Below are 40,726 nucleotides of genomic sequence, written 5' to 3'. Positions count from 1 at the left end.
GAGCATGGCTGCGCGTGATCTGGCGCGCCTGGCAGGACCACAAACCCTACGATCCGGCACGCCACGGCGGGGCCAAACTGCTGCTTCAAACAGCGGGGGGTTGACACAGGGTGTCTCATGCCAGCAGCCCCTTGGCCTCGCCGAGGCTCGCCGGGTCGTACACGGCGCCGGCGGCCAGCGCCGGGTCGATGCGCTTGCACAGGCCCTGCAGCACCTTGCCCGGGCCGCATTCCAGCACCGCGGCCACGCCGCGCCCCTGGATGGCCCTGATGCAATCGACCCAGCGCACCGGGCCGAAGGCCTGCTCGTAGAGTGCGGCGCGGATGCGGTCGGGGTCGGTTTCGACCCGGGCCTCGATGTTGTTGACGACGGGGAGGTCCGGCGACCGGAACGCCACCTGGGCCAGCCGCTCGCGCAGGCGATCGGCCGCCGGCTTCATCAGGCTGGAATGGAAAGGCGCCGAAACCGGCAGCGGCAGCGCGCGCTTGGCCCCGTTGGCCTTCAGCACCTCGCAGGCCTTGTCGACCGCCGCCTTGCTGCCGGCGATGACGGTCTGGGCCGGATCGTTGAAGTTGACCGCCTCCACGACTTCGTCGGAGTTGGTGCCGAAGCTGCGCTGCGCCTCGGCACAGCCCTCCACCACCTTGCGGGCTTCCATGCCCAGCACCGCCGCCATCGCGCCGGCGCCGACCGGCACGGCCTCCTGCATGGCCTGGGCGCGGAAACGCACCAGCGGCGCCGCCTCGGCCAGGGTCAGCGCGCCCGCGGCGACCAGCGCCGAGTACTCGCCCAGCGAGTGGCCGGCCAGCACGGCCGGCGGGTCGCCCCCCTCGGCCAGCCAGGCCCGGTAGGCCGCCACGCCAGCCACCAGCATCACCGGCTGGGTGTTGGTGGTCAGCGCCAGGGCTTCCCTGGGCCCTTCATGGATCAGCCGGCCAATGTCTTCGGCCAGCGCTTCGGAAGCTTCGGCGACGGCCTGCTTCACGGCCGGATGGTCGCCCCAGGCGTCGAGCATCCCCACGGCCTGCGAGCCCTGGCCGGGGAACACGAATGCAAACGGTTTCATGTCGTCGTCGGAAGAACGGTTCGGCGGGTGCGGGCGGGACTCAGTAGTCCAGCAGCACCGACCCCCAGGTGAAGCCGCCGCCCACGCCTTCCAGCATCAGCGTGTCGCCGCGGCGGACCTTGCCTTCGCGCACGGCCGCATCCAGCGCCAGCGGAATGGAGGCGGCCGAGGTGTTGCCGTGCTGGTCGACGGTGACGACCAGCTTGTCCATCGGCAGTTTCAGCTTCTTCGCCGTGCCCTGCATGATGCGGATGTTGGCCTGGTGCGGGATCAGCCAGTCGATGTCGGCTTCGGTCTTGCCGGCCTTGGCCAGCGTGGCGCGCGCCGAGTTCTCCAGCACCCCCACCGCCAGCTTGAACACGGCCTGGCCGTCCATCTTGAGCAGCGGGTCGCCCAGCACCCGGCCGCCCGCCACCGTGCCCGGCACGCACAGGATGGCCACGTGCCTGCCGTCCGCGTGCAGGTCGCTGGCCAGGATGCCCGGCGCATCCGACGCCTCCAGCACCACGGCGCCCGCGCCGTCGCCGAACAACACGCAGGTGGTGCGGTCCTTGAAGTCCAGGATGCGCGAGAACACCTCGGTGCCGATCACCAGCGCGCGGCTGGCCCCGCCGGTGCGGATCATGGCATCGGCCACGGCGAGCGCGTACACGAAGCCGCTGCACACCGCCTGCACGTCGAAGGCCGGGCAGCCGGCGATGCCCAGCTTGTGCTGCAGGATGCAGGCGGCCGAGGGGAACACCATGTCCGGCGTGGACGTGGCCACGATGACCAGGTCGATGTCGGCCGGGCCGCAGCCGGCCGCCTCCATCGCATGGCGTGCGGCGTGGGCGCCCAGGTCGCTGCTGGTGACGTCGGGCTCGGCGAAGTGGCGCGCCCGGATGCCGGTGCGCTCCACGATCCACTGGTCGGACGTTTCGATGCCCTGCGCGGCCAGTTCGGCGGCGAGGTCGTCGTTGGTCACGCGGCGCGGCGGCAGGTAGCTGCCGGTGCCGGCGATGCGCGAATATCGGCTCATTCGGAAGCGAGGGTTTCGACGGAAGCGGCGTCGGCCGCGGACCCGGCCAGCAGGGGCCGGGCATGCGCGATGCGGGCCTGGACCCGGTCGAGCAGCTGGTTTCGGGCCGCATCATACGCCCGGGCCAGCGCCCGCTCGAAAGCGAACGCATCGGCCGAGCCGTGGCTCTTGAACACCAGTCCGCGCAGGCCCAGCAGCGCGGCCCCGTTGTAGCGGCGGTAGTCCACGCGCTGCTTGAACGCGGAAAGCACCGGGTAGGCCAGCAGCGCCGCCGCCCGGGTCAGCGAGTTGCGCGAGAACTCCTCGCGCAGGAAGCCGCCGATCATGCTGGCCAGCCCCTCGCTGGTCTTCAGGGCGACGTTGCCGACGAAGCCGTCGCACACCACGATGTCGGTGGTGCCCTTGAAGATGTCGTTGCCCTCCACGTTGCCGTGGAAGTTCAGGTCGCCGGCGGCGGCGGCCGAGCGCAGCAGCTCGCCGGCGCGCTTGATCACCTCGTTGCCCTTGATCACCTCTTCGCCGATGTTCAGCAGGCCCACGCTGGGCTGGTCGCGATCGTTCAGCGCCGAAACGAGGGCCGAGCCCATGACCGCGAACTGCAGCAGGTGCTGCTCGGTGCAGTCGACATTGGCGCCCAGGTCCAGCACCGTCGTGGCGCCGCCCCTGGCGTTGGGCAGGGGGGACGCGATCGCCGGTCGGTCGATGCCGTCCAGCGTCTTGAGCAGGTAGCGGGCCAGCGCCATCAGCGCGCCGGTATTGCCGGCGGAGACCGCCGCGTCCGCGTGGCCGTCCTTGACCTGCTGGATCGCCACCCGCATGGAGGAATCCTTCTTGCGGCGCAGGGCGACTTCGACCGGATCGTCCATCGCGACCACCTCGGAAGCGGGCACGTGGGCGGCGCGCGGATGGAAGTCGCGCAGCGCCTCGCCGCTGCCCACCAGCAGCAGCCGGGCCTCGGGATGCGCCTGGAGGAAGCTGCGGCAGGCGGGCAGGGTCACGGCCGGGCCGTGGTCGCCCCCCATGCAGTCGACGGCCAGAATCGTCATGTCCTCAAATGTAGAGCTTCGCGGCCCGGCTCCCGGCGACTTGCGCAAACGGCGTCCGCATGCAGGCCGCGGGCGCAAAAAAGGCCCGGGCTGCGCGGGCAGCGGCGGGCCTCGTGGCGCCGTGGACGGGAATCAGGCGTCGTTCTTGGTCTTGAGGACCTTGCGACCGCGATAGAACCCGTTCGGGCTGATGTGGTGGCGCAGGTGGGTTTCGCCGGTGGTGGGCTCCACGGCGATGCCGGGCACCGACAGCGCGTTGTGCGAACGGTGCATGCCCCGCTTGGAGGGCGACTTCTTGTTTTGCTGGACGGCCATGCCGGACTCCTGGATGCTGGGGCGCCTCGCAACGCGAAACGCCATGAACGGTGGGTGGGAAGCGCGGCAACCGCCCTGGGGGCCGGCCTTTCGCGCGAAGCCCACCATTATAGGGCATTGCTGCGGCGCTCCTATTCCTTGCCGTTCTTCAGCGCCTTCAGGCGGGCAAACGGGTTCTCCCGGGCCTCGCCGTCGTCGAAGCCGGGGTCGGCGGCCGACAGGCGCACCGGCACCGGGCAGACCTCGTGCCGGGGCACCGGGGGCACCTCCATCAGCAACTCGTCCTCCACCAGGCCCAGCAGGTCGAAGGAGCGGCTGATCGCCAGCACGTCCTCCTCGGCCTCCTCGTCCTGCGCCGCCGCCGTGTCCTCGTCGGCGACGAAACGGAATGGCCGGTCCACCGCCAGCGGCACATCCACCCGCTCGAGGCAACGCTGGCAGGTCATGGGCAGCACGGCGGAGGCCGCCAGCCGGATCCAGACCTCGGGATGCAGGTGATCCGGGTTGCGCAACTCGCCGCCCGCCGACCACCGGACGGCCCCTTCGCCGGCGGCCGGCAGCGCCTCGGCGGCCAGGCGCGGAAAGTCGGCCAGGCGGCCCTCGCCGGACAACTGCCCGCCCTCTTCGGCAAACGGCCGCACGTCCAGCCGCTGCGGGCTGAAGGACCTTTTCATCGAAACCAGTGTAAGAGAATCGCCGCATGCCCCATGCCCTTGCGCGGCCCCTGATCCTCGGCTCGACTTCCCGCTACCGGCGCGAACTGCTGGAGCGGCTCGGCCTGCCGTTCGACGTCGTCGCACCGCAGGTGGACGAGACGCCGGGCGCCGGCGAGGCGCCGGCGGCCCTGGCCGCGCGACTGGCCCTCGCGAAGGCCCGGGCGGTGGCGCAACGGCATCCGCACGCCGTGGTGATCGGCTCCGACCAGGTGGCCGACCTCGACGGCTCGCCCCTGGGCAAGCCCGGCGACCACGCGCGCGCCACGGCCCAGCTGCGCCTCATGCGCGGCCGCACGGTGGTGTTCCAGGCGGCCCTGGCCGTGGTGTGCCTGGACAGCGGCTTCGAGCAGCAGGACCTCGCGCCGGTGCGCGTCGTCTTCCGCGACCTCGCCGACCGCGAGATCGAGACCTACCTGCGCACCGAGCAGCCCTACGACTGCGCCGGCAGCGCCCGCAGCGAAGGACTGGGCATCGCCCTGCTGGAGGCGATCCACAGCGACGACCCCACGGCCCTGGTGGGGCTGCCGCTGATCCGCACCTGCCGGCTGCTGCGTGCGGCCGGCCTGCAGGTGCCCTGAGATGCCCGCGCCCGGCGCCCTGTACCTGGTCCCCGCACCGCTGGATTTCGGCTGCACGACACCCGTGCCGCTGCAGCAGGTGATGCCCGGCGGCACGATCGAGGTGGCTGCACGGATCACGCACTGGATCGCCGAGAACGCCAGGACCGCCCGTGCCTATCTCAAGCGGGTGGGCGAGATCGTTCCGCTGGCGCAGCCCTTGCAGGCCATGGCGGTCGTCGAACTGCCGCGCGAAGTGCACAAGAAGGGCGACCATGCGGGCGGCTTCGATGCCCGCCCCCTGCTGGCGCCCGCCCTGGAGGGCCACGACATCGGCCTGGTGAGCGAGGCGGGGATGCCCGCGGTCGCCGACCCCGGCTCGTCGGTGGTGCGGGCGGCCCACCAGCTGGGGATCCGCGTGGTGCCGCTGGTGGGACCGGTTTCGCTGCTGCTGGCGCTGGCGGCCAGCGGCTTGAACGGCCAGTCGTTCGCCTTCGTCGGCTACCTGCCGCAGCAGCCCGGACCCCGCTCGCAGCGCATCCGCGAACTGGAGTCGCTGGCCCTGCGCACCGGGCAGACCCAGCTGTTCATCGAAACGCCCTACCGCAACGCCGCGCTGTGGCAGGCGCTGCTGCAGACCTTGCGCGGCGACACGCGCCTGGGTCTCGCGAGCGGCTTGACGCTGCCGGGCGAGCACGTGGCGTCGCGCCCGGTGGCGCAATGGAAGCGAGAGGCGGGCGGGCCGCCCTCCGACACCCCCGCCGTCTTCCTGATCGGTCCCTAGCTAGCGCAGGACCGGGAGCGTGCGGACGGCGCGGATCGCGCCTTCGCCCACTGCGGCGCCGAACCGCTTGGCCAGCCGCTCGGCCACGTTCTCGCGCCGGGTGTAGTCGACCAGTTCCTCGGCCTTGATCACCTCGCGGGCGACGAAGTCCAGGTTGGCGAGCTGGTCCGCCAGGCCCATGTCCACCGCCTGCTGGCCGGTCCAGAACAGGCCGGTGAACAGCTCCGGCGTGTCCTTCAGGCGTTTGCCGCGCCCGGCCTTGACCACGTCGATGAACTGCTTGTGGATCTGGTCCAGCATGGCCTGCGCGTGGACGCGGTGGCGGTCGGTCTGCGGGCTGAAGGGGTCGAGGAAACCCTTGTTCTCGCCGGCGGTCATCAGGCGACGCTCCACCCCCAGCTTGTCCATCAGGCCGACGAAGCCGAAGCCGTCCATCAGCACGCCGATGCTGCCGACGATGCTGGCCTTGTCCACGTAGATCCGGTCGGCGCCGGCGGCGATGTAGTAGGCGGCCGAAGCGCAGGCCTCCTCCACCACCACGTACACCGGCTTGCGGTGCAGGGCCCTGAGCCGCTTCATCTCGTCGTTGACGATGCCTGCCTGCACGGGGCTGCCGCCGGGCGAGTTGATCAGCAGCACGATGCCCTGCGCGCCGGGGTCTTCGAACGCCGCCTTCATGGCGGCCACGATGAACTCGGCGCTGTTGTCCGACTCGGCGGAGATCTCGCCCTGGATCTCGACCACGGCGGTGTGCGGCGCCGCCTTCTCGGCTCCCGTCGGCCCGCCCCGGTAAAGCAGGGTCCAGACCAGCAGCACGAAGAACGCCAGCCAGGCCAGCCGGGTGAAGGTGCGCCAGCGGCGCGCCGCCCGCTGCTCGGACAGGGTGGCGAACATCAGCCGCTCCATCGTCTGGCGCTCCCAGCCCGGCTGCAGTCCGGAAGCGGCAGGGGTTGGCGCGGGCGCGACGGGGGATTCCCGGTCGTTGCCGGGGTTCATCGGATCGGTCATGGGGAGACGCTCAGAAAGCGACGGGTTGCAGGTTCCAGGCAGTATGCCAGTGCACCACCCCGTCCTGTTCGCTCACTTCGATGCGCACCAGCCCGCCGCGGCAGGGCCCGCCGGCGCAGATGCCGGTGTCAGGGCGGTAGACCGCGCCGTGGGTCGAGCACAGCAGCCACTGCCCGCTGTCGTCGAAGAAGCGGTTGGGCTGCCAGTCCATCTCCATGGCGACGTGCGCGCAGCGGTTCAGGTAGGCATGGACCCGGCCGCGCCAGCGGATCGCGAAGGCGCGGCAGGCCTGGCCGCCATGGACCACGTCGAACGGCACGGCAAGGCCGCCGTCGACGAGGTCCCGGCTGTTGCACAGCGGCAGGCGAGCGGCGTTCTCAGGCATGGGCCAGCAGCCAGCCGCGCAGGTCGCCGACCGAGTGCGCGATGTGCAGCGGGCCGAGTTCCCGGAAGCTGTCCGGCTCGTGCGCGCCGTAGCTCACGCCCACGGCGGCGCAGCCCGCATTGCGCGCCATCTCCAGGTCGTGCGTGGTGTCGCCGATCATCAGCGTGCGCCCGGGATCGGTACCGAATTCGCGCATCAGTTCCCCCAGCATCAGCGGGTGCGGCTTGCCGGCCGTTTCATCGGCGGTGCGGGTGCCGTCGAACAGGCCTTGCAGCTCCTGCGCCTGCAGGACCTCGTCGAGCCCGCGGCGCGACTTGCCGGTGGCCACCGCCAGCCAGTGGTGCCTGGCCTTGAGCTCCTGCAGCAGCGGCAGCGCCCCCGCGAACAGGCTGAGGTCGTTCCGGTGCCGGTCGTAGTGGTGCCGGTAGCGCCGGCCGAGCGCCTCGTACCGTTCCGGGGGCACGTCCGGCGCCGCGCGCGCGAGCGCCTGGGCCAGGCTCATGCCGATCACGTAGGCGGCCGCCTGCTCGGTCGGCAGGGCGCCGCCCACGTCCACCACCGCCTGCTGGATGCAGCGCACGATGACCCGGGTGGAGTCGTACAGCGTGCCGTCCCAGTCGAAGGCGATCAGGTCAAACTGGCGTGGCCGTGGGCTGGGCATGGCGGTCGGCGAACTGTTGCAGGTCCGCGGGCAAGGGCGCCTCCAGGGCGACCGGCTCGCCGGTGGCGGGATGGCGGAACTGTAGCCGCCACGCGTGCAGGAACATGCGCTTGAGGCCTTGTCGCTGCAGCGACCGGTTCAGCTCGAAGTCGCCATACTTGTCGTCCCCCGCGATCGGGTGGCCCTGCGATGCCAGGTGGACGCGGATCTGGTGCGTGCGGCCCGTCTTGATCGTCACCTCCAGCAGCGTGAAGGCCCCGAGCCGCCGTGCCACCTTGACCAGGGTGATGGAGCGCATCGCGTCGGGATGGCCGGCGTCCACCACCTTGACGCGCCGCTCGCCGGCAGCACCGTCCTCGCCCGCGACCAGGTACTTGTGCAGCGGCAGGTCGATAACCTTCTTGTTGGCCGGCCAGGCACCGGCCACCAGCGCCAGGTAGGTCTTGCCGGTCTCGCGGCCGCGGAACTGGTCCTGCAGCCGCGTCAGGGCCGAGCGCCGCTTGGCGACCAGCAGCACGCCCGAGGTTTCCCGGTCGAGCCGGTGCACCAGCTCCAGCCGCTTCGCCTGCGGCCGGGCCTGGCGCAGCTGTTCGATCACGCCGAAGCTCAGCCCGCTGCCGCCATGCACCGCCACGCCGGCGGGCTTGTCGATGGCCAGCAGCTGCTCGTCTTCCAGCAGGACCGGGAACTCGCGGGCGGGCGCCGGTCGCGCCGCGGCATCCAGCACCCGCCCGGGCAGGCGCACCGGCGGCACGCGGACGAGGTCGCCCTGCTCCACCCGGGTGTCGGCGGCTGCCCGGCCCTTGTTCACCCGCACTTCGCCGCTGCGGATGATCCGGTACACATGGGCCTTGGGGACACCCTTGAGCTCGCGCAGCAGGAAGTTGTCGAGGCGCTGGCCGGCGCAATCCTCGCCCACCACCAGCGTTTTCACTTCGGCTTTCGCGAGACCGGCGCCGGCCCCTATAATGCTTCCCACTGGCGTCTCGCCGTAAGTGCTTGATTCGGCTGGAGTTTAGTCCACCGCAGCACCCGAAGGACGCTGGCAGGTCGATGCCGACGTCGCCTTGCCGCCGGATGCGGGCTCGCAGATGCCGCAGCCGCCGGCCAAGGCGCCGGAGCCGCCGACGCCCAAGCGAAAACCCGAACCGGAATCAAGGCCGCCAGACTTCAGAAGCTGGCGGCGGAAAAGCGAGACCTCCCTGTGCTGATGGCGCTGTTCCTGGCCTGCTGGCGGTGGCTGATGCCGCCTGCCGCCGGCTTCGGCCCGCCCCGGCGCATGTCGCGGACCCCACGGCTTGCAGTTGCTGCGGCCCTGCGGTCCCCTCCCCGCCTCGCCCCCCTCCACGCGCCTCCCCTGCGATTGCTGACATAGCCCTCCGGGCCGTCCGCACGCACCTGCGCGTTTCCTTCCGCTTCCCGTTTCGCCTGCGCCGGCCGGCATCGTGGGCCCCTGCACGGGGCCGTTTGTTCACGAGAACAAGAAGGTGACGCAATGAAGCGGATGCTGATCAATGCCACGCAGGCCGAAGAGCGCCGGCTGGCCATCGTCGACGGGCAGAAGCTCCTCGACTACGAAATCGAGATCGAAGGGCGCGAACAGCGCAAGGGCAACATCTACAAGGCCGTGGTGACGCGCGTGGAGCCGTCGCTGGAGGCCTGCTTCGTCGACTACGGCGAGGACCGGCACGGCTTCCTGCCGTTCAAGGAGATCTCCAGGCAGTACTTCGCGCCGGGGGTCTCGCCGTCGCAGGCCCGGATCAACGACGTGATCAAGGAGGGCCAGGAGCTGCTGGTCCAGGTCGAGAAGGAGGAGCGCGGCAACAAGGGCGCGGCGCTGACCACCTTCGTCTCGCTGGCCGGCCGCTACGTGGTGCTGATGCCCAACAACCCGCGCGGCGGCGGCGTGTCGCGCCGGATCGAGGGCGACGACCGGGCCGAGCTGAAGGAGGCGATGGACCAGCTGGAGTACCCGAACGGCATGTCCATCATCGCCCGCACGGCCGGCATCGGCCGCAGCGCGCCCGAGCTGCAGTGGGACCTGAACTACCTGCTCAAGCTGTGGAACGCGATCGACGGCGCCGCCAAGGGCGGCAAGGGCGCCTTCCTGATCTACCAGGAATCCTCGCTGGTGATCCGCGCCATCCGCGACTACTTCAACAGCGACATCGGCGACATCCTGATCGACACCGACGACATCTACGAGCAGGCGCAGCAGTTCATGTCGCACGTCATGCCGGAGCACGCCACCCGCGTGAAGCGCTACCGCGACGACGCACCCCTGTTCTCGCGCTTCCAGATCGAGCACCAGATCGAATCGGCCTACGCCCGCGAAGTCAAGCTGCCCTCCGGCGGCGTGATCGTCATCGACCACACCGAGGCCCTGGTCTCGATCGACGTCAACTCGGCGCGCGCCATCAAGGGCGGCGACATCGAGGAGACCGCCACCCGCACCAACCTGGAGGCGGCCGACGAAGTGGCGCGCCAGATGCGCCTGCGCGACCTGGGCGGCCTGATCGTGATCGACTTCATCGACATGGAGGAATCGAAGAACCGGCGCGAGGTGGAGAACCGCCTGCGCGACGCGCTGCGGCAGGACCGCGCCCGCGTGCAGTTCGGCACCATCAGCAAGTTCGGGCTGATGGAGATGAGCCGCCAGCGGCTGCGCCCGGCCCTGTCGGAAGGCGCCTCCATCCCCTGCCCGCGCTGCGGCGGGCATGGCCACATCCGCGATACCGAGAGCTCGGCGCTGCAGATCCTGCGCATCATCCAGGAAGAGTCGATGAAGGACAGCACGGCCGCGGTGCACGTGCAGGTGCCGGTGGAGGTCGCCTCCTTCCTGCTCAACGAAAAGCGCACCGAGATCACCAAGATCGAGCTGAAGCAGCGCATCAACCTGATCCTGGTGCCCAACAAGGGCCTGGACACGCCGCACTACAAGCTCGAGCGCCTCAAGCACGACGACCCGCGCCTGGACAGCCTCAAGGCCAGCTACCACATGGCGGAGGTCGAGGAGAAGACCGAGGTCACGCGCCGCTCGCAGGAGCGCGCCAACCGGCAGGAGCCGGTGATCAAGGGCGTGCTGCCCGACGCGCCGGCACCGATCGCGCCGGCGCGGCCCGAGAAGCCGGCCGAGCCGGTTCGCCAGGCGGCGGCGCCTGCGCCTGCGCCGGCCCCTGCGCGGTCGCCCGCGCCGGTGTCCGAACCGAGCTTCTTCGCCTGGTTCAAGAGCCTGTTCAGCCCGCCGCCGGCGGCGGCGCCCGCCACGCCGGTTGCACCCGCTGCGAGGCCGGACGACAAGCGCGAGAGCCGCGGCGAGCGCGGCGAGCGCGGCGAAGGCCGGCGCGGTGGCCGCGGCGGCCGCGGCCGCGGGCGTGACCACGACCAGCGCCGCGAGCGCGCCAACGTGGAAGGCAGCGAAGGCCAGGCCCCGCGTACCGGCGAGCCGGCGCGCGGCGAAGGAGAAGGCCGGCGCGAGCGCCAGGGACGACCGGAGCGCGGCGAGCGCGGCGAGCGCGGCGAACGCGGGGAACGCGGGGAACGCGGGGAACGCGGGGAACGCGGGGAACGCGGGGAACGGAGCGAGGGTCGCGGCGAGCGTTCCGAACCGCGCGAGGCCCGCGAATCGCGCGAAGGCCGCGGCGACAGGCACGGCCAGCGGGATCGCCGCGAGGAACCGCAAACCGATGAGCAGCGCAGCGCCGCCACACCGGAGCAAGCCCGTGGCGAGCGGCCGCCGCGTGGTGAACGCGGAGAACGCGGGGAACGTGGCGAAGGCCGGCGCGAGCGCGGCGAGCGCCGGCCACGCGAGCAGGTGCCGCAGGCCATCAGCGAAGCAGCGGTGATCGAAGGCCAGCCCGACGCAGCCGAAGTGCTGGAACAAGCCGGCCAGCCGCACGGTAATGGTGCCGGGGCCGATGCCGAAGGCCGCCGCGATCCGCGCCGCTCGCGCGACCGCTACGGCCGTGACCGCCGCGAGCGCACTGGCCGCGAGGAGGCCGCCCCAGCGGGCGAGTCCGACCAGCCCGCTGCGCAAGCGCAGGGCGCTGCAGGCGAACCGGCCGAGCGCCGGCCGCGCTACGCCACCGGCTTCGTGGCCGACGAGCCCGCGGCAACCGCGAGCCCCGAGGCCGCCGTCGAGCTGGCGGCCGCCGCCGCTCCGGCGCCAGCGCCGGCACCGGCCGGCCTGCCCAAGGTCCAGGCCTTCGAGCTCCCGGTCGACGACCTGGCGCAGGTCGCCGCCGGCTCGGGCCTGCAGTGGGTCAATTCGGACGCCGACAAGATCGCCGCCGCCCAGGCGGCCATCGCCGCCGAGCCCCAGCCGATCCGCGTGCCGCGCGAGCGCCCGCCGGCCGTGGTGGTCGACGAAGGTCCGCTGGTGCTGGTCGAGACCCGCCGCGACCTGCGCGAACTGCCGCTGCCGTTCGAGCAGCAGCCCGCGCAGCAGCCGGTGCAGTAAGCGAGCCGGCGACCAGCGGAAAGGGAGCCTCGGCTCCCTTTCTTGTGGGTGGTTGGCGGCCCCGCGACCCTGCCGCCGCTCCGCCGGACTGGGGCACGGGACAGCGGCCGTTCAGGCCTGCGCCGCCTGCTTCCAGGCCGCCGCGGCGGCCTGTTCGTCGCCGCGCTGCTCGGCCAGCATGGCGAGCGCGCGCGAGGCGTTGCCACGCAGGCGCGCATCCTGCAGGCTGCCCGCCGCCTGCCCGAGCAGCTGCTGCGCCTTGCCCCACAGCTGGCGCCTCATGCAGGCCATGCCCGCCAGGTACTGCAGGGTGGCATCGCGGGGGTCGGCGCGCTGGGCCGACTCGATGCGCGCCAGCCAGTCGGCATCCACGCTTTCCAGCCCCTCTTCCAGGGCCTCCACCAGCCGGACCTTCTGGTGCGCGGACAGGGCGTGCTGCCGCTCCCAGACCGGCAGCAGCCAATCACGCGCCAGCTGCGGGTCGCCGCCCAGCACCAGCAGCCGCTGGGCGCCATGGATGGCCAGTTCGGGCATGGCGCGCTCGGCCGCCTCCAGCTCGGACCAGGCCCGCTGCAGCTGGGCCGGGTCGTGGGCATCGTTGAGCAGGTCGATCGCCAGCCCCCGCACCAGGGTCTCGGCGGCGAGCGCCGAGAACGCGCGGTGCTTGGCCAGCAGGCGGGCCGTCTCCAGCGCCTCGCGGGCGTGCCCGGAAAGGCGCGCCGCCTTGAGCTTCATGCGCAATGCCAGCGTGCGCCGGCCGGCGCCCACCGGCAGTTCCTGCAGCCAGCCGGTGGCGCCCTGCGGATCGTGGTCCTCCAGCGACCAGCGCGCCGCGCGCATCAGCGCGCCTTCGTGCGACTCCTGCGCGCCGTGGGAGCCGGCCTGCTCGATCGCCAGCCTCAGGTGTTCCTCGCGCGCGCTGCGGTCCTGCAGCGCGTGCGCGCTCTCGGCTGCCAGCAGGTGGGCCAGCGCCCGCAACTGGGCGCCATTGGCCGGCCCTGCGCCGCCGGCGCCGAGCGAAGCCTCCTGCGCGAGCGCACCCTCGGCCGACTTGCGGGCGCGGATGAAGCGCCCGCCCAGCAGGTGCGACAACGCATCGAGCAGGGACGCGTGCATGCCGCGTTCCCTTTGCTGCAGGCGCCAGCGCAGCGCCTGCTGGGGCAGGTCGAACAGCGCCGCCAGCGCGCGCAGGGCCGCATGCAGGAAAAGGAAGGCCGCCAGCAGCAGCAACAGGACCAGGTTGAGCGACAGGTCGACCCGGTACGGCGGCCAGAACACGGTGACCGTGCCCTGGTTGTTGCCGGCGAACAGCGCCACCGCCACGGCGACGCCGAACAGGGCCAGGAGCCAGAGTGCCGCGCGCATCAGCGCCCCGCCGCTGCGGTGGCCAGGGTGGCCAGGGTTTCGTCGATGCGCGGGACCTCGACCGAGCGCAGCTGCTGCTGCATCTGCTGCAGCGATTGCGCGGCGACCTGGGTGCGCCGGGCGGACGGGTCGAAGTACTTGTTGAGCGCCGTCGCTGCCGCGCCCACATCGGCCCGAGCGGCGTCGATCTGGCGCGCCAGCAGCGCCAGCCGCGCATTCATCAGCTTGAGCTTGAAGTTCTCGCGCAGGAAGAACCCCTGCTCGGGCGCCACCAGCATGGCCTCCGGCTCGTCGATGCGGCTGACGCGCACGAGCGAGCGGGCCTCCTCGCGCACCACGGCCAGCAGCTGGTACCACCAGCTCGGGGGCGGCGCCGGCGGCTGGCCGGCACGCGGCACGGGCCGGCTGGCGGTGCCCGCGCCGACACCATTGGCCAGCGGCAGCTCGTCGGCCTGCCGCGCCACTTCGTCCAGCCGCAGCAGGATGCCGGGCACGTCGGCGACGGCGGCCGACTTGATGCGGTCGATGTCGCGCGCGATCGCGCTGCGGATGCGCGCCAGGCGCGGCTCGCCGGCGCGCGCCAGGCGCTGGTCGGCGGTGCGCAGCGCCGCCAGCAGCGGCTCGGCACTGAGCGTGAGCTGGGCCTGCTGCTGGGCGAGCCGCAGGCCCGCCTCGATGTCCACCACCAGGTTCTCGTCGCGCGAGCGCGACAGGCTCTGCATCAGCTCTTCCAGCTGGGTGCGCTGCAGCGCGACCTCGCCCAGGCGCGTGTCCTGCACCGCCTGGCGGGCGGCGACGTCGCGGGCCAGCTCCTGCGCCTGCCGGGCGAGCGCGCGCGCCTCGGCCGCATGGCTGCCCGCATCGGCGCTCTGGCGCGCCAGCTGCTCCTGGATGGTGGAGAGCTTCTGCCAGAGCATGCCGCTGGATGCCAGCCCGGCGAAGGCGGCCACCGCGAGCAGGGCCATGCCCAGCCGGCGCGGCGACGGCGCCGCGGCCGGTTCGTCGGCGGCGACGGGGGCGGATTCGGGGGCGGGGAGCGGCGGCGCGGCCGGCAGGTCCCGCTCGGTCTCGGCACTCATCCGAACGATTCTAGGGCGGCCACCACATCGGCCTGGGCCGGTCGTGATGGGCAGACGACACCGAAACCGGCCTCGCGTGCGGCCTGCGCAATGCGCTCGTGCGTGGCGATCGCGCAGGCCCGCGACCAGTCCTGCTGCGGCAGCAGGCGGCGCAGGTTGGCGATCGACTCCGAGCTGCTGAACAGCCACACCGAGCCGTCGCCCGCCGAGCGCTGCGCCTGCGCGAGGTCTTCCGCGCCGACCGACGGCATGCGACGGGCATACGCAGCCACGGTGTCCACGTGGACGCCCGCCTGCTGCAGGCGCACCGCGAGCCAGTCCCGCCCGGCCGGGCGACCGTCGGCGCCGGCACCGCGCACCAGCAACACCCGCAAGCCGGCGCGCAGCTGCGACTCGATCACGGGCCACAAGGCTTCCGAATCGAATTGGGCCGCTTCGGCCGGCGGTGCATCGATCCGGGCCGGCGCCACCCCGGCGGCCACGAGCGCCTGCGAAGTACCCGGGCCGGGGGACCAGGCACGGGTGGCCGCCGGCCAGGCCCGCCCACCGGCCGCAGCGAAGAAGCCCTGCACCGCATTGCCGCTGACGAACATGGCGGCCTGCCGGTCGGGCAATGCAGCCCAGGCCCGTTCCAGCGCGCCGGGGTCCGGCGCCGGGCCGATGTCGATCAAGGGCAGCAGGACGACTTCGTGTCCGCGCGCGGCCAGCGCGCGCGCCCAGCGCCGCGCCTCGGGCCGTGGGCGGGTCAGGACCACCCGCATCGGATGCGGCTCAGTGCGCGCCGCCGGCGCGCAGGCGCCCGGCCACTTCGGTGCCCAGCGCCGCAGCTTCCTCGGCGCTGCCGATGGTCCCGCTGGCCTGCGCCCGCACCAGCAGGCCCGGCCGCTCGGGATCGCCCCAGGCGGCTTCGATGCGCAGCACTTCACCCTGCAGCGTGGCGTAGGCCGCCAGCGGCATCGAGCAGGAGCCTCCCAGCGCACGGCTGACCGCCCGTTCGGCGGCCACGGCCATCGCCGTGGACTGGTGCGCCAGCGGCATGAGCGCGCCCAGCACGTCGTCGCGGCCGCTGCGCGCCTCGATGCCGAGCGCACCCTGGCCGGCGGCCGGCAGCATCTGCGACGGCTCGAACAGCTTGCGGATGCGGTCGGCCAGGCCCAGGCGCTTGAGCCCCGCGGCGGCCAGCACGATGGCGTCGTAGCCGCCTTCGTCGAGCTTGCGCAGGCGCGTATCCAGGTTGCCGCGCAGGGGCTCGATCCGCAGGTCGGGGCGCAGCGCCCGCAGCAGCACCACGCGGCGCAGGCTGGACGTGCCGACCACGGCACCGGGCGGCAGTGCGTCCAGCGACTCGTGCCGGGGCGACACGAAGGCGTCGCGCGGGTCCTCGCGCTCGAGCACGCAGGCCAGCATGAAGCCCTCGGGCAGGTCCATCGGCACGTCCTTGAGCGAATGCACCGCCAGGTCGGCCTGGCCCTGCTCCAGTGCGACCTCCAGCTCCTTGACGAACAGGCCCTTGCCGCCCACCTTGCTGAGGCTTCGGTCCAGGATCTGGTCGCCGCGCGTGGTCATGCCCAGCAGCGAGGCATCGTGGCCCTGTTGCTGCAGCAGCGCCTTCACATGCTCGGCCTGCCAGAGCGCAAGCCGGCTTTCGCGGGTGGCGATCACGAAGCGGGTCAAGGGGAATCCAGTCTGCGAGGGAAATCGGAGGCCGATGCTAGCATCCGCGCTGCCGAAAAATTGAGCAACCGGAGAACAACCATGGCCCTATCCCCGCCGGACACGCCGGCCCGGCGCGCGCGCGACAACGAGCGGCCGCTGGTGGAGGACATCCGGCTGCTGGGGCGCATCCTGGGCGACGTGATCCGCGACCAGGAGGGCGTGCCGGCCTTCGAGCTGGTCGAGCGCATCCGCAAGTTGTCGGTCGCCTTCCGGCGCGATGCCGACCAGGAAGCCGACCGGGCGCTCAAGGCCCTGCTCAAGTCGCTGAGCGGCGACCAGGCGGTCAGCGTGATCCGCGCCTTCACCTACTTCAGCCACCTGGCCAACCTCGCCGAGGACCGCCACCACATCCGCCGCCGCGCGGTGCACGAGCGCGCCGGCGACACCCAGGAAGGCAGCATCGAGGTGGCGCTGGCGCGGCTGCGCTGGGCGGGCATCTCGCCGCGCACCATCTCCCAGGCGCTGGCCGGCAGCTACGTCTCGCCGGTGCTGACCGCCCACCCGACCGAGGTGCAGCGCAAGAGCATCCTGGACGCCGAGCGCGAGATCGCCCTGCTGCTCGCCGAGCGCGACGAGATCAGGGCGCGCGCGCTGCCGCGCGATGCGCTGGCCCCACGCGAACTGGCCGCCAACGAGACGCAGATCCGCGCCCGCGTGATGCAGCTGTGGCAGACCCGGCTGCTGCGCTTTTCGAAACTCACGGTGGCCGACGAGATCGAGAACGCGCTGTCCTACTACGAAGCCACCTTCCTGCGCGAAATCCCCAAGCTGTATGCCGAACTCGAGCGCGAACTGGGTTCGCAGCCGGTCGCCAGCTTCCTGCGCATGGGCATGTGGATCGGCGGGGACCGCGACGGCAACCCCAACGTCAGCGCGCAGACGCTGGAGCAGGCGCTGCGCCGCCAGTGCGAAGTGGCGCTGCGCCACTACCTGACCGAGGTGCACTTCCTGGGGCGCGAACTGTCGGTCTCGGCGCTGCTGGTGGACATCACGCCGGAGATGCGGGAACTGGCGGCGCGCTCGCCGGACAGCAACGAGCACCGCCAGGACGAACCGTATCGACGCGCCCTCGCCGGCATGTATGCGCGCCTGGCAGCGACGCTCAAGGCGCTGACCGGCGGCGAGGCCGCGCGCCACCTGCTGCCGCCGCAGAACCCCTACCCGTCGGCGCAGGACTTCCTTGCCGACCTGTGCACCATCCGCGCCTCGCTGCTGGCCAATCGCTCGGGGGCACTGGCGGCCAACCGGCTGCAGCCGCTGATCCGCGCCGTGGAGGTGTTCGGCTTCCACCTGGCCACCATGGACCTGCGCCAGAGCTCGGACCAGCACGAGCGCGTGGTGGCCGAGCTGCTCGCGGTGGCGCGCGTCGAGCCTCGCTACGAGCGCCTGCCGGAGCCGGCCCGGTGCGAACTGCTGCTGCGGCTGCTGGGCGACGCCCGGCCGCTGCGGGTGCTGGGCGCGCGCTACTCCGACCATGCGAGCGGCGAACTCGCGATCTTCGAGAGCGCGCTGCGCCTGCGCGCGCAGTACGGCCCGGAGGCGATCCGCCACTACATCATCAGCCACACCGAGGCGGTCAGCGACCTGCTCGAGGTGCTGCTGCTGCAGAAGGAATGCGGCCTGCTGCTGGGCACGCTGGACCGCGATGCCGTCGCCGCGCTGATCGTGGTCCCGCTGTTCGAGACCATCGACGACCTGCGCAACGCCGCGTCCATCCTGCAGGCGTTCTACGCGCTGCCCGGCATCGCCGACCTGGTGGAGCGGTCCGGCGCCGAGCAGGACGTGATGCTGGGCTACAGCGACAGCAACAAGGACGGCGGCATCTTCACCAGCAACTGGGAGCTGTACCGGGCCGGCACCGCCCTGGTGGAGCTGTTCGACCGCATGGCGCCGCAACATCGGATCCGCCTGCGCATGTTCCATGGCCGTGGCGGCACCGTCGGCCGTGGCGGCGGCCCGAGCTACCAGGCGGTGCTGGCGCAGCCGCCCGGCACGGTGCGCGGGCAGATCCGCCTGACCGAGCAGGGCGAGGTGATCGCCTCCAAGTACGCCAACCCCGAGATCGGGCGGCGCAACCTGGAGACTCTGGTCGCCGCCACCCTGGAAGCCACCCTGCTGCAGCCGGCCAAGCCGGCGCCACGGGAGTTCCTGCAGGCCGCCGGGCAGCTCTCGGCGGCCAGCATGGCCGCCTACCGCTCGCTGGTCTACGACACGCCCGGCTTCGCCGACTACTTCCAGGCCGCCACGCCGATCCGCGAGATCGCGGAGCTCAACATCGGCTCGCGGCCGGCCTCCCGCAAGGCCAACCACCGCATCGAGGACCTGCGGGCCATCCCCTGGAGCTTCAGCTGGGGCCAGTGCCGGCTGACGCTGCCCGGCTGGTACGGTTTCGGCGCCGCGGTGGAAAGCTTCCTGCAGGGCGAACCGGGCTCGCCGCGCAAGGAGCGCCTGGCCCTGCTGCAGAAGATGTACCGGCACTGGCCCTTCTTCCGGGCGCTGCTGTCCAACATGGACATGGTGCTGGCCAAGAGCGACCTGGCGCTGGCCTCGCGCTATGCGAGCCTGGTGGCGGACGCCCGGCTGCGCAAGCGGATCTTCTCGGCGATCGAGGCCGAGTGGCACCGCACCGCCGACGCCCTGGCGCTGGTCACCGGCGAGAAGCAGCGGCTGGCGGACAACCCGGCCATGCAGCGCTCGATCCGGCACCGCTTTCCCTACATCGACCCGCTGCACCACCTGCAGGTGGAACTGGTGCGGCGCTTGCGCGCCGGGCAGGCCGACGAGCGGGTGCGCCGCGGCATCCACATCTCGATCAACGGCATCGCCGCCGGACTGCGCAACACGGGCTGAAGCTGGCGCCGGCTCTCAGCGCGGCCGGCCCCCGGCGGCCTTCTCGTACTCGCCCCGGTCCTGCAGCGGCACGGTGGCGCGCCGCCGCAGCCGCAGGTTGAGCAGTTCCACCGCCACCGAGAACGCCATCGCGAAGTACACGTAGCCCTTGGGCACGTGGAACTCGAAGCCGTCGGCGATCAGCACCATCCCGATCATGATCAGGAAGGACAGTGCCAGCATCTTCACCGTCGGATGGTCCGACACGAAGCGGCCGATCGGCCCGGCGAACAGCAGCATCATCCCGACCGAGGCCACCACCGCGGCCATCATCACCGCCAGCTCGTCCACCATGCCGACCGCGGTGATGATGGAGTCGAGCGAGAACACCATGTCCACCAGCATGATCTGCACGATCACGGTGCCGAACGTGGCCCCGAGCTTCATCGAGCCCTCCTGGTGCTCCTCGCCCTGCAGCGACGCGTGGATCTCGCCGGTGCTCTTCCAGATCAGGAACAGGCCGCCGCCGATGAGGATCAGGTCGCGGCCGGAGACGCCCTGGTCGACCAGCGGCAGGGTGAACAGCGGCGCGGTCAGCCCGATGACCCAGGCCAGCACGAGCAGCAGGGCCAGCCGCATGAACATGGCCATGAACAGGCCGATGCGGCGCGCGGCTTCGCGCCGCTCGGGCGGCAGCCTGTCCACCAGGATCGAGATGAACACGATGTTGTCGATCCCCAGCACCAGCTCCAGCGCCGTGAGCGTGAGCAGTGCGATCCAGGCTTGCGGATCGGTCAGCAGTCCGAGCAGGTGGTCCATGGCAGGGGATTCTCGGGGCAATCAGGTGCCCAGAAGCTCACCGACCGGCTTGAGGTGCTCCACCCGGTCGCACACCGCCTTGATCACCATCATGATCGGAATGCCCAGCAGCAACCCCCACACGCCCCACAGCCAGCCCCAGAACAGCACGCCGATGAAGACGGACACGGCGTTCATGCGGCTGGCCTTGCTGGTCAGCCAGGGAACCAGCAGGTAGCCTTCCACGGTGTTGATCAGCAGCGAGGCGCCGGCCACCAGCAGCGGCAGCTCCAGCTCACCGGCCTGCATGAAGGCCACCAGCGCCGCCGCCAGGGTCACCAGGATGGAGCCGACGTACGGCACCAGGTTGAGGATGCCGGCGGCCACGCCCCACACGGCCGCATGCTCGAGGCCCAGCATGGCGAACACCACGCCGGTGACCATGCCCACGCCCAGGCTGGCCAGCAGCTGGACCAGCAGGTAGCGCTGGATCTGCACGTTGATCTCGTCCAGCGCCTGCACGGTCAGCTTCTTCTCCGACAGCCCCGGCCCCGCGATCTTGACCAGCTTGCGCCGGAAGGTGTCGCCCGACAGCAGCAGGAAATAGGTCAGGAAGGTCACCAGCACCACCTGCCCGACCAGGCTCACCAGGCCCACGGTCCCGCTCCACAGGTGCTCGCGGATGTCGAAGCGGGGTTTCTCCACGACGACGCGCTGCACCCCCTTCGGAGCCGGCGCCGCCGGCCGGGCGCCGGTATTGGCGGCTTCCGCCGCCTTCTCGAGCTCGGCGGCGGCCTTCTGCACGGGCTCGAGCGGAGTGTCACCGCCCACCCGCTGCTGCACCTTGGCGCGCACCCGCTCGGCGGCGGCCGGCAGCGACTCGATCAACTCGTTGGCGTCGTCTGCCAGCGACGCCAGCGCGAAGCCGCCGCCCAGCAGGATGGCCAGGAGCAGCACACCGGCCCCGAGCGGGCGCGGGATGCGCGCGCGCGCCATCGCCTCCACCACCGGCGCCAGCGCGTAGTAGAAGACGAAGCCGAGCATCAGCGGAATGAAGAACGCGCTGCCCCAGCGCAGCACCGCCAGCACCCCGAGGGTGGCCAGCACGGCCAGCGCCAGGCTGCGCGGGTCGGCCTGCGGGTGCAGCACCACCTGCGGCGGCTCCTGCGGGTCGATGTCCTGCGGTGGAGGGACTTCCTCCAGCACCGTGTCGACCTGATGCTCCGGGTTCATGGGGACGCCTCTCGCTGCCAACGAGTCCCCCCTGCCTGCCCTACCGGGTCAAGGCCTCCCGCACCGCCGTCAACTGCCGCCGCGACACCGCCAGCAGCTCATCGACGCCATTGAGCCGCACCGCCCAGCCCTCGCCTTCTTCGGGATCGTCGTGCCGTTCCAGCGACCGCACCGCCCGCAGCGCCACCAGCGCATTGCGGTGCACCCGCAGGAACTGCGGCGCATGGCGCTCTTCCAGCTCGCTGAGCGATGCATCCAGAATATAGCTCCGGGCTGCCGTGCGCACGGTGATGTATTTGAGTTCGGCCTTGAAATAGAGAACCTCCGACAGCGGAACGCGCTCCGTTCTGCCACGGTCCTGGATCACCAGCATCTCCTGCGGCTCGCCGGCCGGCGCGCGGCGCGCGGCCAGCGTCCGTTCCACCTTCTGCAGCGCGACCTGCAGCCGCTCCAGCCGCACCGGCTTGGTCAGGTAGTCCACCGCCTCGAGGTCGAAGGCTTCCACGGCGTGCTCGGAATGGGCGGTGACGAACACGACCGCGGGCTCGCGCGGCATGCCCCGCAGCGCCTGCGCCAGCGCCAGCCCATCCGCGCCCGGCATGCGCACGTCGAGCAGCACCGCATCGAAGCTGCCGCGGCGCAGGGCCTCCATGGCCTCGGTTGCGTTGGCCGCCTCCGCCGACACCCGCGCGCCCGGCGAGCGGCAATCGCCCAGCAGCGTGCGCAGCCGGGAGCGCGCCAGCGGCTCGTCGTCGACCACAAGGACCTGCAGGCTTTCACTCATGCCGGAATCTCCATCCTGACCTGGTAGATGCCGTCCTTCAGGACGGTTCGGAACTGCGCCTGCACATCGTGCAGCAGGCGCAGGCGGTCGCGCACGTTGGCCTGCGCCACGCCGTGCCCGGGCCGGCCCTGGCCGCTCGGGACCGTGTTGGTCACCTTGATCACCACCGCGGCGCCGCGCCGTTGCGTGCTGATCCTCACCTCGGCGCCGCGGGCGCTCGGCTCCACGCCATGCTTGACCGCGTTCTCCACCAGCGGCTGCAGGAACAGCGGCGGCACGCGGGCCTTGCCCGCGGCCGGGTCGATCGCCCACTCGACCTGCAGGCGCTCGCCGAAGCGCGCCTGCTCGATCGCCAGATAGTGCCGCGCCAGCGCCACCTCCTCCTCCAGCGTCACGGCCTCGCCCGGGTCGGCCAGGGCGCGCCGGAACAGGTCGCTCAGGTCCTCCAGCACCGCCTCGGCGCGCGCCGGGTCTTCGCGCACCAGCGCAATGGCGGTGTTGAGCGTGTTGAACAGGAAGTGCGGCTGGATGCGCGCCTGCAGCTCGGACAGGCGCGCGGTCGCCTCGGCCGGCAGCCGGCCCTTGGCGCGCAGCGCCAGCGCGGCCAGCAGCGCCGCCGCCAGCAGCGCACCGGTGAAGGCCGACGCCACCCAGGGCGCCGGCGCCGGCCAGGCCACCAGCGTCACCAGGCCGCAGCCGTACAGGCCGGCCAGCGCCCCCAGGACGATGCCGAACACGTGCTGGGCGGGCTGCGGCAGGCGGGCCAGCAGGCGCTTGAGGCTGCAGCCCACCACCAGCCACACCAGCGTGGCCGGAAGGGCGGCCCCACTGAGGACGGACAGGCGCGCCAGCCATTCGCGCAGCCCGTCGGCGCCGAACATGGCGCCCACGGCCATCACGGCCTCCACGAACAGCACCGCCCGCAGCACCACGCCGACCTGGCAGGCGTCGAACAGCAGCACCTGCCGCGACGCCGGCCGCACGGCTGCGCGGCCGGCATCGGGCAGGTCCTGGAAGGCCGATAAAATTCGAGAGTCTTTCATCCGGATCGGGCGCAGCCCGATTATTGGTGCATCCCGGTGCCCGGCCCTCTCGGGCCAACCACCTATCCGGGCGCCGCCCGCCCCCGCCATGTCGCAACTCGATCACAAGTCCCAAGCCTGGTCCGCGCTGTTCTCCGAGCCGGTGAGCGAGCTGGTCCAGCGCTACACCGCCAGCGTCGGCTTCGACCAGCGCCTGTGGCGGGCCGACATCCAGGGCTCGCTGGCCCACGCGGCCATGCTGGCGGCCCAGGGCATCATTTCCGCCCAAGACCTGGCCGACATCCGGCGCGGCCTGGCGCAGGTCGCGCAGGAGATCGAATCCGGCAGCTTCGAATGGAAGCTGGAACTCGAGGACGTGCACCTGAACGTGGAGGCCCGCCTGACGCAGCTGGTGGGCGACGCCGGCAAGCGCCTGCACACCGGCCGCAGCCGCAACGACCAGGTGGCCACCGACGTGCGCCTGTGGCTGCGCGGCGAGATCGACCTGATCGCAGGCCTGCTTTCGCAGCTGCAGCAGGCGCTGCTCGGCCTGGCCGAGCGCAACGCCGACGTGATCCTCCCCGGCTTCACCCACCTGCAGGTCGCCCAGCCCGTGAGCTTCGGGCACCACATGCTGGCCTACGTGGAGATGTTCGCGCGCGACGCCGAGCGCATGGCCGACGTGCGCAAGCGCGTCAACCGGCTGCCGCTGGGCGCGGCGGCACTGGCCGGCACCAGCTACCCGCTGGACCGCGAGGCCGTGGCGGCCGAACTGGGCATGGAGGGCGTGTGCCAGAACTCGCTGGACGCGGTGAGCGACCGCGACTTCGCCATCGAGTTCACCGCCGCCGCGACGCTGGCGATGGTGCACGTGAGCCGGCTGTCCGAGGAGCTGGTCCTGTGGACGAGCCAGAACTTCGGCTTCATCCGCATCGCCGATCGCTTCACCACCGGCTCGTCGATCATGCCGCAGAAGAAGAACCCGGACGTGCCCGAGCTCGCGCGCGGCAAGACCGGCCGCGTGGCCGGCCACCTGGTCGCGCTGGTGACCCTGATGAAGGGCCAGCCGCTGGCCTACAACAAGGACAACCAGGAAGACAAGGAGCCGCTGTTCGACACGGTGGACACGCTGCGCGACACGCTGCGCATCTTCGCCGACATGATGGACGGCATCACGGTGGACGCGCAGGCCATGGAGCAGGCGGCGCGCAGGGGCTTCGCCACCGCCACCGACCTGGCCGACTACCTGGTCAGGAAGGGCCTGCCGTTCCGCGACGCGCACGAGACCGTGGCGCACGCCGTCAGGGCGGCCCAGCAGCAGGGCTGCGACCTGTCCGAATTGCCGCTGGCCACGCTGCAGGGCTTCCACCCCTCGATCGGCCAGGACGTGTTCCAGGTGCTCTCGCTGCGCGGCTCGCTCGACGCCCGCAAGGTGCTGGGCGGCACCGCGCCGGAGCAGGTGCGGGCCCAGGTCGCGCGCCATCGCCGGCGGCTGGCCTGACCGGGTTCCCGCGGCCTGAGCAAAATTGCAGGGGCGGCGCCAAAACTTCAACCGGCCGCAACGGCCGGCGCATTAGCATGTCCGCGCCCGGAGGAGACCCATCTTGACCGTGATCACCAACATCGAAGACCTGCGCCTGCTGGCGCAAAGGCGCGTGCCCCGCATGTTCTACGACTACGCGGACTCGGGCTCGTGGACGGAGAGCACCTACCGCGCCAACGAGGACGATTTCGGCCGCATCCTGTTCCGCCAGCGGGTGGCGGTGAACATGGAAGGGCGCAGCACCCGCACCACCATGATCGGCCAGCCGGTGGCCATGCCGGTGGCGATCGCGCCCACCGGCCTGACCGGCATGCAGCATGCCGACGGAGAGATCCTGGCGGCCCGGGCGGCGAAGAAGTTCGGCATCCCGTTCACGCTGTCGACCATGAGCATCTGCTCGATCGAGGACGTGGCGCAGGCGACCGGCAACCACCCGTTCTGGTTCCAGCTGTACGTGATGCGCGATCGCGACTTCATCGAACGGCTGATCGACCGCGCCAAGTCGGCCAACTGCTCGGCGCTGGTGCTGACGCTGGACCTGCAGATCCTCGGCCAGCGCCACAAGGACCTGAAGAACGGCTTGTCGGCGCCCCCGAAGCTCACCGCCGCGAACATCCTGGACATGATGACCAAGCCGCGCTGGTGCCTGGGCATGCTGGGCACGCGGCGCCGGCAGTTCGGCAACATCGTCGGCCACGTCAAGGGCGTGGAGAACATGGGCTCGCTGTCCGAATGGACGGCCCGGCAGTTCGATCCGCGCCTGTCCTGGGCGGACGTGGAGTGGATCAAGAAGCGCTGGGGCGGCCCGCTGATCCTCAAGGGCATCCAGGACGTGGAGGACGCCCGCCTGGCGGTGGACTCCGGCGCCGACGCCCTGATCGTGTCCAACCACGGCGGCCGCCAGCTCGATGGCGCGCCCTCCTCCATCTCCGCCCTGCCGGAGATCGCCGAGGCGGTGGGCAGCCGCATCGAGGTGCACATGGATGGCGGCATCCGCTCCGGCCAGCACGTGCTCAAGGCGGTGGCGCTGGGCGCCAAGGGCACCTACATCGGCCGCGCCTTCCTGTACGGGCTGGGCGCCATGGGCGAGGAAGGCGTCACCCGCGCGCTGGAGATCATCCACAAGGAGCTCGACCTGTCCATGGCGTTCTGCGGCCGCACCGACATCGGTGCGGTGGACCGCGGCATCCTGCTGCCCGGCAGCTACCCGACCGGCACGCCGGCGGGGCACTGACCCGCCCGGCGCTGCGGGACAATCCCGCGCCGTGACCCCGCTGCGCCGCCGCATCGCCCACCTGGACATGGACGCGTTCTTCGCGTCGGTGGAGCTGCTGCGCTACCCGCAGCTCAAGGGCCTGCCGGTGGTGATCGGCGGGGGCCGCCGCAGGGTCGACGAGATGCTGCGCGAGCGCTTCGCCGGCCGGCCCTTGTCCGAGGTCCCGCCCGAGGCGTTCCCCCTGCTGAAGGACTACGTCGGCCGCGGCGTGATCACCACCGCGACCTATCCGGCGCGCCAGTTCGGGTTGGGATCGGCCATGGGCATGATGAAGGCGGCGCGCCTGTGCCCGCAGGCGCTGGTGCTGCCGGTGGACTTCGACGAGGTGCGCCGCTACTCGCGCGCCTTCAAGGCCGTGATCCGGGAGATCGCGCCGGTGGTGGAGGACCGGGGGGTCGACGAGGTCTACATCGACTTCACCGAGGTGCCCGGCGGGCAGCGCGAGGGCGGCCGCGTGCTGGCCCGCCTGATCCAGCGATCGATCTTCGCTGCCACCGGGCTGACCTGCTCGATCGGCGTGGCGCCCAACAAGCTGGTGGCCAAGATGGCCAGCGAGTTCGACAAGCCCAACGGGATCTCGGTGGTCTTCGAGGAGGACGTGCAGCCGCGCATCTGGCCGCTGCCGGTGCGCAAGATCAACGGCATCGGGCCGAAGGCCGAGGCCAGGCTGCACCGGCTGGGCATCCGCACCATAGGCGAGCTGGCGGCGCAGGAGCGCGAGCGGCTGGTGGAGCACTTCGGCCGCTCCACGGGCGCCTGGATGCACGATGCCGCCTGGGGCCGCGACGAACGGCCGGTGGTGACGGAGAGCGAGCCGGTGTCCATGAGCCGCGAGACCACCTTCGAGCGCGACCTCCATGCGGTGCGCGACCGGGCCGAACTGGGCGCGATCTTCACCGACCTGTGCGTGCGGGTGGCGGGCGACCTGCAGCGCAAGGGCTACGTGGGCAAGACCATCGGCATCAAGCTGCGCTACGACGACTTCCGCACCGCCACCCGCGACCAGACCCTGGCCCACTACACCGCCGACGCGAGCACGATCCGCCGGGTGGCCGGCCAGTGCCTCAAGCGCGTGCCGCTGCAGCAACCGCTGCGCCTGCTCGGGGTGCGCGTGGGCAAGCTGGCGCGGGAGGAGGAAGCCTCGGCCGCCGCAGCCGCGCCGCGGACCCGTGCAGCAGAGCCCCTCCCCGACCTGTTCGACCCGGCCTGATCCCCCCGCTTTCCGGCTTCCTACCGCAGGCCACGGGGCGGGCCTACAGCCCGGCACGGAGGGCGGCCTTAACTTGGCAGTCATCGCCCTGGAAAGCACTGCCATGAAGAACGACACACGGCTGCGCCACGGGCTGGCCGCCCTGCTGCTGTCCCTGCCCGTTGCCCTTGGAACGTCCGTCCAGCCGGCCCAGGCCCAGGCGCGGGCCACGGCATCCCCCGTGATCGACGGCCTGGAAGTCAATGCCGACGCCGCGCTGGCGCCCGGCTCCACCCTGGAATTCGCGCTTCGCGGCACGCCCGGGGGCACGGCCCAGGTGCAGGTTCCCGGCAGCAGCGTCAAGGTGCCGCTGCAGGAGCGCTCGCGCGGCGTGTACACCGGCAGCTACACGGTTCGGCGCAGCGAGCGCGGTCTTTCGCCGGGCAGCCTGATCCGCTCGCAGCTGACCGTGGCCGGGCGCACCAGCCAGGCCAGCTTCAACTTCCCGCCCTCGTTTGCTGCGGCCCAGCCAGCCGGCAGCACGGCCACTGCGGCGGCCGGCACGCGGGTGGATCGCTTCCACGCCAACCCGGTCGACCGGCTGGCGCCCGGCACCGAACTGAAGTTCGTGCTGGATGGCACACCGGGCGCCCGCGCCAGCATCCAGGTCCCCGGCCTGCCGCTGGCCATCCCCATGCAGGAGCAGACGCCCGGCCACTACCGGGCCAGCTACACGCTGCGGCTGCAGGACGTGGTGTCGCCCGGCCCGGTGGTGGCCACCCTGCGCAAGGGCGGGCGCGTCGCGACCGCGCAACTGGCCGAGCCGATGGTGGCCGGCGCTGCGCGACCCGCGGCCACCCTGGGCGCCGCACCGGCGAGCGCGCTGTCGCTGCAGGTGACCAGCCCCGGCCCGAACGCGGTGATCGAGGCGAGCCAGGCCCTCCTGCAGGGCCGTACCGCGCCCGGTGCCCGTGTCCACATCAAGGTCGACGCCGTGCCGCCGGCGGCACCCGGGCGCCTGAGCATCGCCCAGCCGGTGGTTCAGCAGACCGTGCAGGCCGACGTGAACGGCAACTTCAGCCTGGACCTCGGCTCCAGGCGCTTTGCGCCCGGCACCCGGTTCGAGGTGCAGATGAGTGCGCAGCAGGGCGCGCAGACGACCGCGGAGCAACGGCTGGTGCTGTACCAGGGGTGAGCCGCGGCGCCGCCGCCCGCTTCACTGGCGCGCGGTGCGCACGTTGGCGGGCAGCGCCAGGGGATGGCTGGTGCGGAACGGATTGATGTCCAGTCCGCCGCGCCGGGTGTAGCGCGCGTACACGGCCAGCTTGGTGGGCCGGCAATGGCGCCGGATGTCCATGAAGATGCGCTCCACGCACTGCTCGTGGAACTCGTCGTGCTGCCGGTAGCTCACCAGGTAGCGCAGCAGCCCGCCCTGGTCGATCTGCGGGCCGGCGTAGCGGATCTGCACCGAACCCCAATCGGGCTGCCCGGTGATCAGGCAGTTGCTCTTGAGCAGGTTGCTGGTGAGCACCTCCTCCACCGGCTGCTCGTCGAAGGCGGCGCACAGCAGGGCCGGCTCGGGCGTGTAGTGGGTGCATTCGATGTCCAGCCGGTCCAGCAGCAGGCCGTCGAGCTCATGCACCTGCTCCCGGTCGAAGGCGTCGGCGGGAACCAGGCGCACGCCGACGGATCCGGCCGATCCGCTGCCCCGCCACGCCGCCTCGGCGATGTCGGCACGCAGGCGCGCCAGCACCTCATCGGCCGACCCGAAGCGGCTGCCCGAGAAGCTGTTGACGTACAGCTTGAAGGACTTGCTCTCGATGATGTTGGGAGTCTCGCAGGGCACGGTGACGTGCGCGATGGCCACCACCGGCTTGCCCCGCGGCGTCAGCCAGCTCAGCTCGTAGGCGGTCCACAGGTCGGCGCCGAAGAACGGCGGTTGCGCGGCCACGCCGATCTCCTGCCGCTTGGGGGCGCGCGGAATCGGGAACAGCAGCTCGGGCGCGTAACGGTCGGGGCAAGGGGCCGGCTTGCCGAGCAGCGACTGGTCGGGCGTGTTGGGCATCAGCGGTAAGTGGGGTGCAGGCGGCCGGATGCCGGTGCCGGATGGAAGCGAAGCCGGCTCACTCGAAGCGGCGCTCGCGCAGCCACTTGGTGGCGATCCACTTCTCGCCGGCCAGCACCGGCGCGCCGCCGTGCAGCGTGCGGGTGGACGGGTGCGGCCGCTCGTAGCTGAAGAACACGCCGTGCCCGCGCTTGGGGAACACCTCCAGGTGCACGTCGGGGAAGGTGGTGCCGCCGCCCTTTTCCGGCTCGGCCAGGTACATCACCAGGGTGCCCACGCGCTGGCCTCCGCGCTTGAGGATGGTGGGCGTGCCGGGCTCGGCGGGGTCGAAGTAGTCGTAGTGGGGCTTGTACTCGGCGCCCGGGCGGTAGTGCAGCACCTGCAGGCCTTCACCGTTCTCCTGTGGCCAGTGCAGCAGGCGCGCGATGCGGGCTTCGATCCGGGTCACCAGTTCGTTCTCGCCGCGCTGGAAGAACATGCCCTGGCTGGTGCGGTCGTCGTTGACCTCCTCGCCGCCGGTCCTGGTGGCGACCGTGAGCGAGCGCGCCATGCGCGGGCGCGCCAGGTCGATCAGCTCGTCGCACTCGGGGTCGGACAGCAGGTTGCCGAACACGACGACGCGCGGGTTGTACATGTTCTGCAGCACGTGCACGCGCCGGTCGCCCGCATCCACGTACAGCGGCGATTCGTCCAGCTTCGGATCCGGCACCGGCACCGACGGCGGCAGGCCGTCGGCGACGGCCTTGGCTTCCAGGTGGCTGCGCAGCGTGCTCTCCATGGCCTCGACGGCCACCTGCTCCTGCCAGCCGCTGGCCAGCATCGAGCGCAGCACCGATTCGGCGCTGTGGCCGGCCTGGGCCTGCGCCACGATCCACTGTCGCAGCTCGGGGGTGACCTGCTGTTGGGCTCGGGTGGTCATGGCTGCATTTTCCGACGGAATACCAGCCGGTCGGCGCCGGAAGTCTTCGGGTCGAACCCGTAGCCTTCGAGATCGAAGCCGTGCAGGTCCTCGGGCCGGCGGGCGCGCTGGCGGATGGCGTAGCGCGCCATCAGGCCGCGGGCCTTCTTGGCGAAGAAGCCGATCACCCTGTAGCGTCCGTCCTTCCAGTCCTCGAACACGCAATCGACGACCCGCGCCTTCAGCGGCTTGCGGTCGACGGAGCGGAAATACTCCTGCGACGCCAGGTTGACGATCACCGGATCGGGGTCGTCCGCGAGTTCTTCGTCGAGCAGGCCGGCAATGTCGCTGCCCCAGAACTGGTACAGGTTGCGCGCCCGCCCCACGGCCAGCGCCGTGCCCATCTCCAGCCGGTAGGGCTGCATCCAGTCGTAGGGGCGCAGCACGCCATACAGGCCGCTGAGCATCCGGAGGTGCGCCTGCGCCCAGTCCAGGTCGGCGCGCGCCAGGCTGGCCGCGTCCAGCCCTTCGTAGACGTCGCCCGCGAAGGCCAGCACCGCCTGCCGGGCCGTCGCTTCGTTCGGCTCCGGCGACCAGGCGCGGTAGCGGGCCACGTTCAGTTCGGCCAGGGCGGGGCTGATGGCCATCAGGTCGGCAACCTGCCGGGCCGACTTGCGGCGCAGCGCCGCGATCAGGCGCTGCGAGCGCTCGGGGAAGCGCGGCAGCGTGTGCGGCAGGTCGGGCAGGGGTGAGTCGTAGTCCAGCGTCTTGGCTGGCGAGAGCAGGAACAGCATGCTTGGTCGAAAGGCCTACTTCCAGCCCCGGGCCAGCAGCCACTGGGCGGAAGCGGCCGCCAGCACCGTGGCCGCGTAGGTGGCCATCCTGCCGTCCCGCCCGAACCCCCACAGGCCCGCGGCGAGCACGGCGGCCGCGGCCAGCGCCACCAGCCCGGCCTGCACCCAGAAGCGGCCGCTGCGCCGGCTTCGGAACACCACGCGGGCCGCCAGCGGCAGGGCCAGGCCCAGGAACAACGCGGGCGCCAGGAAACTCGTCAAATGGACCAGGAAGTCGATCGGACCCATCGGGCGGGGTGCTTTGATGCAGGCTAAGTGCTTGGAAATGCGGAGAATTTTATAATCGCAACCATGGCAGTCTGGGCCTTGGGCATCAACCACACGACGGCCCCGCTGGACTTGCGGGGCCGTTTCGCGTTCGCCATCGACCAGATCGCGCCCACCCTGCAGGCGCTGCGCCTCAACCTGCAAGGTCCGCTGACCCGGCAGCCCGAGGCGGCCATCCTGTCCACCTGCAACCGCACGGAGATCTACTGCGCCGGGCCGGACAACGGCGTCGAGCCCACGCTCGAGTGGCTGGCGCACTCGGGCGGCGTGTCCCCTGCCCTGCTGCGCTCGCATGCATACGCCCTGCAAGGCGGCATGGCCGCGCGCCACGCCTTCCGCGTCGCCAGCGGCCTCGATTCGATGGTGCTGGGCGAGGCCCAGATCCTGGGCCAGCTGAAGGACGCGGTGCGCGTGGCGGACGAGGCAGGCGCGCTGGGCACCACGCTGAACCAGTTGTTCCAGCGCTCCTTCGCCGTCGCCAAGGAAGTGCGCAGCGCCACCGAGATCGGCGCCCACTCGATCAGCATGGCCGCCGCCGCGGTGCGGCTGGCCAGCCAGCTGTTCGAGGACCTGGGCCGGATCAAGGTGCTGTTCGTCGGCGCCGGCGAGATGATCGAACTGGCGGCCACCCATTTCGCGGCCCGCAACCCGGCGCACATCGCGGTGGCCAACCGCACGCTGGAGCGCGGCGAGAAGCTGGCCCTGCGCTTGGGCGCCGAGGTGATGCGGCTGGCCGACCTGCCCGGGCGGCTGCACGAGTTCGACGCCGTGATCAGTTCCACCGCGAGCCAGCTGCCCATCATCGGGCTGGGCGCCGTGGAGCGGGCCGTGAAGGCCCGCAAGCACCGCCCGATGTTCATGGTCGACCTGGCGGTGCCGCGCGACATCGAGCCCGAGGTCAAGGCGCTGGAGGACGTGTACCTCTACACCGTGGACGACCTGGCCCATGTGGTGCAGGCCGGCCAGGCCCAGCGCGAGGCGGCGGTGGCCCAGGCCGAGGCCATCATCGATGCCGGCGTGCAGAGCTTCCTGCACTGGATGGACCAGCGCGGCACCGTGCCGCTGATCCGCCAGCTCAACGCCCAGGCCGACGAGTGGCGCGCCCTGGAGCTCGCCCGCGCCCGCAAGCTGCTGGCCCGGGGCGAGGACGTCGACGCGGTGCTGGAAGCCCTGTCCAGGGGGCTGACCCAGAAGATGCTGCACGGCGCCCTGGCCGAGCTGCATGCCGGCGATGCCGCCGCGCGCGAGCGCGCCAGCACCGCCATCGAGCACTTCTTCCTGCGCAAAGAGCGTTAGCTGTGACTGCGCCCTGCGGGCGCATGGCCTCGCTGCGCATCGAGGACGAATGGCGAATGCGCGGCGCCGTCATCTGTCATTCGTCATTCGTCATTCCCCCCGATGAAACCCTTCCTCCGCCAGCAACTCGAGCGCTACCCGGTCCGCCTGCAGGAGCTGGACTTCTTCCTGCAGCAGCCGGACACGGCCAACGACATGGAGCGCTATCGCGCGCTCACGCGCGAGCACGCCGAGGTCAGCGAGGTGGCGGGGCGCTACCGGCGCTGGCTGCAGCGCGAGTCCGACCTGGCGCAGGCCCGCGAAATGCTGGAGGACGCGGAGATGGCCGACATGGCGCGCGAGGAGATCGCCGCCCTCGAGGCGGAACTGCCGGCGCTGGAAGAGGAGCTGCAGCTGCTGCTGCTCCCCAAGGACCCGGACGACTCGCGCAATGTCTTCCTGGAGGTCCGCGCCGGCACCGGCGGCGACGAATCGGCCCTGTTCGCCGGCGACCTGCTGCGCATGTACACCCGCTACGCCGATCGCCGGGGCTGGCGCTGCGAACTGGTGAGCGAAAGCCCGGGCGAGGTCGGCGGCTACAAGGAGGTGGTGCTGCGCGTCGTCGGCGAGGGCGCCTACGGCAGGCTGAAGTTCGAGTCGGGCGGCCACCGCGTGCAGCGGGTGCCGGCGACCGAGGCCCAGGGCCGCATCCACACCAGCGCCTGCACGGTGGCCGCGCTGGCCGAGCCCGACGAGGCCCAGGCGGTGCAGATCAACCCGGCCGACCTGCGCATCGACACCTTCCGCGCCAGCGGCGCCGGCGGCCAGCACATCAACAAGACCGATTCGGCGGTCCGGATCACGCACCTCCCGACCGGCATCGTCGCCGAGTGCCAGGACGACCGCTCCCAGCACCGCAACAAGGCCAGGGCACTGCAGGTGCTGGCCGCGCGCATCCAGGACAGGGAGCGCAGCGAGCGCGAGGCGAAGGAGGCGGCCACGCGCAAGGGCCTGATCGGCAGCGGCGACCGCAGCGACCGCATCCGCACCTACAACTTCCCGCAGGGGCGCGTCACCGACCACCGCATCAACCTGACCCTCTACAAGCTGGCTTTCGTGATGGAAGGCGAGCTGGACGAACTGGTCGAGGCCCTGCTGCTGGCGCAGAAGGCCGAGCAGTTGCAGGAACTGGAGCTCGGCCTGGGCGCGCCGGCCGCATGAACATCGGGCAGGCACTCCGGCAAGCCGCCACGGCCGGCGTGGCGCGGCTCGATGCGCACCTGCTCCTGCTGCATGCGCTGGGCCGGCCCGCCAGCGACCGGGCGTGGCTGCTGGCCCACGACGACGATGAATGCCGGCCGGAGGACCACGCGCAGTTCGAGGCGCTATGCCGGCGCCGCCTGGCCGGCGAGCCGGTCGCCTACCTGACCGGCCACAAGGAATTCTTCGGGATGCCGCTCGCCGTCGATTCGCGCGTGCTGGTGCCGCGGCCCGAAACCGAGACCCTGGTCGAGTGGGCGCTGCAGGCGGTCGAAGGCGTTCGCGGGCCGCGGATCGTGGACCTGGGCACGGGCAGCGGCGCCATCGCGCTGGCGCTCGCCAGCCGGCGGCCCGACGCACGGATCGAGGCCGTCGACGCCAGCGCCGGGGCCCTCGAAGTCGCCGGCGCCAACGCGCGGCGGCTGGGCCTGCGGGTCCGGCTCAGGCAGGGCCACTGGCTCGACGGCTGCGAGGGCGTCCATGACCTGATCGTGAGCAACCCGCCGTACGTGCGCGACGGCGACGAGCACCTGGCGGCGCTGGTCCACGAGCCTCCGCACGCACTCGCTGCCGGGGCGGACGGCCTGGACGACCTGCGCCGGATCGTCGAATCGGCCCCGGCGCGGCTGGCGCCCGGGGGCTGGCTGCTGCTGGAGCACGGCTGGGACCAGGCCGAAGCCGTTCGCGCGCTCCTGCGCGGCGCCGGGTTGACCGGCGTGGAGACCCGAAAAGACCTCGCCGGCATTGACCGGTGTTCGGGCGGGCGGCGGCCCGAGCGGGGATAATCCGCCTAGACTAGTCGGGGCAGGCCCCCAACCTCCTGGAGAAACGAAACATGAGCGACGTCCAGCAACGCATCGACCAGCTGGTCAAGAACAACGAAGTGCTGCTGTTCATGAAGGGCAGCGCCAGCTTCCCCATGTGCGGCTTCTCGGGCCGCGCGGTCCAGGTCCTCAAGGCCTGCGGCGTGGACCCTCAGTCACTGGCCACCGTGAACGTGCTGGAGGACGACGAGATCCGCCAGGGCATCAAGGACTACAGCAGCTGGCCGACGATCCCGCAGTTGTACGTGCGCGGCGAGTTCATCGGCGGCTCGGACATCATGATGGAGATGTACCAGAGCGGCGAGCTGCAGCAGGTGCTGGGCGCCAGCGCGGGCGGTGCCCCCGCCTCCGGCACCCAGGGCTGAAACCCCCGTCAGCAGCCGGCGCCGCCGGCTGCCAGCCTCGACTCGGCGTTTTTCCGACAACGGGTCGGTCCTGCGGACCGACTCGATTGAACTCCCGCCCGGCCTATGCTGGAATGAACCCAGCCGCCGAGCAAAGGAGTAGCGCGATGGACAGCCGAAGTCTGGTCCCCCACCAATCCGCGTCGTTCAGGCTCCCGATCGCGCACCTGCGCGACGTGTTCCGGCCGCACGAGGTCGAGCGCAAGCTGGCCAAGCTGCCGGGCAAGGACCACGAGAACCTGCGCAGCACCTACGAGCGCATGCTCGAGCGCGGCCCCGAGCGCTTCCAGGTCAAGCCCAGCGGCGTGCCCGACATGGCGGCGCTCTACGCGGAACTGCCCAACTTCGCCGAGGCCCTGGACGATGTGCGGCGCCATGTGGCGCTGTCGCAGGACAGCCGCGACGGCCTGGAGGTCACGCCCATGCTGCTGCTCGGCCCGCCCGGCATCGGCAAGACCCACTTCGCGCGCAAGCTGGCGGAGCTGCTGGGCACGGGGATGAACCTGGTGCCCATGAGTTCCATGACGGCGGGCTGGCTGCTCTCGGGTGCCTCCTCGCAGTGGAAGGGTGCCAAGCCGGGCAAGGTGTTCGAGGCGCTGGTCGAAGGCCAGTACGCCAACCCGGTGATCGTCGTCGACGAGATCGACAAGGCCTCCGCCGACGCGCAGTACGACCCGCTGGGCGCGCTGTACGGCTTGCTCGAACACGACACGGCACAGGCCTTCGTCGACGAGTTCGCGGAGGTCTCGATCGACGCCAGCCAGGTGATCTGGATCCTGACCGCCAACGACGAGCGCGCCATTCCCGACCCCATCCTCAATCGCATGAACGTGTTCGAGGTCGAACCGCCCTCCTTCGAGGCGGCCCGCCAGATCGCCCGCAACCTGTATGCCGGCATCCGCGGCGAACACGGCTGGGGCGCGCGCTTCCGGCCCGAGCCCTCCGACGCGGTGCTCGACCAGCTGGCGGAACTGGCGCCGCGCGACATGCGCCGCGCCCTCATGACCGGCTTCGGCAATGCGCGGCTCCACCAGCGCGACGAGATCGGCCTGGACGACCTGCCCAGGCCGGCGTCGGCCAAGGGCCGGATCGGCTTCGTGCAGTAGGGCGATCAGTTGCCTGCGGCGCCGCTCCGGGGCAGGCCCGGATCGTTGAACCGCCAGCGGCGGCTGGCGGCGAACACTGCATTCGGGTAGGGCGCCTTGCCGCGGCTGCCGTTGTAGCGCCCGAGCGCCATGAACAGGTCGCCGCGCTCGCGGTCGATGTAGTGGCGCAGGATCACGCAGCCGAAACGCAGGTTGGTCTGCATGTGGAACAGCTTGCCCGCGTCGCCGTCGCCGATCAGCCGGCTCCAGAACGGCATCACCTGCATGTAGCCGCGGGCGCCGACCCGACTGACCGCGAACTTGCGGAAGGCACTCTCGACCTGGATCAGGCCGAGCACCAGGGCCGTGTCCAGGCCGGCGCGCCGGCTCTCGTACCAGACCGTCTGCAGGAACTCCTTGCGCTCGTGCCATTCGGCCTTGCGGCGGGCCAGCCGCGGGCTCATGGCGCCCAGCCAGCGCAGGTAGGCCAGCCGCGATTCGGTGTCGGGGAACTGGGGCACCGGCGGGGCCGAGTTGGCGATGGCCGAACCGAGGGCGGTGCGCACCGAATCGGCCAGCGGCTCCTCGATCTGGGCGCCGGCGTGGGCCGCCGGCAAGGACCACGGCGCCGCCCCCCCAGCCAGCAGCGCCAGCGCCGCGCGCCGCCCGATCACGCCTGCAGGCGGCCGCGCAGGAAGGCCGCCACCTCGGCGCCAGGCACCTGCGTGGCCGCGGCGTCGCGGCGGTGCTGGTATTCCAGCTGGCCCTCCTTCAGGCCACGGTCGGAGATCACCACGCGGTGCGGCACGCCGACCAGTTCCCAGTCGGCGAACATCGCACCGGGCCGCTCGCCCCGGTCGTCCAGCATCACGTCGATGCCGGCGGCCGCGAGCTCGTCGTGCAGGCCGTGGGCAGCCTCGCGCACCGCGGCGCTGCGATCCATGCCGATCGGGCACAGGACCACCGTGAACGGCGCGATCGCATCCGGCCAGATGATTCCGCGCTCATCGTGGTTCTGCTCGATGGCGGCGGCCGGCAGGCGCGTGATGCCGATGCCGTAGCAGCCCATCTCCATCGGCTGCGGCTTGCCGGCCTCGTCGAGGAAGGTGGCCTGCATGGGCTCGCTGTACTTGGTGCCCAGGTAGAAGATGTGGCCGACCTCGATGCCGCGCTCGATGGCGAGCCGCCCCTGGCCATCGGGTGACAGGTCGCCCTCGACCACATTGCGCAGGTCGGCCAAGGCGTCGGGTTCCGGCAGGTCGCGCCCCCAGTTCACGCCGGTGAGGTGGAAGCCCTCCTCGTTGGCGCCGCACACCCAGTCGGACATGACGGCCACTTCGCGATCGGCGACGATGCGCACCGGCTTCTTCAACCCGATGGGCCCGAGATAGCCCGGGGGCGTGCCGAAGTGATCGACGATCTCCTGGACGGTCGCGAAGCGGAAACCCTTGTCCAGGCCTGCGACCTTGCCGACCTTGATCTCGTTCATGTCGTGGTCGCCGCGCAGCAGCAGCAGCCACAGCTGCGGCTTCGCGACCACGCCGGCTTCATCGACCGGGTCGGTCGCCAGCACCAGCGACTTGACCGTGCGGTCCAGCGGCAGCCCGAGCATCTCGGCGACGTCGGCGCAGGTGCTCCTGCCGGGCGTCGGGGTCTTCTCCATGCGCTGCGCGGCAGCCGGCCTCGGCCCGGCCGGGGCCAGTGCTTCGGCCTTTTCCATGTTGGCCGCGTACGCGCTGTCCGGGCAATAGACCACGGCATCCTCGCCGGTGGCCGCGATGACCTGGAATTCCTCCGACAGGTCGCCACCGATCGCGCCGCTGTCGGCCGCCACCGCGCGGTAGCGCAGGCCGAAGCGGTCGAAGATCGCGCGGTAGGCCTTGGCCATCGCCTGGTAGCTGGCCTTGGCGCCGGCAGCGTCGCGATCGAAGCTGTAGGCGTCCTTCATGATGAACTCGCGGCTGCGCATCACGCCGAAGCGCGGGCGCCGCTCGTCACGGAACTTGGTCTGGATGTGGTACAGGTTCTTGGGCAACTGCTTGTAGCTGCGCAGCTCCTGGCGCCCGATGTCGGTGACCACCTCCTCGCTGGTCGGCTGGATGACGAAGTCGCGCTCGTGGCGGTCCTTCACGCGCATCAGCTCCGGGCCCATCTTCGACCAGCGGCCGGTCTCCTGCCAGTACTCGGCCGGCTGCACCACCGGCATCAGCAGTTCCACCGCGCCGGCGCGATTCATTTCCTCGCGCACGATCGCCTCGATCTTGCGCACCACGCGCAGGCCCATGGGCATCCAGGTGTAGATGCCGGCGCCCAGCTTCCTGACCATGCCTGCGCGCATCATCAGCCGGTGGCTCACCACCTCGGCATCGGCGGGCGCTTCCTTGAGCGTGGAGATCAGGAATTGGGAGGCTTTCATTCGGGAAAACGGGGGAGCGTGAGGCCTGCTGAGTTCTTGGCGCACGCGCAGGGCGGCGTGCATAATGGACTCAGTTCAAAAGTTTGGGGTTTGATTATGCTTGACCGGGACGGCTTCAGGCCCAACGTCGGCATCATCCTGCTCAACCAGAAAAACCAGGTGTTCTGGGGCAAGCGAATCCGCACCCACAGCTGGCAGTTTCCGCAAGGCGGGATCGATCGCGGTGAGACGCCCGAACAGGCGATGTTCCGCGAGTTGCACGAAGAAGTCGGGCTCATGCCCGAACACGTGCGCATCATCGCCCGCACCCGCGACTGGTTGCGCTACGAGGTGCCGGACCGCTACATCCGGCGCGATGCGCGCGGGCACTACAAGGGCCAGAAGCAGATCTGGTACCTGCTGCAGCTGATGGGGCAGGACTGGAACCTGAACCTGCGCGCCACCAGCCACCCCGAGTTCGACGCCTGGCGCTGGAACGACTACTGGGTGCCGCTGGACGTGGTGGTCGAATTCAAGCGCGGGGTGTACGAGATGGCGCTGACCGAGCTGGCCCGCTTCGTTCCGCGGCACGACCACCGCAACCGCTACCTGCGCAGCGGCATGCGGTCGCGCGAGCCGGCGCAGCATGAGCCGGCGCCCGATGTCGCCGGCCGCGGCCCCGCATTCGAGTTGCCGCCGGGCGCCACTTTCGAGCCCGATCCGCAGTCCGCGCTGCAGCCGCAGCCGGCCGGAAGCAACCGTGCGAATTAGGGTCGCCTTCGCCGGCCTGCTGCTGTGCGGGGCGTTCGCCCATGCGCAGCTGGTGGACCGCGATCCCGACTGGAAGGAGGCCGCCGCGCCCCCGCCGCCGGCCGTGCAGACCACCCGGCTGCTGCCCATCGAGATGCGCGGTTCGGTGCTGCGCTGGGGCGTCGATCCGGCTTCCATCAGCCTGGGCCCGGACGGCGTGGTGCGCTACGTGGTGGTGGCGCAGAGCGACAGCGGCACGGTGAACGCGCTGCACGAGGGCTTGCGCTGCCGCACGGCGGAGTCCACCGTCTACGCGCGCCATTCGGGTGGCCGGTGGGTGCCCGTGGTCGACCGCGAGTGGAAACCTGTCCATGGCGACGGCACCCGCCTGCACACGCTGGTGATCGCGCGCAACGGCGCCTGCCTGGGCCATGCGCCCAACCGCTCGGCGGAACAGATCGCGCGCGACCTGGCGGCCCCGGCCGACACCCGCTTCCGCCCCGAACTGCGCTGACCGCCCCCCGCGCTCAGCGCGTGAGGACCAGGTTGGTGCGGTGGATCATCTCGGGCTCGGCCATGTAGCCGAGCAGCTTCTCGATCTCGCCGGATGGCTTGCGGCACAGCAGCCGAGCCTCGGCGCTGGCGTAGTTGGCCAGCCCGCGCGCGATCTCGGCGCCCGCGGGGTCGCGCACCGCGATCACCTCGCCTCGCGAGAACTCGCCCTCCACGGCGGTCATGCCGATCGGCAGCAGGCTCTTGCCTTCGCGCACCAGCTTGGCGACCGCGCCGTGGTCCACCAGCACCGCGCCACGCAGCTGCAGCTGGTCGGCCATCCAGCGCTTGCGCGCCTGGCTTTTGCGGGTCGGCGCCACCAGCAGCGTGCCTATGCCTTCGCCGCCGGCCAGCCGCGGCAGTGCGTCGGGCTCGCGGCCCCAGGCGATGACGGTCGACGCGCCGGAACGGGCGGCCCGCCGCGCGGCCAGGATCTTGGTGATCATGCCGCCCTTGCCGATGCTGGAGCCAGCGCCGCCGGCCATGGCTTCCAACGCGGGGTCGCCGGCAGCGCCGACATGCACGAAACGCGCCTGCGGGTCCCGGCGCGGGTCGGCCGTGTAGAGGCCGCGCTGGTCGGTCAGGATCACCAGCAGGTCGGCCTCGACCAGGTTGGCCACCAGCGCGCCCAGGGTGTCGTTGTCGCCGAACTTGATCTCGTCGTTGACGACGGTGTCGTTCTCGTTGATGACCGGCAGCACGCCCAGCGCCAGCAGCGTCAGCAGCGTGGAGCGGGCGTTGAGATAGCGCTCGCGGTCGGCCAGGTCGGCGTGCGTGAGCAGCACCTGGGCGGAGCGCAGGCCGTTCTCCCGCAGCTTGGTCTCGTACATCTGGGCCAGGCCCATCTGGCCGACCGCGGCGGCCGCCTGCAGCTCGTTGAGTTCGCGCGGGCGGGCACTCCAGCCCAGGCGCTTCATGCCCTCGGCGATGGCGCCGCTGGACACCATGATGAGCTCGCGCCCGTCGCGCTCCAGCGCCGCCAGCTGGCGGCACCACTCGCCGATCGCGGCTTCGTCCAGCCCGCGGCCTTCGTTGGTGACCAGGCTGGAGCCGACCTTGACCACGATGCGGCGGGCGCCGCGCAGCAGCTGCCGGTGCCGGTGCCCGGTCCCGTGGGCTTGCCCGTCGGCGCTCACTGGCCTACCCTCACTTCCGTGATGAGGGTGCAACCGCGATGCAGGGTTGTCCACGGCGGCGGGCGTCGCTTGCGACGAACGCACGCCGCGGTGGACAACCCGTGTTCAGCGC

General features: G+C 71.4%; 39 protein-coding genes. 15 read left to right on the top strand and 24 right to left on the bottom strand.

The window, feature by feature from the left end:
- Positions 1 to 115: 115 nt before the first annotated feature.
- From fabD to V6M57_RS10900, 5 genes are all read right to left on the bottom strand, one after another.
- A complete protein-coding gene (fabD, locus tag V6M57_RS10920; protein ID WP_332815017.1) occupies positions 116 to 1,066 on the bottom strand; it encodes an ACP S-malonyltransferase in 951 nt (316 codons plus the stop codon).
- A 40-nt stretch (positions 1,067 to 1,106) separates the two neighbouring features.
- Complete coding sequence (locus tag V6M57_RS10915) at positions 1,107 to 2,084, bottom strand: beta-ketoacyl-ACP synthase III (protein WP_332815016.1); 978 nt, start codon at positions 2,082 to 2,084, stop codon at positions 1,107 to 1,109.
- Complete coding sequence (plsX, locus tag V6M57_RS10910) at positions 2,081 to 3,130, bottom strand: phosphate acyltransferase PlsX (RefSeq protein WP_332815015.1); 1,050 nt, start codon at positions 3,128 to 3,130, stop codon at positions 2,081 to 2,083. The genes V6M57_RS10915 and plsX overlap by 4 nt, the downstream gene beginning before the upstream one ends.
- Before the next feature lie 132 nt (positions 3,131 to 3,262).
- A complete protein-coding gene (gene rpmF, locus V6M57_RS10905; RefSeq protein WP_013902190.1) occupies positions 3,263 to 3,445 on the bottom strand; it encodes a 50S ribosomal protein L32 in 183 nt (60 codons plus the stop codon).
- A gap of 131 nt (positions 3,446 to 3,576) precedes the next feature.
- Positions 3,577 to 4,119 (bottom strand): YceD family protein, encoded by a 543-nt coding sequence (locus tag V6M57_RS10900; protein WP_332815014.1) that lies wholly within the window; start codon positions 4,117 to 4,119, stop codon positions 3,577 to 3,579.
- 26 nt (positions 4,120 to 4,145) lie between these two features.
- Here V6M57_RS10900 and V6M57_RS10895 point away from each other — a divergent pair, with 26 nt between their 5' ends.
- Both V6M57_RS10895 and V6M57_RS10890 read left to right on the top strand, forming a co-directional pair.
- Entirely contained in the window at positions 4,146 to 4,739 is a 594-nt protein-coding gene (locus tag V6M57_RS10895; protein ID WP_332815013.1) for a Maf family nucleotide pyrophosphatase, read from the top strand.
- A 1-nt stretch (position 4,740) separates the two neighbouring features.
- The gene (locus V6M57_RS10890) at positions 4,741 to 5,502 is read left to right on the top strand and encodes an SAM-dependent methyltransferase (protein ID WP_332815012.1); all 762 of its coding nucleotides are present in this window, start codon (positions 4,741 to 4,743) and stop codon (positions 5,500 to 5,502) included.
- Here the strand turns inward: V6M57_RS10890 and V6M57_RS10885 are convergent, their stop codons facing one another.
- From V6M57_RS10885 to V6M57_RS10870, 4 genes are read right to left on the bottom strand one after another with little or no spacing between them, the layout of a single operon-like run.
- Complete coding sequence (locus V6M57_RS10885; protein WP_332815011.1) at positions 5,503 to 6,510, bottom strand: S49 family peptidase; 1,008 nt, start codon at positions 6,508 to 6,510, stop codon at positions 5,503 to 5,505. It abuts the gene before it with no gap.
- 10 nt (positions 6,511 to 6,520) lie between these two features.
- Positions 6,521 to 6,895 (bottom strand): Rieske (2Fe-2S) protein, encoded by a 375-nt coding sequence (locus tag V6M57_RS10880; RefSeq protein ID WP_332815010.1) that lies wholly within the window; start codon positions 6,893 to 6,895, stop codon positions 6,521 to 6,523.
- Positions 6,888 to 7,556, bottom strand: coding sequence for an HAD family hydrolase (locus V6M57_RS10875; RefSeq protein WP_332815009.1), 669 nt, complete (start codon positions 7,554 to 7,556; stop codon positions 6,888 to 6,890). Before V6M57_RS10875 ends, V6M57_RS10880 begins: the two co-directional genes overlap by 8 nt.
- Positions 7,528 to 8,535, bottom strand: coding sequence for an RluA family pseudouridine synthase (locus V6M57_RS10870; RefSeq protein WP_442968816.1), 1,008 nt, complete (start codon positions 8,533 to 8,535; stop codon positions 7,528 to 7,530). The genes V6M57_RS10875 and V6M57_RS10870 overlap by 29 nt, the downstream gene beginning before the upstream one ends.
- Positions 8,536 to 9,051: 516 nt before the next feature.
- Between V6M57_RS10870 and V6M57_RS10865 the strand changes: the two genes are divergently transcribed.
- Positions 9,052 to 12,015 carry an Rne/Rng family ribonuclease gene (locus tag V6M57_RS10865; RefSeq protein WP_332815007.1) on the top strand — a complete coding sequence of 988 codons (2,964 nt, stop codon included), beginning with the start codon at positions 9,052 to 9,054 and terminating at the stop codon, positions 12,013 to 12,015.
- 111 nt (positions 12,016 to 12,126) lie between these two features.
- Here the strand turns inward: V6M57_RS10865 and V6M57_RS10860 are convergent, their stop codons facing one another.
- Genes V6M57_RS10860 through hemC form a run of 4 tightly spaced genes read right to left on the bottom strand, consistent with a single transcriptional unit; the run spans position 12,127 to position 16,133 of the window.
- Positions 12,127 to 13,380 (bottom strand): heme biosynthesis protein HemY, encoded by a 1,254-nt coding sequence (locus V6M57_RS10860; RefSeq protein WP_332815006.1) that lies wholly within the window; start codon positions 13,378 to 13,380, stop codon positions 12,127 to 12,129.
- Positions 13,380 to 14,459 carry a uroporphyrinogen-III C-methyltransferase gene (locus V6M57_RS10855; RefSeq protein WP_332815005.1) on the bottom strand — a complete coding sequence of 360 codons (1,080 nt, stop codon included), beginning with the start codon at positions 14,457 to 14,459 and terminating at the stop codon, positions 13,380 to 13,382. The genes V6M57_RS10860 and V6M57_RS10855 overlap by 1 nt, the downstream gene beginning before the upstream one ends.
- Positions 14,456 to 15,220: a uroporphyrinogen-III synthase gene (locus tag V6M57_RS10850; protein ID WP_332815004.1), complete on the bottom strand. Its 765-nt coding sequence runs from the start codon at positions 15,218 to 15,220 to the stop codon at positions 14,456 to 14,458. Before V6M57_RS10850 ends, V6M57_RS10855 begins: the two co-directional genes overlap by 4 nt.
- A gap of 10 nt (positions 15,221 to 15,230) precedes the next feature.
- Positions 15,231 to 16,133 carry a hydroxymethylbilane synthase gene (hemC, locus tag V6M57_RS10845; protein WP_332815003.1) on the bottom strand — a complete coding sequence of 301 codons (903 nt, stop codon included), beginning with the start codon at positions 16,131 to 16,133 and terminating at the stop codon, positions 15,231 to 15,233.
- 81 nt (positions 16,134 to 16,214) lie between these two features.
- Between hemC and ppc the strand changes: the two genes are divergently transcribed.
- Entirely contained in the window at positions 16,215 to 19,025 is a 2,811-nt protein-coding gene (gene ppc / locus V6M57_RS10840) for a phosphoenolpyruvate carboxylase (RefSeq protein ID WP_332815002.1), read from the top strand.
- Between the two features lie 15 nt (positions 19,026 to 19,040).
- On the opposite strand, the gene V6M57_RS10835 is transcribed toward ppc, so the two are convergent.
- From V6M57_RS10835 to V6M57_RS10820, 4 genes are read right to left on the bottom strand one after another with little or no spacing between them, the layout of a single operon-like run.
- A complete protein-coding gene (locus V6M57_RS10835; protein WP_332815020.1) occupies positions 19,041 to 19,814 on the bottom strand; it encodes a TerC family protein in 774 nt (257 codons plus the stop codon).
- 30 nt (positions 19,815 to 19,844) lie between these two features.
- Positions 19,845 to 21,035 carry an AI-2E family transporter gene (locus V6M57_RS10830; protein WP_332815001.1) on the bottom strand — a complete coding sequence of 397 codons (1,191 nt, stop codon included), beginning with the start codon at positions 21,033 to 21,035 and terminating at the stop codon, positions 19,845 to 19,847.
- Positions 21,036 to 21,075: 40 nt separating this feature from the next.
- Positions 21,076 to 21,819, bottom strand: coding sequence for a LytR/AlgR family response regulator transcription factor (locus V6M57_RS10825; protein WP_332815000.1), 744 nt, complete (start codon positions 21,817 to 21,819; stop codon positions 21,076 to 21,078).
- Entirely contained in the window at positions 21,816 to 22,862 is a 1,047-nt protein-coding gene (locus V6M57_RS10820; protein WP_332814999.1) for a sensor histidine kinase, read from the bottom strand. The genes V6M57_RS10825 and V6M57_RS10820 overlap by 4 nt, the downstream gene beginning before the upstream one ends.
- A gap of 88 nt (positions 22,863 to 22,950) precedes the next feature.
- On the opposite strand from V6M57_RS10820, the gene argH reads away from it, so the two are divergent.
- From argH to V6M57_RS10800, 4 genes are all read left to right on the top strand, one after another.
- The gene (gene argH / locus V6M57_RS10815; protein ID WP_332814998.1) at positions 22,951 to 24,342 is read left to right on the top strand and encodes an argininosuccinate lyase; all 1,392 of its coding nucleotides are present in this window, start codon (positions 22,951 to 22,953) and stop codon (positions 24,340 to 24,342) included.
- A gap of 103 nt (positions 24,343 to 24,445) precedes the next feature.
- The gene (locus tag V6M57_RS10810) at positions 24,446 to 25,618 is read left to right on the top strand and encodes an alpha-hydroxy acid oxidase (protein ID WP_332814997.1); all 1,173 of its coding nucleotides are present in this window, start codon (positions 24,446 to 24,448) and stop codon (positions 25,616 to 25,618) included.
- A 67-nt stretch (positions 25,619 to 25,685) separates the two neighbouring features.
- Positions 25,686 to 26,870 (top strand): DNA polymerase IV, encoded by a 1,185-nt coding sequence (gene dinB, locus V6M57_RS10805; protein ID WP_332815019.1) that lies wholly within the window; start codon positions 25,686 to 25,688, stop codon positions 26,868 to 26,870.
- Positions 26,871 to 26,973: 103 nt separating this feature from the next.
- Entirely contained in the window at positions 26,974 to 28,044 is a 1,071-nt protein-coding gene (locus V6M57_RS10800) for a hypothetical protein (protein ID WP_332814996.1), read from the top strand.
- A 21-nt stretch (positions 28,045 to 28,065) separates the two neighbouring features.
- On the opposite strand, the gene queF is transcribed toward V6M57_RS10800, so the two are convergent.
- The 4 genes from queF to V6M57_RS10780 are packed head-to-tail and all read right to left on the bottom strand — an operon-like array spanning position 28,066 to position 30,894.
- Entirely contained in the window at positions 28,066 to 28,914 is an 849-nt protein-coding gene (gene queF / locus V6M57_RS10795) for an NADPH-dependent 7-cyano-7-deazaguanine reductase QueF (protein WP_332814995.1), read from the bottom strand.
- Between the two features lie 58 nt (positions 28,915 to 28,972).
- Positions 28,973 to 29,833: a 2OG-Fe(II) oxygenase gene (locus tag V6M57_RS10790; protein ID WP_332814994.1), complete on the bottom strand. Its 861-nt coding sequence runs from the start codon at positions 29,831 to 29,833 to the stop codon at positions 28,973 to 28,975.
- Positions 29,830 to 30,606: a peroxide stress protein YaaA gene (gene yaaA, locus V6M57_RS10785; protein ID WP_332814993.1), complete on the bottom strand. Its 777-nt coding sequence runs from the start codon at positions 30,604 to 30,606 to the stop codon at positions 29,830 to 29,832. Before yaaA ends, V6M57_RS10790 begins: the two co-directional genes overlap by 4 nt.
- A gap of 15 nt (positions 30,607 to 30,621) precedes the next feature.
- Complete coding sequence (locus V6M57_RS10780) at positions 30,622 to 30,894, bottom strand: hypothetical protein (RefSeq protein ID WP_332814992.1); 273 nt, start codon at positions 30,892 to 30,894, stop codon at positions 30,622 to 30,624.
- Positions 30,895 to 30,957: 63 nt separating this feature from the next.
- On the opposite strand from V6M57_RS10780, the gene hemA reads away from it, so the two are divergent.
- The 5 genes from hemA to V6M57_RS10755 all read left to right on the top strand — a co-directional run bounded on the left by hemA (position 30,958) and on the right by V6M57_RS10755 (position 35,802).
- Positions 30,958 to 32,229, top strand: a complete 1,272-nt coding sequence (gene hemA, locus V6M57_RS10775; RefSeq protein WP_332814991.1) for a glutamyl-tRNA reductase — start codon at positions 30,958 to 30,960, stop codon at positions 32,227 to 32,229.
- Positions 32,230 to 32,331: 102 nt separating this feature from the next.
- Positions 32,332 to 33,429 carry a peptide chain release factor 1 gene (gene prfA / locus V6M57_RS10770; RefSeq protein ID WP_332814990.1) on the top strand — a complete coding sequence of 366 codons (1,098 nt, stop codon included), beginning with the start codon at positions 32,332 to 32,334 and terminating at the stop codon, positions 33,427 to 33,429.
- Positions 33,426 to 34,253, top strand: coding sequence for a peptide chain release factor N(5)-glutamine methyltransferase (prmC, locus tag V6M57_RS10765; protein ID WP_332814989.1), 828 nt, complete (start codon positions 33,426 to 33,428; stop codon positions 34,251 to 34,253). Before prfA ends, prmC begins: the two co-directional genes overlap by 4 nt.
- A gap of 50 nt (positions 34,254 to 34,303) precedes the next feature.
- Entirely contained in the window at positions 34,304 to 34,657 is a 354-nt protein-coding gene (gene grxD, locus V6M57_RS10760) for a Grx4 family monothiol glutaredoxin (protein WP_332814988.1), read from the top strand.
- 146 nt (positions 34,658 to 34,803) lie between these two features.
- Positions 34,804 to 35,802: an AAA family ATPase gene (locus V6M57_RS10755; RefSeq protein ID WP_332814987.1), complete on the top strand. Its 999-nt coding sequence runs from the start codon at positions 34,804 to 34,806 to the stop codon at positions 35,800 to 35,802.
- A 5-nt stretch (positions 35,803 to 35,807) separates the two neighbouring features.
- Here the strand turns inward: V6M57_RS10755 and V6M57_RS10750 are convergent, their stop codons facing one another.
- Entirely contained in the window at positions 35,808 to 36,455 is a 648-nt protein-coding gene (locus V6M57_RS10750; RefSeq protein WP_332814986.1) for a lytic transglycosylase domain-containing protein, read from the bottom strand.
- Positions 36,452 to 38,197, bottom strand: coding sequence for a proline--tRNA ligase (locus tag V6M57_RS10745; protein WP_332814985.1), 1,746 nt, complete (start codon positions 38,195 to 38,197; stop codon positions 36,452 to 36,454). Before V6M57_RS10745 ends, V6M57_RS10750 begins: the two co-directional genes overlap by 4 nt.
- Before the next feature lie 96 nt (positions 38,198 to 38,293).
- Here V6M57_RS10745 and V6M57_RS10740 point away from each other — a divergent pair, with 96 nt between their 5' ends.
- Both V6M57_RS10740 and V6M57_RS10735 read left to right on the top strand, forming a co-directional pair.
- Positions 38,294 to 38,947, top strand: a complete 654-nt coding sequence (locus tag V6M57_RS10740) for an RNA pyrophosphohydrolase (RefSeq protein ID WP_332814984.1) — start codon at positions 38,294 to 38,296, stop codon at positions 38,945 to 38,947.
- Positions 38,937 to 39,440 carry a CNP1-like family protein gene (locus V6M57_RS10735; RefSeq protein ID WP_332814983.1) on the top strand — a complete coding sequence of 168 codons (504 nt, stop codon included), beginning with the start codon at positions 38,937 to 38,939 and terminating at the stop codon, positions 39,438 to 39,440. The genes V6M57_RS10740 and V6M57_RS10735 overlap by 11 nt, the downstream gene beginning before the upstream one ends.
- Before the next feature lie 13 nt (positions 39,441 to 39,453).
- Here V6M57_RS10735 and proB read toward each other — a convergent pair whose 3' ends face one another.
- A complete protein-coding gene (proB, locus tag V6M57_RS10730; protein ID WP_332815018.1) occupies positions 39,454 to 40,566 on the bottom strand; it encodes a glutamate 5-kinase in 1,113 nt (370 codons plus the stop codon).
- Between the last annotated feature and the right edge of the window lie 160 nt (positions 40,567 to 40,726).

The sequence above is a fragment of the Ramlibacter sp. genome, assembly GCF_036676645.1.
GTDB lineage: Bacteria > Pseudomonadota > Gammaproteobacteria > Burkholderiales > Burkholderiaceae_C > Ramlibacter.
Note: the sequence above shows the minus strand (reverse complement) of the source record. Positions and strands in the feature narration are given on the sequence as shown.

Bases quoted from the DNA above. Each gene is read 5' to 3' on its own strand.
- fabD (WP_332815017.1), bottom strand. From the start codon at position 1,066: ATGAAACCGTTTGCATTCGTGTTCCCCGGCCAGGGCTCGCAGGCCGTG.
- V6M57_RS10915 (WP_332815016.1), bottom strand. From the start codon at position 2,084: ATGAGCCGATATTCGCGCATCGCCGGCACCGGCAGCTACCTGCCGCCG.
- plsX (WP_332815015.1), bottom strand. From the start codon at position 3,130: ATGACGATTCTGGCCGTCGACTGCATGGGGGGCGACCACGGCCCGGCC.
- rpmF (WP_013902190.1), bottom strand. From the start codon at position 3,445: ATGGCCGTCCAGCAAAACAAGAAGTCGCCCTCCAAGCGGGGCATGCAC.
- V6M57_RS10900 (WP_332815014.1), bottom strand. From the start codon at position 4,119: ATGAAAAGGTCCTTCAGCCCGCAGCGGCTGGACGTGCGGCCGTTTGCC.
- V6M57_RS10895 (WP_332815013.1), top strand. From the start codon at position 4,146: ATGCCCCATGCCCTTGCGCGGCCCCTGATCCTCGGCTCGACTTCCCGC.
- V6M57_RS10890 (WP_332815012.1), top strand. From the start codon at position 4,741: ATGCCCGCGCCCGGCGCCCTGTACCTGGTCCCCGCACCGCTGGATTTC.
- V6M57_RS10885 (WP_332815011.1), bottom strand. From the start codon at position 6,510: ATGACCGATCCGATGAACCCCGGCAACGACCGGGAATCCCCCGTCGCG.
- V6M57_RS10880 (WP_332815010.1), bottom strand. From the start codon at position 6,895: ATGCCTGAGAACGCCGCTCGCCTGCCGCTGTGCAACAGCCGGGACCTC.
- V6M57_RS10875 (WP_332815009.1), bottom strand. From the start codon at position 7,556: ATGCCCAGCCCACGGCCACGCCAGTTTGACCTGATCGCCTTCGACTGG.
- V6M57_RS10865 (WP_332815007.1), top strand. From the start codon at position 9,052: ATGAAGCGGATGCTGATCAATGCCACGCAGGCCGAAGAGCGCCGGCTG.
- V6M57_RS10860 (WP_332815006.1), bottom strand. From the start codon at position 13,380: ATGCGCGCGGCACTCTGGCTCCTGGCCCTGTTCGGCGTCGCCGTGGCG.
- V6M57_RS10855 (WP_332815005.1), bottom strand. From the start codon at position 14,459: ATGAGTGCCGAGACCGAGCGGGACCTGCCGGCCGCGCCGCCGCTCCCC.
- V6M57_RS10850 (WP_332815004.1), bottom strand. From the start codon at position 15,220: ATGCGGGTGGTCCTGACCCGCCCACGGCCCGAGGCGCGGCGCTGGGCG.
- ppc (WP_332815002.1), top strand. From the start codon at position 16,215: ATGGCCCTATCCCCGCCGGACACGCCGGCCCGGCGCGCGCGCGACAAC.
- V6M57_RS10830 (WP_332815001.1), bottom strand. From the start codon at position 21,035: ATGAACCCGGAGCATCAGGTCGACACGGTGCTGGAGGAAGTCCCTCCA.
- V6M57_RS10825 (WP_332815000.1), bottom strand. From the start codon at position 21,819: ATGAGTGAAAGCCTGCAGGTCCTTGTGGTCGACGACGAGCCGCTGGCG.
- V6M57_RS10820 (WP_332814999.1), bottom strand. From the start codon at position 22,862: ATGAAAGACTCTCGAATTTTATCGGCCTTCCAGGACCTGCCCGATGCC.
- argH (WP_332814998.1), top strand. From the start codon at position 22,951: ATGTCGCAACTCGATCACAAGTCCCAAGCCTGGTCCGCGCTGTTCTCC.
- dinB (WP_332815019.1), top strand. From the start codon at position 25,686: ATGGACGCGTTCTTCGCGTCGGTGGAGCTGCTGCGCTACCCGCAGCTC.
- V6M57_RS10800 (WP_332814996.1), top strand. From the start codon at position 26,974: ATGAAGAACGACACACGGCTGCGCCACGGGCTGGCCGCCCTGCTGCTG.
- queF (WP_332814995.1), bottom strand. From the start codon at position 28,914: ATGCCCAACACGCCCGACCAGTCGCTGCTCGGCAAGCCGGCCCCTTGC.
- V6M57_RS10790 (WP_332814994.1), bottom strand. From the start codon at position 29,833: ATGACCACCCGAGCCCAACAGCAGGTCACCCCCGAGCTGCGACAGTGG.
- yaaA (WP_332814993.1), bottom strand. From the start codon at position 30,606: ATGCTGTTCCTGCTCTCGCCAGCCAAGACGCTGGACTACGACTCACCC.
- V6M57_RS10780 (WP_332814992.1), bottom strand. From the start codon at position 30,894: ATGGGTCCGATCGACTTCCTGGTCCATTTGACGAGTTTCCTGGCGCCC.
- hemA (WP_332814991.1), top strand. From the start codon at position 30,958: ATGGCAGTCTGGGCCTTGGGCATCAACCACACGACGGCCCCGCTGGAC.
- prfA (WP_332814990.1), top strand. From the start codon at position 32,332: ATGAAACCCTTCCTCCGCCAGCAACTCGAGCGCTACCCGGTCCGCCTG.
- prmC (WP_332814989.1), top strand. From the start codon at position 33,426: ATGAACATCGGGCAGGCACTCCGGCAAGCCGCCACGGCCGGCGTGGCG.
- grxD (WP_332814988.1), top strand. From the start codon at position 34,304: ATGAGCGACGTCCAGCAACGCATCGACCAGCTGGTCAAGAACAACGAA.
- V6M57_RS10755 (WP_332814987.1), top strand. From the start codon at position 34,804: ATGGACAGCCGAAGTCTGGTCCCCCACCAATCCGCGTCGTTCAGGCTC.
- V6M57_RS10745 (WP_332814985.1), bottom strand. From the start codon at position 38,197: ATGAAAGCCTCCCAATTCCTGATCTCCACGCTCAAGGAAGCGCCCGCC.
- V6M57_RS10740 (WP_332814984.1), top strand. From the start codon at position 38,294: ATGCTTGACCGGGACGGCTTCAGGCCCAACGTCGGCATCATCCTGCTC.